General features: G+C 61.7%; 57 protein-coding genes, 5 tRNA genes and 2 pseudogenes. 26 read left to right on the forward strand and 38 right to left on the reverse strand.

Annotated features, from left to right (window positions below):
- From ISP15_RS13120 to ISP15_RS13180, 13 genes and pseudogenes are all read right to left on the reverse strand, one after another.
- A pseudogene (locus ISP15_RS13120) lies at positions 1 to 973 on the reverse strand (elongation factor Tu); the annotation flags it as partial.
- Positions 974 to 1,056: 83 nt separating this feature from the next.
- Positions 1,057 to 1,132, reverse strand: a tRNA-Thr gene (locus ISP15_RS13125).
- 24 nt (positions 1,133 to 1,156) lie between these two features.
- Positions 1,157 to 1,230 (reverse strand) — tRNA-Gly (locus ISP15_RS13130).
- Positions 1,231 to 1,326: 96 nt separating this feature from the next.
- Positions 1,327 to 1,412 (reverse strand) — tRNA-Tyr (locus ISP15_RS13135).
- A gap of 103 nt (positions 1,413 to 1,515) precedes the next feature.
- A complete protein-coding gene (locus tag ISP15_RS13140; protein WP_404547983.1) occupies positions 1,516 to 2,004 on the reverse strand; it encodes an acyl-CoA thioesterase in 489 nt (162 codons plus the stop codon).
- A 624-nt stretch (positions 2,005 to 2,628) separates the two neighbouring features.
- Positions 2,629 to 3,720 carry a redox-regulated ATPase YchF gene (gene ychF, locus ISP15_RS13145; RefSeq protein ID WP_404547984.1) on the reverse strand — a complete coding sequence of 364 codons (1,092 nt, stop codon included), beginning with the start codon at positions 3,718 to 3,720 and terminating at the stop codon, positions 2,629 to 2,631.
- Between the two features lie 60 nt (positions 3,721 to 3,780).
- On the reverse strand, positions 3,781 to 4,365 hold the full coding sequence (gene pth, locus ISP15_RS13150; RefSeq protein WP_404547986.1) for an aminoacyl-tRNA hydrolase: 585 nt from the start codon (positions 4,363 to 4,365) through the stop codon (positions 3,781 to 3,783).
- Positions 4,366 to 4,419: 54 nt separating this feature from the next.
- On the reverse strand, positions 4,420 to 5,079 hold the full coding sequence (locus ISP15_RS13155) for a 50S ribosomal protein L25/general stress protein Ctc (RefSeq protein WP_404547987.1): 660 nt from the start codon (positions 5,077 to 5,079) through the stop codon (positions 4,420 to 4,422).
- A gap of 270 nt (positions 5,080 to 5,349) precedes the next feature.
- A complete protein-coding gene (locus tag ISP15_RS13160) occupies positions 5,350 to 6,288 on the reverse strand; it encodes a ribose-phosphate diphosphokinase (RefSeq protein ID WP_404548344.1) in 939 nt (312 codons plus the stop codon).
- 74 nt (positions 6,289 to 6,362) lie between these two features.
- Positions 6,363 to 6,439: transfer RNA gene (locus ISP15_RS13165), tRNA-Gln, on the reverse strand.
- Between the two features lie 38 nt (positions 6,440 to 6,477).
- Positions 6,478 to 7,860 (reverse strand): 4-(cytidine 5'-diphospho)-2-C-methyl-D-erythritol kinase, encoded by a 1,383-nt coding sequence (gene ispE, locus ISP15_RS13170; RefSeq protein ID WP_404547988.1) that lies wholly within the window; start codon positions 7,858 to 7,860, stop codon positions 6,478 to 6,480.
- A gap of 42 nt (positions 7,861 to 7,902) precedes the next feature.
- Complete coding sequence (gene lolB / locus ISP15_RS13175; RefSeq protein ID WP_404547989.1) at positions 7,903 to 8,511, reverse strand: lipoprotein insertase outer membrane protein LolB; 609 nt, start codon at positions 8,509 to 8,511, stop codon at positions 7,903 to 7,905.
- Positions 8,508 to 10,160, reverse strand: coding sequence for a tetratricopeptide repeat protein (locus ISP15_RS13180; RefSeq protein WP_404547992.1), 1,653 nt, complete (start codon positions 10,158 to 10,160; stop codon positions 8,508 to 8,510). Before ISP15_RS13180 ends, lolB begins: the two co-directional genes overlap by 4 nt.
- A gap of 194 nt (positions 10,161 to 10,354) precedes the next feature.
- Here ISP15_RS13180 and hemA point away from each other — a divergent pair, with 194 nt between their 5' ends.
- From hemA to ISP15_RS13195, 3 genes are all read left to right on the forward strand, one after another.
- A complete protein-coding gene (gene hemA / locus ISP15_RS13185) occupies positions 10,355 to 11,629 on the forward strand; it encodes a glutamyl-tRNA reductase (protein ID WP_404547993.1) in 1,275 nt (424 codons plus the stop codon).
- An 87-nt stretch (positions 11,630 to 11,716) separates the two neighbouring features.
- Positions 11,717 to 12,808: a peptide chain release factor 1 gene (gene prfA, locus ISP15_RS13190; protein ID WP_404547995.1), complete on the forward strand. Its 1,092-nt coding sequence runs from the start codon at positions 11,717 to 11,719 to the stop codon at positions 12,806 to 12,808.
- Between the two features lie 201 nt (positions 12,809 to 13,009).
- Positions 13,010 to 15,112 (forward strand): O-linked N-acetylglucosamine transferase, SPINDLY family protein, encoded by a 2,103-nt coding sequence (locus ISP15_RS13195; protein WP_404547996.1) that lies wholly within the window; start codon positions 13,010 to 13,012, stop codon positions 15,110 to 15,112.
- 109 nt (positions 15,113 to 15,221) lie between these two features.
- Here the strand turns inward: ISP15_RS13195 and ISP15_RS13200 are convergent, their stop codons facing one another.
- Genes ISP15_RS13200 through ISP15_RS13210 form a run of 3 tightly spaced genes read right to left on the reverse strand, consistent with a single transcriptional unit; the run spans position 15,222 to position 17,246 of the window.
- Positions 15,222 to 15,488: an acylphosphatase gene (locus ISP15_RS13200; RefSeq protein ID WP_404547997.1), complete on the reverse strand. Its 267-nt coding sequence runs from the start codon at positions 15,486 to 15,488 to the stop codon at positions 15,222 to 15,224.
- A gap of 4 nt (positions 15,489 to 15,492) precedes the next feature.
- Complete coding sequence (locus tag ISP15_RS13205; protein WP_404547998.1) at positions 15,493 to 15,960, reverse strand: TlpA family protein disulfide reductase; 468 nt, start codon at positions 15,958 to 15,960, stop codon at positions 15,493 to 15,495.
- On the reverse strand, positions 15,957 to 17,246 hold the full coding sequence (locus ISP15_RS13210; RefSeq protein WP_404548345.1) for a YihY family inner membrane protein: 1,290 nt from the start codon (positions 17,244 to 17,246) through the stop codon (positions 15,957 to 15,959). Before ISP15_RS13210 ends, ISP15_RS13205 begins: the two co-directional genes overlap by 4 nt.
- Before the next feature lie 65 nt (positions 17,247 to 17,311).
- Here ISP15_RS13210 and wrbA point away from each other — a divergent pair, with 65 nt between their 5' ends.
- Entirely contained in the window at positions 17,312 to 17,911 is a 600-nt protein-coding gene (gene wrbA / locus ISP15_RS13215) for an NAD(P)H:quinone oxidoreductase (RefSeq protein ID WP_404547999.1), read from the forward strand.
- Positions 17,908 to 18,264 (forward strand): DUF2069 domain-containing protein, encoded by a 357-nt coding sequence (locus ISP15_RS13220; RefSeq protein WP_404548001.1) that lies wholly within the window; start codon positions 17,908 to 17,910, stop codon positions 18,262 to 18,264. The genes wrbA and ISP15_RS13220 overlap by 4 nt, the downstream gene beginning before the upstream one ends.
- Here the strand turns inward: ISP15_RS13220 and ISP15_RS13225 are convergent.
- Positions 18,261 to 19,046 (reverse strand): acyl-CoA thioesterase, encoded by a 786-nt coding sequence (locus ISP15_RS13225; protein WP_404548002.1) that lies wholly within the window; start codon positions 19,044 to 19,046, stop codon positions 18,261 to 18,263. The genes ISP15_RS13220 and ISP15_RS13225 overlap by 4 nt on opposite strands.
- Before the next feature lie 116 nt (positions 19,047 to 19,162).
- On the opposite strand from ISP15_RS13225, the gene ISP15_RS13230 reads away from it, so the two are divergent.
- On the forward strand, positions 19,163 to 20,806 hold the full coding sequence (locus ISP15_RS13230) for an acyl-CoA dehydrogenase family protein (protein WP_404548004.1): 1,644 nt from the start codon (positions 19,163 to 19,165) through the stop codon (positions 20,804 to 20,806).
- Between the two features lie 143 nt (positions 20,807 to 20,949).
- Positions 20,950 to 21,444 carry an asparaginase domain-containing protein gene (locus ISP15_RS13235; protein ID WP_404548005.1) on the forward strand — a complete coding sequence of 165 codons (495 nt, stop codon included), beginning with the start codon at positions 20,950 to 20,952 and terminating at the stop codon, positions 21,442 to 21,444.
- 152 nt (positions 21,445 to 21,596) lie between these two features.
- Here ISP15_RS13235 and sufT read toward each other — a convergent pair whose 3' ends face one another.
- The gene (gene sufT, locus ISP15_RS13240) at positions 21,597 to 22,154 is read right to left on the reverse strand and encodes a putative Fe-S cluster assembly protein SufT (protein WP_404548006.1); all 558 of its coding nucleotides are present in this window, start codon (positions 22,152 to 22,154) and stop codon (positions 21,597 to 21,599) included.
- Positions 22,155 to 22,364: 210 nt separating this feature from the next.
- Between sufT and ISP15_RS13245 the strand changes: the two genes are divergently transcribed.
- Complete coding sequence (locus ISP15_RS13245; RefSeq protein ID WP_404548007.1) at positions 22,365 to 22,808, forward strand: hypothetical protein; 444 nt, start codon at positions 22,365 to 22,367, stop codon at positions 22,806 to 22,808.
- Here ISP15_RS13245 and ISP15_RS13250 read toward each other — a convergent pair.
- Positions 22,805 to 24,280: an NAD(P)(+) transhydrogenase (Re/Si-specific) subunit beta gene (locus tag ISP15_RS13250; RefSeq protein ID WP_404548346.1), complete on the reverse strand. Its 1,476-nt coding sequence runs from the start codon at positions 24,278 to 24,280 to the stop codon at positions 22,805 to 22,807. The two genes, ISP15_RS13245 and ISP15_RS13250, sit on opposite strands and share 4 nt — an antisense overlap.
- The gene (locus tag ISP15_RS13255) at positions 24,280 to 24,588 is read right to left on the reverse strand and encodes an NAD(P) transhydrogenase subunit alpha (RefSeq protein WP_404548008.1); all 309 of its coding nucleotides are present in this window, start codon (positions 24,586 to 24,588) and stop codon (positions 24,280 to 24,282) included. Before ISP15_RS13255 ends, ISP15_RS13250 begins: the two co-directional genes overlap by 1 nt.
- 201 nt (positions 24,589 to 24,789) lie before the next feature.
- Here ISP15_RS13255 and ISP15_RS13260 point away from each other — a divergent pair, with 201 nt between their 5' ends.
- Genes ISP15_RS13260 through ISP15_RS13270 form a run of 3 tightly spaced genes read left to right on the forward strand, consistent with a single transcriptional unit; the run spans position 24,790 to position 26,288 of the window.
- Positions 24,790 to 25,377, forward strand: coding sequence for an RNA polymerase sigma factor (locus ISP15_RS13260; protein WP_404548010.1), 588 nt, complete (start codon positions 24,790 to 24,792; stop codon positions 25,375 to 25,377).
- Complete coding sequence (locus ISP15_RS13265; protein WP_404548012.1) at positions 25,374 to 25,769, forward strand: hypothetical protein; 396 nt, start codon at positions 25,374 to 25,376, stop codon at positions 25,767 to 25,769. The genes ISP15_RS13260 and ISP15_RS13265 overlap by 4 nt, the downstream gene beginning before the upstream one ends.
- A 3-nt stretch (positions 25,770 to 25,772) precedes the next feature.
- Complete coding sequence (locus ISP15_RS13270; protein WP_404548013.1) at positions 25,773 to 26,288, forward strand: DUF3106 domain-containing protein; 516 nt, start codon at positions 25,773 to 25,775, stop codon at positions 26,286 to 26,288.
- A gap of 17 nt (positions 26,289 to 26,305) precedes the next feature.
- On the opposite strand, the gene ISP15_RS13275 is transcribed toward ISP15_RS13270, so the two are convergent.
- A complete protein-coding gene (locus ISP15_RS13275; RefSeq protein ID WP_404548015.1) occupies positions 26,306 to 27,406 on the reverse strand; it encodes an NAD(P) transhydrogenase subunit alpha in 1,101 nt (366 codons plus the stop codon).
- A 126-nt stretch (positions 27,407 to 27,532) separates the two neighbouring features.
- On the opposite strand from ISP15_RS13275, the gene cdd reads away from it, so the two are divergent.
- The 4 genes from cdd to ISP15_RS13295 all read left to right on the forward strand — a co-directional run bounded on the left by cdd (position 27,533) and on the right by ISP15_RS13295 (position 30,117).
- Positions 27,533 to 27,943, forward strand: coding sequence for a cytidine deaminase (cdd, locus tag ISP15_RS13280; RefSeq protein ID WP_449757820.1), 411 nt, complete (start codon positions 27,533 to 27,535; stop codon positions 27,941 to 27,943).
- Between the two features lie 113 nt (positions 27,944 to 28,056).
- Complete coding sequence (locus ISP15_RS13285; RefSeq protein ID WP_404548016.1) at positions 28,057 to 28,626, forward strand: nitroreductase family protein; 570 nt, start codon at positions 28,057 to 28,059, stop codon at positions 28,624 to 28,626.
- A gap of 5 nt (positions 28,627 to 28,631) precedes the next feature.
- Complete coding sequence (locus ISP15_RS13290; RefSeq protein WP_404548017.1) at positions 28,632 to 29,531, forward strand: 5'-3' exonuclease; 900 nt, start codon at positions 28,632 to 28,634, stop codon at positions 29,529 to 29,531.
- Positions 29,532 to 29,550: 19 nt separating this feature from the next.
- Positions 29,551 to 30,117, forward strand: a complete 567-nt coding sequence (locus ISP15_RS13295) for an NUDIX hydrolase (RefSeq protein WP_404548018.1) — start codon at positions 29,551 to 29,553, stop codon at positions 30,115 to 30,117.
- Between the two features lie 15 nt (positions 30,118 to 30,132).
- On the opposite strand, the gene ISP15_RS13300 is transcribed toward ISP15_RS13295, so the two are convergent.
- The 7 genes from ISP15_RS13300 to rsmD form a co-directional block, all read right to left on the reverse strand.
- Positions 30,133 to 31,179, reverse strand: a complete 1,047-nt coding sequence (locus ISP15_RS13300) for a TMEM43 family protein (RefSeq protein ID WP_404548020.1) — start codon at positions 31,177 to 31,179, stop codon at positions 30,133 to 30,135.
- Positions 31,180 to 31,204: 25 nt separating this feature from the next.
- Positions 31,205 to 32,053: an MBL fold metallo-hydrolase gene (locus ISP15_RS13305; RefSeq protein WP_404548021.1), complete on the reverse strand. Its 849-nt coding sequence runs from the start codon at positions 32,051 to 32,053 to the stop codon at positions 31,205 to 31,207.
- Positions 32,054 to 32,170: 117 nt separating this feature from the next.
- A complete protein-coding gene (ggt, locus tag ISP15_RS13310; protein WP_404548023.1) occupies positions 32,171 to 33,886 on the reverse strand; it encodes a gamma-glutamyltransferase in 1,716 nt (571 codons plus the stop codon).
- Positions 33,883 to 34,137, reverse strand: coding sequence for a YfhL family 4Fe-4S dicluster ferredoxin (locus ISP15_RS13315; protein WP_404548024.1), 255 nt, complete (start codon positions 34,135 to 34,137; stop codon positions 33,883 to 33,885). Before ISP15_RS13315 ends, ggt begins: the two co-directional genes overlap by 4 nt.
- Positions 34,138 to 34,255: 118 nt before the next feature.
- Entirely contained in the window at positions 34,256 to 34,762 is a 507-nt protein-coding gene (locus ISP15_RS13320; protein ID WP_404548025.1) for a hypothetical protein, read from the reverse strand.
- Complete coding sequence (gene coaD / locus ISP15_RS13325; RefSeq protein ID WP_404548026.1) at positions 34,755 to 35,294, reverse strand: pantetheine-phosphate adenylyltransferase; 540 nt, start codon at positions 35,292 to 35,294, stop codon at positions 34,755 to 34,757. The genes ISP15_RS13320 and coaD overlap by 8 nt, the downstream gene beginning before the upstream one ends.
- Positions 35,295 to 35,337: 43 nt before the next feature.
- Positions 35,338 to 35,892 (reverse strand): 16S rRNA (guanine(966)-N(2))-methyltransferase RsmD, encoded by a 555-nt coding sequence (gene rsmD / locus ISP15_RS13330; protein ID WP_404548027.1) that lies wholly within the window; start codon positions 35,890 to 35,892, stop codon positions 35,338 to 35,340.
- Between the two features lie 73 nt (positions 35,893 to 35,965).
- Between rsmD and ftsY the strand changes: the two genes are divergently transcribed.
- The 6 genes from ftsY (at position 35,966) to ISP15_RS13360 (ending at position 40,718) form a co-directional block, all read left to right on the forward strand.
- Entirely contained in the window at positions 35,966 to 37,069 is a 1,104-nt protein-coding gene (gene ftsY / locus ISP15_RS13335) for a signal recognition particle-docking protein FtsY (protein WP_404548028.1), read from the forward strand.
- Positions 37,066 to 38,154, forward strand: coding sequence for an AsmA family protein (locus ISP15_RS13340; RefSeq protein ID WP_404548029.1), 1,089 nt, complete (start codon positions 37,066 to 37,068; stop codon positions 38,152 to 38,154). Before ftsY ends, ISP15_RS13340 begins: the two co-directional genes overlap by 4 nt.
- The gene (mutY, locus tag ISP15_RS13345; RefSeq protein ID WP_404548030.1) at positions 38,151 to 39,200 is read left to right on the forward strand and encodes an A/G-specific adenine glycosylase; all 1,050 of its coding nucleotides are present in this window, start codon (positions 38,151 to 38,153) and stop codon (positions 39,198 to 39,200) included. Before ISP15_RS13340 ends, mutY begins: the two co-directional genes overlap by 4 nt.
- A gap of 24 nt (positions 39,201 to 39,224) precedes the next feature.
- On the forward strand, positions 39,225 to 39,506 hold the full coding sequence (locus ISP15_RS13350; protein WP_404548031.1) for an oxidative damage protection protein: 282 nt from the start codon (positions 39,225 to 39,227) through the stop codon (positions 39,504 to 39,506).
- A gap of 111 nt (positions 39,507 to 39,617) precedes the next feature.
- Positions 39,618 to 39,824, forward strand: coding sequence for a helix-turn-helix domain-containing protein (locus ISP15_RS13355; RefSeq protein WP_404548033.1), 207 nt, complete (start codon positions 39,618 to 39,620; stop codon positions 39,822 to 39,824).
- Between the two features lie 69 nt (positions 39,825 to 39,893).
- Complete coding sequence (locus ISP15_RS13360; RefSeq protein ID WP_404548349.1) at positions 39,894 to 40,718, forward strand: integrase core domain-containing protein; 825 nt, start codon at positions 39,894 to 39,896, stop codon at positions 40,716 to 40,718.
- A gap of 256 nt (positions 40,719 to 40,974) precedes the next feature.
- Here the strand turns inward: ISP15_RS13360 and ISP15_RS13365 are convergent, their stop codons facing one another.
- From ISP15_RS13365 to ISP15_RS13395, 7 genes are all read right to left on the reverse strand, one after another.
- Positions 40,975 to 41,739, reverse strand: coding sequence for an AAA family ATPase (locus tag ISP15_RS13365; RefSeq protein WP_404548034.1), 765 nt, complete (start codon positions 41,737 to 41,739; stop codon positions 40,975 to 40,977).
- Between the two features lie 183 nt (positions 41,740 to 41,922).
- Positions 41,923 to 43,428, reverse strand: a complete 1,506-nt coding sequence (locus ISP15_RS13370; protein WP_404548036.1) for a carbohydrate porin — start codon at positions 43,426 to 43,428, stop codon at positions 41,923 to 41,925.
- 43 nt (positions 43,429 to 43,471) lie between these two features.
- Complete coding sequence (locus tag ISP15_RS13375) at positions 43,472 to 44,779, reverse strand: MFS transporter (protein WP_404548037.1); 1,308 nt, start codon at positions 44,777 to 44,779, stop codon at positions 43,472 to 43,474.
- Between the two features lie 164 nt (positions 44,780 to 44,943).
- On the reverse strand, positions 44,944 to 45,783 hold the full coding sequence (locus tag ISP15_RS13380; RefSeq protein WP_404548038.1) for a polysaccharide deacetylase family protein: 840 nt from the start codon (positions 45,781 to 45,783) through the stop codon (positions 44,944 to 44,946).
- Complete coding sequence (locus tag ISP15_RS13385; RefSeq protein ID WP_404548039.1) at positions 45,780 to 46,142, reverse strand: DUF1330 domain-containing protein; 363 nt, start codon at positions 46,140 to 46,142, stop codon at positions 45,780 to 45,782. Before ISP15_RS13385 ends, ISP15_RS13380 begins: the two co-directional genes overlap by 4 nt.
- A 5-nt stretch (positions 46,143 to 46,147) precedes the next feature.
- A complete protein-coding gene (locus ISP15_RS13390) occupies positions 46,148 to 46,975 on the reverse strand; it encodes a fumarylacetoacetate hydrolase family protein (protein ID WP_404548040.1) in 828 nt (275 codons plus the stop codon).
- A complete protein-coding gene (locus ISP15_RS13395) occupies positions 46,972 to 47,490 on the reverse strand; it encodes a nuclear transport factor 2 family protein (RefSeq protein WP_404548042.1) in 519 nt (172 codons plus the stop codon). The genes ISP15_RS13390 and ISP15_RS13395 overlap by 4 nt, the downstream gene beginning before the upstream one ends.
- Before the next feature lie 199 nt (positions 47,491 to 47,689).
- On the opposite strand from ISP15_RS13395, the gene ISP15_RS13400 reads away from it, so the two are divergent.
- The 3 genes from ISP15_RS13400 (at position 47,690) to ISP15_RS13410 (ending at position 50,468) form a co-directional block, all read left to right on the forward strand.
- Positions 47,690 to 48,517 (forward strand): IclR family transcriptional regulator, encoded by an 828-nt coding sequence (locus tag ISP15_RS13400; RefSeq protein WP_404548043.1) that lies wholly within the window; start codon positions 47,690 to 47,692, stop codon positions 48,515 to 48,517.
- A gap of 39 nt (positions 48,518 to 48,556) precedes the next feature.
- Positions 48,557 to 50,080, forward strand: a complete 1,524-nt coding sequence (locus ISP15_RS13405; protein WP_404548044.1) for an aldehyde dehydrogenase (NADP(+)) — start codon at positions 48,557 to 48,559, stop codon at positions 50,078 to 50,080.
- Between the two features lie 312 nt (positions 50,081 to 50,392).
- Positions 50,393 to 50,468 (forward strand) — tRNA-Phe (locus ISP15_RS13410).
- A gap of 58 nt (positions 50,469 to 50,526) precedes the next feature.
- On the opposite strand, the pseudogene ISP15_RS13415 reads toward ISP15_RS13410, so the two are convergent.
- Positions 50,527 to 50,797: pseudogene (locus ISP15_RS13415) on the reverse strand (IS3 family transposase); the annotation flags it as partial.
- Complete coding sequence (locus ISP15_RS13420; protein ID WP_404548045.1) at positions 50,793 to 51,521, reverse strand: TetR/AcrR family transcriptional regulator; 729 nt, start codon at positions 51,519 to 51,521, stop codon at positions 50,793 to 50,795. The gene ISP15_RS13420 and the pseudogene ISP15_RS13415, both read right to left, overlap by 5 nt.
- Positions 51,522 to 51,608: 87 nt before the next feature.
- Here ISP15_RS13420 and ISP15_RS13425 point away from each other — a divergent pair, with 87 nt between their 5' ends.
- Both ISP15_RS13425 and ISP15_RS13430 read left to right on the forward strand, forming a co-directional pair.
- Entirely contained in the window at positions 51,609 to 52,559 is a 951-nt protein-coding gene (locus ISP15_RS13425) for an SDR family NAD(P)-dependent oxidoreductase (RefSeq protein ID WP_404548047.1), read from the forward strand.
- A 507-nt stretch (positions 52,560 to 53,066) separates the two neighbouring features.
- Complete coding sequence (locus tag ISP15_RS13430) at positions 53,067 to 53,975, forward strand: hypothetical protein (RefSeq protein WP_404548048.1); 909 nt, start codon at positions 53,067 to 53,069, stop codon at positions 53,973 to 53,975.
- A gap of 218 nt (positions 53,976 to 54,193) precedes the next feature.
- Here the strand turns inward: ISP15_RS13430 and ISP15_RS13435 are convergent, their stop codons facing one another.
- Positions 54,194 to 54,919 carry a cytochrome c biogenesis CcdA family protein gene (locus tag ISP15_RS13435; RefSeq protein WP_404548049.1) on the reverse strand — a complete coding sequence of 242 codons (726 nt, stop codon included), beginning with the start codon at positions 54,917 to 54,919 and terminating at the stop codon, positions 54,194 to 54,196.
- Positions 54,920 to 54,927: the final 8 nt, after the last annotated feature.

A 54,927-nucleotide genomic window follows, 5' to 3' on the forward strand; every position in this document is an offset into this window, starting at 1 on the left:
AGCTGGCACGCACCCGTCACGTCGGTCGTGCGGAAGTAGAACTGCGGACGATAGCCCTTGAAGAACGGGGTATGACGACCGCCCTCTTCCTTCGACAGCACGTACACTTCGGCTTCGAACTGGGTGTGCGGGGTGATCGAGCCCGGCTTGGCCAGCACCTGGCCGCGCTCCACGTCTTCACGCTTCGTGCCGCGCAGCAGCAGGCCCACGTTGTCGCCCGCCTGGCCCTGGTCCAGCAGCTTGCGGAACATTTCCACGCCCGTCACGGTGGTCTTGACCGTGGGCTTCAGACCCACGATCTCGATTTCCTCGCCCACCTTGATGATGCCGCTCTCCACGCGACCGGTGACCACCGTGCCGCGACCGGAGATCGAGAACACGTCTTCCACCGGCATCAGGAAGGCCTTGTCCAGCGCACGCACCGGCTCNCGCCTTCCAGCGCCTTCAGCGCCGAACCCTTGATGATCGGCGTGTCGTCGCCCGGGAAGTCGTACTTGCTGAGCAGCTCGCGCACTTCCATTTCCACCAGCTCCAGCAGCTCGGCGTCGTCCACCATGTCGGCCTTGTTCAGGAACACCACGATGTACGGCACGCCTACCTGGCGGCTGAGCAGGATGTGTTCGCGCGTCTGCGGCATCGGGCCGTCCGCGGCCGAGCACACCAGGATCGCGCCGTCCATCTGCGCCGCACCCGTGATCATGTTCTTCACGTAGTCGGCGTGGCCCGGGCAGTCCACGTGGGCGTAGTGGCGGTTCGGCGATTCGTATTCCACGTGCGCCGTCGAGATCGTGATACCGCGCGCCTTTTCTTCCGGCGCCGCGTCGATCTGGTCGTATGCCTTGAATTCGCCACCAAAGCGCTCTGCGCCGATCTTCGTCAGCGCCGCCGTCAGCGTCGTCTTCCCGTGGTCCACGTGGCCGATCGTGCCCACGTTCACGTGCGGCTTCGTCCGTTCGAATTTACCCTTTGCCATGAGCGCTAAATCCCGATGGAGTCAATGAGTGAAAGAAAATTTGCGTATGAATGATCAGGTGATACCGCGACATTCGCGTGCGGTGGTGCTCATGACTGGAATCGAACCAGCGACCTCTTCCTTACCAAGGAAGTGCTCTACCGACTGAGCTACATGAGCACAAATGCACAGCGACGAGATCAATGGAGCGGGAGACGGGAATCGAACCCGCACCATCAGCTTGGAAGGCTGAGGTTCTACCATTGAACTACTCCCGCCCTGCGCGGAACCCGTCTGACGAACCGTAGCGACGCAGTTACCCGCCTCTACGACACGATCCCCAGCCAAGACCGCGGTTACCCGTGGCAATCGGCTGGTGGAGGGAGGTGGATTCGAACCACCGAAGGCGTAAGCCAGCAGATTTACAGTCTGCCCCCGTTGGCCGCTTGGGTATCCCTCCAACAAAGAACGGCTATTGTGTGGATCGAGGCCTGATGTGTCAACACCTTGACGACCTGAAACGGGCGCTTTTCCGAGATTTTTCGACTGCACGGGATACCTGTTCAGTCGTTTCCAGCACCGCGCGTGTCGACCAGTCGCTCCATGCTCTTGGAGAGCTCCAACAGGTGCAGCGCCTTTTCCTGCAAACGACGCTCGTTGTCGTCGCGGGGCGTCCAGGGCGGCACGGGCGTGGGCATGCCGTCAGGTTTGTCCAGCGCGACGAATACCATCACGCAGCTAGTGGCCAGACGCTCATCCCCGCTGCGCAGGTCCCGCGCCAGGACGTCCACAGCCATCTGCATGCTGGACGTACCGGTGTGGATCAGCTTGGCACGCACGCTGACCAGGTCGCCGATCAGGATCGGCTTGACAAACTGGATGCCGCTGACCGCCGCCGTCACGCAATAAGCGCCACTCCAGCCAACCGCGCAAGCGTAGCCGGCCTGGTCGATCCATTTCATTACCATGCCGCCATGCACCTTGCCGCCGAAATTGACATCGGTAGGTTGCGCAAGAAAACGGAACGTTACTTCGTGCTGCTGGCCGGACATGCGTGCTCCAACGGACTAATCCATAACCGAGATTCCGCATTATGCCCGCTTGCTTGCTGGCAGCACCAAGGGCATGGGAGTCGTTATCAGGTCCCTGGCTGAACGCATCCGGGAGACCGTCACACGAAAGCTCAGGGGCAGATAGGCAGGCCATGGCGCCACATGTGGCGTTGAGCATGAAATGGCGCGTACCGGCACGTCGCATCGCATCCCGCATCGCGCGCGTTGCCAAAGCTGCCGGGCCATGCCGTGCCCCTGATAAAGGGTGCCAACAAAAAAGAAGCGGACCGGATAACAATACGCGGCGCATGGCTGCCACTCCGACCAGTGCATCGCCCAGGCAACCCAGATAAAAGCGCCAGCCCTGCCTTATTTGTACGAAAAAACTTCTTGGCAGCAAGGCGCAAGCGGATTTGTCCAGCCTCGGGTGACTGACCATGCAGCACCCAGTGTCGCATCACGCGGCGAATCAGCACTTCCACTGCGCGCGCATCATCCGACGCGCGAGGCGCATCCGTAGTCTTTGATGAGACATAACCGCGCGATCACCTGCATGCATGGCAGCCATGCCGGCACGAAAAGCCCCGCTTGGGCGGGGCTCGCACACTTGGCTTTGGACGGCGATCAAACGTTGAACAGGAAGTGCAAGACGTCGCCTTCCTTCACGATGTAATCCTTGCCTTCCTTGCGCAAACGCCCTGCTGCCGCCGCGCCGGTCTCGCCTTTGTACTGGATGAAATCGTCGTAGCCGATCGTCTCAGCGCGAATGAATCCGCGCTCGAAATCGGTATGAATCACACCTGCGGCCTGCGGCGCGGTGGAACCGGCCTTGACCGTCCAGGCACGCACCTCTTTCACTCCGGCCGTGAAATAAGTCTGCAGCCCCAGCAGCTTGTAGCCCGCTCGAATGACACGGTTGAGCCCAGGCTCTTCGAGGCCAAGATCCTTCAGGAATTCGTCGCGGTCGGCGTCCTCGAGCTGGGACAGCTCCTCTTCGATCGCCGCACATACCGGCACCACTTCCGCGCCCTCGCCTGCCGCGCGCTGACGCACCACATCCAGGTGCGGATTGTTCTCGAAACCATCTTCCCGCACATTGGCGATATACATCAGCGGCTTGAGTGTCAGCAGGAAAAGATCGCGAACCAGCGCCTTTTCCTCGTCATCCAGCCCCAGGCTACGCGCTGATTTGCCTTCGTTGAGGCCCGCGGCAAGCTTTTGCAGCACCGGCTTCTTCGCCAGCGCTTCCTTGTCATTCGCCTTGGCGGCGCGCTCGGCGCGATTAAGCGCTTTTTCGACGGAATCGAGATCGGCCAACGCCAATTCGGTGTCGATGGTCTCGATATCGGCAATCGGATCGACCTTGCCGGCCACGTGCACGATGTCGGTGTGCTCGAAGCAGCGCACCACGTGTGCAATCGCATCTACCTCGCGGATGTGCGAAAGGAATTTATTTCCCAGCCCCTCGCCTTTCGAGGCACCGGCAACCAATCCGGCGATATCGACGAATTCCACTGCGGTGGGAATCAACTTCTGTGGCTTGACGATCTCCGCCAACTGCTGGAGGCGCGGATCCGGTACTGGCACCACGCCCACGTTCGGCTCGATGGTGCAGAACGGGAAATTCGCCGCAGCAATGCCCGCCTTGGTCAGCGCATTGAACAGGGTGGATTTGCCGACGTTAGGCAGGCCGACGATGCCGCATTTGATGCCCATGGTTTAGGTCCGTGAATCGTAAATAGAAATCGGGGATGGGAAAAAGCCGGGATGGGCGGCTCAACGATTCCCCGCTGTATGCAATTGTTGCATCGCCTTCTCGAACTGCCCATCCACGGCCAGTGGCAACACATCCATCGCCCGGGCAACGCCGTCGAGCATGGCGTCCTCATCCTTGGCGGAGGGGCGGCCCAGCACCCAGGAAGTAACCTGGTCACGATGGCCGGGATGGCCAATGCCGATACGCAGGCGATGGAATTTGCCGTGTCCCAGATGAGTGATGATGTCGCGCAGGCCATTCTGCCCGCCATGGCCGCCATCGAATTTCAGGCGCACCGTGCCGGCGGGAAGATCCAGATCATCATGCGCGACGAGGCATTCCTCCGGCGCGATCTTGTAATAGCGCAGCGCCGAGGCGACAGCGATGCCGCTCTTGTTCATGAAAGTGGCGGGCTTGAGCGACCACACCGATTCACCGCCGATGCGCAACTTGCAGGTTTCGCCGTGCAGCTTGCCGTCGAAGCCGAAACGCTCGCCTTGACCCGCAGCCAGGGCGTCAACAAACCAGAACCCGGCATTGTGCCGGGTTCTGAGGTGTTCGGCACCGGGATTGCCCAGCCCGACAATGAGTCGCAAACCTGCCATGCGCAGAGATAGCTTTACCCGCCCGCGCCAGGAATGACGAAGGCGGGCAGCCGCTTACTTCTTGGCATCCTTGGCATCGGCGGCGGGCTTCGCCTCGCCCTCGGCGCCTTCGGCGGGTGCCGCGTCGACTTCTTCCTGTACGAATGCGGCGGTAACCACGGCCACATCGTGATCGGCGCCCAGGTGCAAGGCCGGGATTTCAACATTGGCCGGCAGCTTGAGCTGTGCCAGGTGGACGATGTCGCCAGGCTTCAGGTCGGCCAGGTCGAGTTCGACGAACTCCGGCAGATCCTTCGGCAGGCAGGACACTTCCACTTCGTTGAGGTTGTGCGAGATCACCACGCCAGCCGTCTTGCCGGCCGGAGACTTCTCCTGGTTCACGAAGTGGATCGGCACATTGACGCGGATCGCTTCGTTTTCGTTGATGCGCAGGAAATCCATATGCAGCATCTGCTGCTTGAACGGATGCTTCTGCCAGTCGCGCACCAGCACCTTCTGCACCTTGCCGTCGATGCTCAGGTCGAGCACCGAGGAAAAGAACCACTCGTGCTTGGCGGCGAGCAGGATCGTGTTGTGCTCGATCTGGATGCTTTGCGGGGGTTGGCCCGCACCATAAACGACGGCCGGCACGAAAGACGCACGACGCAGGCGGCGGCTCGCACCTTTCCCCTCGTCCTTGCGGCTCTGGGCCGAAATCTCATGAGTCTTAGCCATTTCAGTATTGCCTTGGTTTGGAAAGCCGCCTCACGGCGGCCGAACTGACTCTCCCGCGACCAGGAGAGCCGGATTGCCCGCTCGAGCGGACGGAAAAGCGCGTAAGTATACAGAAAATCACGGACTATCGCCCCCTTCCCTGCAGGGAAAGGGGGGCAGCGAGTGGACAGCCTCGCTATTTGACGACTATCCAAAGCGCGGTCCCGGCCGCCCGGGGCAAGCCTTGTACAGCCCTCTCCCCCAAGATGAGGAGGAAAAGGCGGACAGCGCCTAATCGATATACAAAGAGCTGACCGACTCGCCAAAAGCGATGCGGCGGATTGTCTCGGCCAGCAGCTCGGCCACCGAAAGCTGGCGGATCTTGGGGCAGGCCCTGGCATCGTCGCGCAGCGGCAGCGTATTGGTCACCACCAGCTGATCCAGCTGGGAACCTTCGATATTGCGGATCGCCGCGCCGGACAACACCGGGTGCACGCAATAGGCCACCACCTTGCGGGCGCCGCGCTCCTTCAAAGCCGCCGCCGCGGCACAGAGCGTACCGGCGGTGTCGACGATATCGTCAACCATTACGCAGGTCTTGCCCTCGACGTCGCCGATGATGTTCATCACCGTCGCCACGTTGGCCTTGGGACGCCGCTTGTCGATGATGGCGAGGTCCGCGTCGTCGAGGCGCTTGGCGATTGCGCGCGCGCGCACCACGCCCCCCACGTCCGGACTGACCACGATCAAGTCGTCCATGCTGTGATTGCGCCAGATATCCGCCAGCAGGATCGGCGAAGCGTAGACGTTGTCCACCGGCACATCGAAGAAGCCCTGGATCTGGTCGGCATGCAAATCCACCGTCAGCACCCGATCCACACCCGAGGTGCCGATCAGGCGGGCCACCAGCTTGGCGGTGATCGGCACGCGCGCCGAGCGCGGACGGCGATCCTGGCGGGCATAGCCGAAATACGGGATCACCGCGGTGACGCTGGCCGCCGATGCGCGCTTGAGCGCATCCACCAGGGTCAGCAGCTCGAACAGGTTCTCCGCGCTTGGCGCACCGGTCGGCTGCAACACGAATACTTCCTGCCGGCGGACGTTCTCTTCGATTTCCACCTGCACTTCGCCGTCGCTGAACTTGCCGACGAGCGCCTTGCCCAGCGGTACGCCCAGTCGATGAGCGACGTCTTCGGCCAGGGCGCGGTGCGCATTGCCGGCGAACAGCATCGGGCTGGACGTATCCACGGTTGTGTCCTCAGAAACCAGGCCATGGAGGGATCGACGGATCCCTCTTTTTGAAATGGCTGGGGCGGTAGGATTCGAACCTACGCATGCGGGAATCAAAATCCCGTGCCTTAACCAGCTTGGCGACGCCCCAGTAGTACTCGTTTGTAATCTGCTTCCGAACCTGCCGACCTAGTCCATCGCGGCGTGGCGCGCCAGCGCCCGGTGCAAGGGCGACACGCCAACACCCTCGGCCACCCAGGCGGTGAACGATGCCGGGCAGCGCGTGGCAACCGCCACAGCCCGCTCAGGTGTTGCCGTTTCCAAGAAAACGCAACCACCCTTGCCGGACAACCGCGCGTGGCCATGGCGCCCGAGCCAGTCCAATGCCGCAGCGACCCGAGGGTAACGCGCGCGAACGACAGGCTCGAACACGTTCTCCACGGTTTCGCCGGAAGCAAAGGATGAAATTGTGGCCGGGGGCGCAATTCGTGTCAATTCAGTTGCTTGAAATATTTCGCTGGCGGACACGTTTTCGTGTGGATCCAGCACTACATACCAGCGCCGCGGCAACGTGATCGGCTTGCCGCGTTCGCCCGTGCCACTGATCCAGGCCGCGCGCGCCCGCACGAACAGGGACACCTCCGGCGCGAGCATGCGCCCCAAATCGGCAAGCTCATCCGTGCTCGCACCGCAACGCCATACATGGTTCAACGCCAATAGCACGGTTGCCGCAGCCGAACTGCCGCCACCCAGGCCGATCGCACGAGGAACACGCCGCTCGATCTCGATGTCCGCACCGCTTCGCACGCCGGCATGATCGCGCAGCAATGCTGCCGCGCGCACCATCAGGTCGCTGGATTCCGGCAGGTTCGGCACATCGGTCAAACGACGAATACCGCCATCGTCGCGCGCGCGCACCCGGATTTCATCGCCCCAGTCGAGCAGGCGGAATACCGACTGCACCGCATCGCTGCCGTCCTCGCGTTGCGCGAGGATGCGCAGAAAAAGCCTCAAGCTTGCCGGCGCCGGCCACACCGACCATTCGTGCGCCGACAGCGGCGGCAATCTGCGCGACATGAACACGCGCAGGCTGTCGGGAAAACCGTTTTCGCGATCGCGATCACGTGCGTAGGCGTAAGAAGGATCGTGCTTGTCCACGGCCACAAAGCCATGCTTCGCGTAGAACGGCGCATTCCAGGCTACGTCGGCCAAGGTTCCCAGATCGATCCGGCGATAGCCCGCGGCCCGCGCCCAATCGCAGGCGTGTTCAAGCAGCGCGGCACCGATGCCGCGCCGCTGGCAGGCTGGCAACACGTCGATCTCGGCGATACCGGCAACGCCGCCTCCTTGTTCCGTATCCAGCCAGACGAAGCCCAACGGTTCGCCCGCGTCATCGAGCGCCACCCAGACCAGGCCCCGATGGATCTCTTCGGCCAGCAGTTCGGGCGGCATCGACATGGCCGAATAGAACGGCCACGCGGCGTGTCCGCGAAACATTTCCACCGCGGCACGTTCTATCGCGCAGATGGCGTCGATGTGCGCGACGGTGGCGCGTTCAATTCGAAATGACATGGATTGTCGCAGTGGCATCATGCATAGCGCATACGCATGAGCTTATTGCATGCTCCATGAGGCAATCGACAGTTTGACCTTGTATGGCGGTTTGTCGGCAAAAACCTTGGCCGGCAGCGCGGGCTGGCGGGTGGTATCCCAGGCCGGGTAACTGACGGTCCATCCAGCCTGCTGCAGTTCCGAAGGCAACCGGTTTTCGCCAAAGCTCAAACGGGCGTCGCTGCCTTGTGCCCGCACGCCCAATACCCACGCGCGCAGTGCCTCGATCGGAACCTCCCAACCCAGCGCGCGGCGCATCAACGCTTCGGCATCCGGACCATGCCGCGGACCGCCATCGAGCCCATCCAGTTCAGCGCCTTGGGGGTCTCCCGCGAGCCGATAGCTCTGGCCAGTGATCGGTTTGCTCAGGATGAACTCGTAATGGCCGCCATGCTGGGTCCAGGTGACGTTGAGCGTGCCGCCATCCTCGCCGTTGGAAATGAAGATCCGGCCCTGCAGCGTCCAATGATCGGCACCCGCCAATTGCCGCTCGCGCGCCTCCTGCTGCGTGAGCGACGCCGCATCGCCCTGATGACGCACCAGCTGCCGCGGCGCGCACGCAGCCAGCGGCAGCGTCGCGAGCGACGCGAAAATGAGCGAGGATAATTTCATGGCTGCAGACGCTTGAGGGTTTGCTGCAAGTTGGAATTATGCGGGTCCGTGCGGCGCACTTCGTCGAAAACCTGCTGTGCCTGTTCGCGCTTTCCCTGCTTCCACAGCACTTCGCCCAGATGCACGCCGACATCGGCGTCTTTGCCGGACTGCCATGCCGCGCGCAACACGTTTTCCGCCTGGTCGAGATGCCCAAGCCGGTATTGCAACCAACCCCAGGAATCGGCGATCGAGGGATCGTTGGGCTTGGCGGCGCGGGCGGCGGCGATCAAGCGCTCCGCCTCCGGCAGATCGCGTCCGGCATCAGCCAGCGTAAAGCCGAGCGCGTTGCTGGCGTCGATATCATCCGGCTTGATCTTCAACAGATGATGGAAATCCGCGACCGCCAGGTCGATCTTGCCGATTTCCGCATACGCCAGGCCACGCCCGTACAGCAGGTCCGGATCGTCTGGCGCCACCTGCAAGGCATGACTGAAGGCGTTGGCCGCCTCGGCATAACGCTTGTCGCGCAGATACAGGTCGGCGTCCACCTCATAGGCCCGCCGCAGTTGCGCCGGCTGATCCAGATAGTCGGTCTGCATTTCCGCCAACTGCTGGTGCGCTTCCGCGCTGCGGCCCAGATCCTGCAGCAGGATGGCCGTGCGCAAGTCGGCGTCGAACGCATGATCGTCGTCGTCCGATACCTGGTCATACCACTTCAGCGCCTCCTCTTTGCGGCCAAGCACTTCTGCCAACTGGCCGAGCAGGTAGGCGCTGGCATTGCGCACGTCCGCCGGCGCCTGCGACAGCTGCTGATAGACCTGCTCCAGGGACGTGTTGTCCTTGGCATTGGCGGCCAAGGCCGCACGCATGGCGTAGGTCTGTGCGTTCTGCGGACCTTTCTCCAGTAATCGCGATGCCTGCGCGTATTGGCCGGTCTGCCCGAGCAGGGAAGCGTAAGTCAGGCGCAGGCCGATATTGCCGGGGTCCTTCCCCTGCGCCTGGCGCAGCAGGCTGAGGCCGCCGGTGCGATCGCCGTTATTGAGCTTCAGCTGCGCGGCCCAGGCATACGTTTCGGCGGTCCCGAAACGCTTCATGGCGCCGTCGGCGATCTGCTGCGCATAGGCATGCCGGCCCAGCTGTTCGCCGAGCTGGCTCATCGCCAGCCACGCTTTGGGATCCGGCGGCAGGCGATCCGGAGTGGCCAACGATTGCAGCAGGTTCGAGGCCAGCGCCGGATCCCGGCTGCCGATCAGCACGCGACCGAACATGCGCCAGGCATCTTTGTCGCCACTGGCAAGCAACAGCGACAGCTGGTGTCGGGCCTCGTCGGTCTGTCCCTGTTCCACTGCCAGTTCGGCGCGCGCCTGCGCCAGCTGGGCGCCATTGGCGCCCAATACCTGCCAGCGATCAATGGCGCGGCGTGCCGCCTCCGGATCGTGGATCGCAATGCCCAGCGCGACGGCCTTGCCGGCCAATTCGGGATCGCCCGACAGCATCATCGCCTTGTCATACGCCTGCGAGGCGGCCTTGAGATCGGCACGGGACAACGCCAATTCCCCTGCCAGCAACTGGGCCAGCAGGTCGTGGTCCAGATCGGGCGTGGCGACGGTCATCCGTGCCAGCGGTTGCGGTGACGGTGCCTGGACAACCTTCGCCCGATCGGGCATCGCAGCGCACCCGGCCACGCCAAGCACGACCAACCCACTCGCTACAAACTGCCGCACTTGCTTGAACTTGACCGTTCCGCTCAGCACACTATTCCTCCAACCATCTGTCGGTTCCGGTCATAACCGGCGCAAAGGATGCTTCAATCCTTTAGTCTACGCCGGCGAACGCCCGCCGCCTCCAATCGCATCACGTCATGAAGCTGATCGCCCTCGGGCTTAACCATCTCACCGCGCCGGTCAGCCTGCGCGAGCAGGTGGCGTTCGACGAGGATGCGGCCGGAACAGCCTTGCGCGAGCTGGCGCACCAGCCCGGCATCGACGAAGCAATGATCCTTTCCACCTGCAACCGCACCGAGCTTTACGTCAGCGTAACGGACGGCGCGGAAGGCGTGCCGCAGGAATGGCTCAATCGTCATCACCATCTGACTCCGGGCAAACTGGACGAGTTCCTTTATCGGCATGATGACGAAGCGGCCGTGAGGCATATGTTTCGGGTCGCCACCGGACTGGATTCGATGGTACTCGGCGAACCGCAGATCCTCGGCCAGGTCAAGGACGCCTATCAGCAGGCACGCGACGCCAACGCACTGAAAACGCCGATGGAACGCCTGCTGCAACACACCTTTGCGGTCGCCAAGCGGGTCCGCACCGACACGCGGATCGGCGCGCATACCGTATCGGTCGCCTTCACCGCGGTACGGCTGGCCGAGCGCGTCTTCACCGATCTGCGCCAGGCCTGTGTGTTGCTGATCGGCGCGGGCGACACCATCGAACTGGCCGTGCGCCACCTGGCCGATAAGCAGGTGCGCCGGTTGATCGTTGCCAACCGCACCCTGGAGAGCGCGCAAGAACTCGCAAGCAGGCACGGCGGTTATGCCATCGGCCTGAACGATCTTCCGCAGCACTTGGCCGAGGCCGACATCGTCATTGCATCGACCGCCGCGCGGCAACCGGTGCTGACCCGCGCGATGGTGGAAAAGGCGATGACGACACGTCGACGCAAGCCGATGTTCATGGTCGACATCGCCGTGCCGCGCGATATCGAGCCTTCGGTGAGCGAGCTCGACGACGTATACCTCTATGGCATCGACGACCTGCGCCAGGTGATCGACGGCAACCTTCGCTCGCGCGAAAGCGCCGCGCGCGAAGCGGATGCGATCATCGATCTGCAGGTCGAGCGCTACATGGCGTGGCGTCGGGCGCTTACGGTAAAAAACCCCGCCATGGACCTGCGCCTGCACGCCGAAACCTATCGCGACCAGGTACTGGAAAAAGCGCGCACCATGCTCGCCCGCGGCAAGTCGCCGGACGAAGCCCTTTCGTTCCTTGCCAATACGCTGACCAACAAACTCCTGCATCATCCCAGCGCCCGCCTGCGGGAAGCCACCCTCAGCGGCGATCATGACCTGTTGCATGCCGCCGGCCGTCTCTACGGCCTGGACGAAAAAGCGGAAGCCAGCGACGAGTAGCGAGGGCGGCTGGCTGCCGCGTTCCGCCTATCCGAACCGCGCAAACCGTTGCGCTACTCGCCACCCGCCATTCACTCGTCCGGGCTCATGACACCTTCCATCCGCCGCAAACTCGAAACCATCGTCGAACGCCATGAAGAGATTGGCCTGCTGCTAGGACAAGCCGAGGTGCTGGCCGACAACGCCCGTTTCCGTGAACTCTCACGCGAATACGCCCAGCTCGAACCCGTCGCCAGCGCCATGCACGAGCAAGCCAAGGTGGAACACGAACTGGCCGACGCACGCGCGATGCTCGATGATCCCGAACTGCGCGATATGGCGGCCGATGACATCGCACGCCTGGCATCGCGCACCGCCGAACTGGAAGAAGAACTGCAATACCTGCTGCTACCCAAGGACCCGCGCGACGAGGCCAACCTGTTCCTGGAAGTGCGCGCCGGCTCCGGCGGCGACGAGGCCGCCATTTTTGCCGGCGACCTGTTCCGCATGTACACCCGCTACGCCGAACGCCAGCGCTGGCAGGTCGAAGTGCTCAGCGAGAATCCGGGCGAACACGGCGGCTACAAGGAAATCGTCGCGCGCATCGAGGGCAAGGGCGCGTTTTCGCGGCTGAAATTCGAATCCGGCGTGCATTGCGTGAAGCGCGTGCCGGTGACCGAATCGCAGGGCCGCGTTCACACCTCTACCGCGACCGTGGCCGTGCTGCCGGAAATGGACGAGATCGCAACGATCGAGCTGTCGCCGTCCGACCTGAAGATCGATACCTTCCGCGCTTCCGGCGCCGGCGGCCAACATGTCAACAAGACCGATTCGGCCATCCGCATCACTCACCTGCCCAGCGGGATCGTGGTGGAGTGCCAGGACGAACGCAGCCAACACAAGAACCGCGCCCGCGCCATGAGCCTGCTCAAGGCGCGCCTGCTCGACGAGGCACAATCCAAGCAGACCGCCGAACAGGCCCAGTCGCGACGCCTGCAGGTGGGCACCGGCGATCGCAGCCAGCGCATCCGCACCTACCGCTACAAGGACAACCTGGTCACCGATCACCGGATCGGCCTGGACCTCCATCGCCTGCCCGAGATCATGCAGGGCGAGCTGGATGATCTGTTCGGCACGCTGGCTCGCGAGCACCAGGCGGACGAGCTGAAATCGCTTGCCGGTCACGGAAACAGCGCGTAAGCGCCTGCACGTCTGAGGTACGCTTGAACCGCTTCAGGGGATTCCATTCCGGCTCGTCGTCAGGCGAACGCCGATCTGGCGCAGATATGCCGCGCAAGCACATGCATTCCCGTTTTCGAGTGCGCTGCCCGGCCTATATCGCTTGGATTTCGGTATTCGCCGCATGACGCTTTTGCATTTGCTCGCCCTATCCATTCGCCGATGACCAACGCTCTACCCACCGATATCACCTCGATCCTGCACCAGCTCAGCGAGCTTTTGCAGCGCGACGCCAATGAAGAAGCCGCCCAGTTCGCGATGCTGGCACGGCGGCAATTCCCGGTGGCGGCCGAACTGATCCGGCTGCACGGCATCGCCCTGCTGCGACTCGGGCGTCGGCGCGAAGCGCAGGTAGCCCTGAACCGCGCCGCGGAACTCGCCCCGGACAACATCGAGCTGCAATGCAATCTGGCCAGCCTGGCCATGGCCGAGGGCAAGGCCGATGCGGCGATCGGACGCCTGCATCAGGCGCTCGCCAAGGCACCCGGCCATCCGGCGTTACTGCAGGCGCTGGGGACGGCCTATATGTCCTTGCGGCAGCATGCGCAGGCCCGCGATGCTTTTGCGCTGGCTGTGCAGAACATGCCGCAGCATCCGATGATCCGGCTCAACCTTGCGGCGGTTGAAATGGAATTGGGACACCTGCAACAGGCCGAGGCGCAGGTTCGCCAGGTGCTGCAGCAAGCGCCCTCGACCGACGTGGCCCACGCGATGCTCGGCCACATGATGCACATCCAGCGCCGTCCGCAAGATGCCGCCTCGGCATGGCTGCAGGCAGGCAAGTTCGCGCCGGACAATGCACAGTACATGCTCCAGGCCGCCCTGATGCTGGAAGAGGCCGGCGACCTGGCCGGCTCTGACAACGCCCTGACCGAGGCGCTGGCTCGCAGCCCGGAGTCCGTCCCCTTGATGGCGCAGTTGCTGTTTGTGCGCCGTCGCCTGTGTCGCTGGCAAGGCATCGATGCCCTGAGCGAATCGGTCATGCTGGCCGCCGCGGACGGAAAGCCCGGCATCCATCCTTTCGCCTTTCTTGCCGAGGACGCCGACGCCGCACTCCAGCTGCGTTGCGCGCAGACCTATGCGGAAGGCATCGAACAGCAGGCGGCCGCGTTGCGGCATCAGCGCAATCTGCGGCACACCACGCCCTTGCCGGACAGCCCGATCCGCGTAGGCATGCTCGCCGATGGATTCCACGAAACCGCGGTCGGCCAGCACATCGTCGCGCTGATCGAAGCGCTTGCCGACAGCGATCTGGACGTCCACTTGTTTGCCACCACGCCGGACGACGGACGCGCGATCCGGCGCCGCCTTGCCGCGGCAGCCACCTTGCACGATGTCTCCGCCCTGCAGCGCCAGGAGCAGGCCGCCTTGATCCATGGCACCGCCATCGAGGTGCTGTTCGATCTCAATGGTTACCGCGGCCGGGGCAATGCCGAAGTGATGGCGCTACGCCCGGCGCCGATACAAGTCGGCTGGCTGGGATATACCGGCAGCTCCGGCGCACCGTGGATGGACTACCTGCTCACCGATGCCATCGCGCTTCCGGAAGCATTGCGCGCGCATATCAGCGAAAAAATCGTGCGCCTGCCGCGATGCCAGCAACCGAACGATCCCAGCCGCGTGCTGGCCACACCGCCATCGCGTGCCGCCTGCGGACTGCCGGAAAGCGGCACCGTATTCGCTTGCTTCAGCGAAACCCATGCGGTCAATCCGGCCGTATTCGCACGCTGCATGCTTGTGCTGCAGCAGGTGCCCGGCAGCGTGCTGTGGCTGCTCACCGGACCGGCCGACACCGATGAGCGTCTGCGCCAGGCCGCGAAGGCACTCGATATTGCGCCGGAGCGCCTGATATTCATGCCCCGCCTGCCCTACGCCGAATACCTGGCGTGCTACGCGCATGTCGACCTGTATCTGGATACGTTGCCCAGCAACGCGCGCGCCTGTGCCTCCGATGCACTGTGGGCGGGCTGTCCCGTGCTCACCCGCACCGGCGAAACCTTCGCTGGACGTACTGTGACCAGCCTGCTGCATCACCTTGGCCTGCCCGAGCTGATTACCGCCGACGGCGTTTCGTATATTGGCATGGCAACCGCCCTGGGCAACGATCCGCAAGCGCTGGCCACCCTGCGCCGCCATCTCGCGCAACAGCGCGAGCAGCATCCGCTTTTCGACATGCAAGGTTTCGCCGCCGATTTCCGGCGCGCAGTGCGCGCGATCAGCGCACGCTATCGCATTGGCCGGCCACCCGCCGACTTTGATGTTTAGCTTGCCCGCATCCGGAGGGCCGCACACGGGCACAGGTCACCCGCGTACCGTAACGCCTGCCGGCAACCTCGCTCGCATGCCAACCATGCATCCGCGATACGGGCTGCGACTATGAAATGAGAAAACCCTCTTCAATGTCACCGTCATAATCGCTGCGCATGACGGTATCGACCCGTGCGGACGGCGGCCCGAGCCGCAGCCATTGCTCCAATTGCTTCAATGCCTCAACGCTCCCGCTAGCGACTACTTCCACACGTCCGTCGGAAAGATTTCGCGCGCGACCGTGCAAACCGAATTTCAAGGCTTGCTGCCGCGTGCCGGCACGGAAGAACACCCCCTGCACCTTGCCACTCACCAGGAAACGCGCACAGCTCATGACGTCACTTTTCGATGGCGGCGCTCAGGGAGGCCGAAGTTACCGGCCCCATGAAATGCTTGGCGACCTTGCCGTCCGGCGCGATCAGCCAGGTAGTCGGCAAACCGAGCGGTTCGTCGAAATCTTTCAGCGGCTTTTCCATTGTGACCTGCGCCACCGGATAACCTACCGGATGCTTCGCCAGGAAGGCGCGAATGTCGGCGAGATCGGTGTCGTCATAAGCGATGCCGATGGCGCGCACATTCGGATGCGTAGCCACGAAATGAGCGATGTCCGGCAATTCCTTGATGCACGGTGCGCACCAGGTCGCCCAGAAATTCACGATCACCCAGTGCCCGCGCTGCGAAGCCAAATCATAGGGCTTGCCATCCAGCGTGGTCACCTTCAACGACGGTTGTGCCGGCATGGCAGCGTGGACCGGCGCCGCCAGCATGCATGCGGCCACCCACAGTGATGATGCGAACCACTTCATAGTTCCGATTCCTGCCTTAGTGAAGCGTGACCTGATGATGCAGGCGTAGCGCGAACAGGATAAACCCGGTCCAGCCGCGTGCCCAAGTTGGTATCCAGCGAATGCGCCAATCTGGCCAGCAAGGCCAGCAATTCCTCCGGCAAATGCATGCCGGACGCAGCCATCTGCTCGACCGGGTTCAACGGCAGCCGGTGACCACTGTGCCGGTAGACTTGCAGCAGATCGGTATTGTCCAGGCTGCGCGAGAGCATCCATCCACCCGACTCCTTGCGATGGATGAGCCCGGCGCGCGCCAGATCGTCGAAATAGATGGCAATCCAGGCGCTGGACAGGCGTGGCTCGGCTGCACGAATGGCCGCCGGATCGGCGCTGTGGCCGGCACGCTGCGCATCGGCAAAATGGCGCAACACCACCAGCAAGCCGATGAATTCCGAACCTTCCGGCAGGGCATCGGAAGGCGCCTGGTATTCGAAGGCGGAGACGGATGCCGCCACCGACGCGCACAGGATCACGATCACCCACGACAGGTAAATCCATAGCAGCAACAATGGAATGATCGCCAGCGCGCCATAGATCTGCTGGTAGTTCTGCGCATGCCGCACATAATGCGTAAAGCCCGCGCGCGCGATCTCGAACAATACCGCACCGAGCAAGGCGCCGATGGCCGTATGCTGCCGGTTGACGCGGCGATTGGGGACCGCGGTATACAGCAGCCACAGCGTGAAAAAAGTCACCACGAACGGCATCGCCTTCAGCAACTCCTGGCCGATGCCAAGCTGCTGGCCGGCATTGCGCAGCATGGGCACCGCCGTCACGTAGGAAGTAACCGCGATGCCGCCGACCACCAGGATCGGCCCCAGCGTCAGCGCCGCCCAATACAGCAGCAGGCGCGGACCCCACGGCCGATGATTGCGCACGTGCCAGATCCGATTGAGGCGATCCTCGATGCTGTTCATCATCGATACCGCACTGAACAGCATCACCAGGATGCTGATACCGGTGAGCTTGCGCGCATTATTGGAAAAATCGATGAGCGCGTTCTGCACGGTCTCGCCCGCGGCCGGCACGAAGTTGCTGAAGACGAAGTTGATCAGCGTATCGCGCGCCTCCTCGAACATCGGGAACGCGGCAAACATCGCCAGCACCGCCACGGTCAGCGGCACCAGCGAGACCAGCGTGGTGTAGGACAGCGCGCCGGCTGTCTCGAAACATTTGTCGTCGAGGAAACGCTGCCACAGGAAGCGGCTGAAGGTGAGCGTGCGGTCACGATCGAAACGCAGGTTCATGAGGCTGATGAACATCCCTGGTGTCGCCCGTACACTACCCCATTGACACTGAACCTCCCAAGCGAATGAGCGACATCCTGGTCCTGTACTACAGCCGCTACGGCCACACGGCCCAACTGGCCCGCCTGATCGCCCGCGGCGTGGAAGAAATTCCCGGCATGCGCGCGCGGCTGCGCCAGGTACCGCCGGTGGCGCCGGTGACCGAACTGGCCCAGCCGCCGGACCCCGAAGAAGGCGCGCCCTACGTGGTCCGGCACGACCTGCATGAATGCGCGGGACTTGCGCTGGGCAGCCCGACCCGCTTCGGCAATATGGCCGCGCCCCTGAAATTTTTCCTGGACAGCACCGGTGCCGAATGGGCCAGCGGCGCGCTGGTCGGCAAACCCGCGGCGGTATTCACGACCACCAGCACCATGCATGGGGGCCAGGAATCCACGCTGCTGAGCATGGCGCTGCCGTTGCTCCATCACGGCATGCTGCTGCTGGGCATCCCCTATACCGAACCGGCGCTCAGCAACACGCTGAGCGGTGGCACGCCCTACGGCGCCAGCCATGTCGCGGGAACCAAGGGCGAAAACAGCATCAGCGAGCACGAACGCGAACTGGCCCGCGCGCTGGGTCGGCGGCTGGCTGATACCGCGCGCAAATTGGCGGCGAACGCATGAATGCATCGCCTAGCACCACCCATCGCGTCGGCGTCGCCGCCTGGATTGCGTTGATTGCCTTGCAGTGCGCCTGGTATGCGTGGCTGTTTCCGCCCCGGCACGTGCCGATGTGGGCGGCGCTGGCCATCAGCGTGCTGCCGTTGCTGCTACCGTTCCTGGCCATCGGCAATGTGCGGCGCGCATTGCTGTGGGTAGGCATCCTCAGCCTGTTTTATTTCTGCCATGGCATTGCCGAAAGCTGGAGCTCGGCGCAGGAACGCTGGCCAGCGCTGATCGAAGTGCTGCTTACGCTGCTGTTGATCGGCGCGCTCGGCGCCGGCGTCAAGCGCAAGCCAAAGACCGGCGCCGCTTAACCGAACACCACCATGCTCTGGCGGCTCAGCGCAATCGGCTCGCCATGCGGCCCCCACAGCATCACCTGCTGGCTGGTGTAGCCATCCTGCGCCGCCTGCAACTGCGCATCGATGCGCCAGTTTGCCAAGGACAGGCCACGGCTGTCGCCGAACAGTTCCAGCATCCAGGTCAATGAACTGCCGGGAGCCGGCTGATCAAGCATGGATAGCGCCACGGGCGGAATGAAATCGGCAAAGGCGACCACCTGCGCTTCACTGGCCGTGCCATCGTCCTTGAGCGCCACTTCGACGACCTGGGACGTATTCTTGCTGCCGGTGAAGGGGATATCGCCCTGCAGCCAGCGCGCCTCGAAATGCTGGGTGAACTGAGGCAGCAGGCCTGGCGCATAGCGCAGCACATGCGGCTTGGCCGCAGCCTGCACGGCGGGCTGCGACGGCAATATCCGCAAACTCGATTCGCGTGCTGTGCCAAACACGCCCACGACCAGGCACACCGTAGCCTCGCCATCGAGCAGGCGCGCTTCCAATTGCGTCACGCTTTTGCCCTGGCGCAGCACCTTGGCGACCATACGCACCGTGCCGGCCGGGACCGGCGCGACAAACGCAACCTGCAGACTGCGCAGCGGCATATCAGCCGGCACCAGTCCACGCATCGCTTGCAAGGCCAACGCCGCCTGCAACCCGCCGAACGCGCTGCGGCCCTGCAGCCAGTCTTCGTTGATCAAGCCGATCCATGCCTCGCCGTCACGGCGAACACTGGCCAGCGCTTCGGAAAACCGCATGTTCCTGCCTCCCGCCTCGAAGCGGACATGCTAACGGATGCGCTCGACGCGGCGCAGCACGGATGCGTGACGATGGGTGCCTATACTCATGGCAACGGCTTGATCGAGGCGAACCCATGGGATTCCTGCAAGACGCTCCGCAATTGGCGCATCCGCATCGCAACGACCGGTTGTTGACTGCCCTGCTCGATCGCGTATTCCCCTCCAAGCATCGTGCCGCGCTGGACACTGATCTGGACGCATTGGGCGACTACGCGCAGATGGCATGGGAACGTAGCCACCGCACCACGCGCCGTAAACCGGTACTGACGCAATGGGATGCATGGGGCCGTCGGGTCGATCGCGTTGAACTGACCACGGCGTGGCTGGAAGGTCCGCAACTCACCACCCGCCACGCCATCCTCGCCGCCGGACATGAAAACCACGAGCATGCGCGACTGGATGAATTCGCGCGCGCCTACCTCTACCACGTTGCCAGCGAGTTCTACACCTGCCCGCTGGCGATGACCGATGGCGCCGCCACCGCGCTGAAAGCCTCGGGCAACCAGGCATTGATCGACCGCGCGCTGCCGCATTTCCTTAGCCGCGATGCAAACACGTTCTGGCTTTCCGGCCAATGGATGACCGAGAACGCCGGCGGCTCGGACGTTGGACATACCCAAACCATGGCGCGACAGGATGCCGACGGACAATGGCGTCTGTACGGCCGCAAATGGTTCAGCTCCGCCGTGGTCGGCGAAGCAGCCCTGGCCCTGGCCCGGCCTGAAGGCAGCGGCGAAGGCGCAACGTCGCTGGCGTTGTTTTATGTCGAAACCATGGACGGAGCGCAACGCAAGCCGCAACTGATCATCGATCGCTTGAAAGACAAGCTTGGCACGCACGAACTGCCCACTGCGGAAATCCACCTCGACGGCCTGCCCGCGTGGCCGTTGGGCGAACTCGCGCATGGCGTGCGGCAAGTCGCGCCGATGCTCAATGTCACTCGCACCTGGAACGCTATCGGCGCCGTCGCCAGCATGGCGCGCGCGATCAGCCTGGCGCGCGATTACGCTTCCCGGCGCCGGGTGTTTGGCCGTCCGCTGCTCGAGCAGCCGCTGCACGCGCAAACCCTGGCGGACATGCAGGCCGAATTCGAAGGCGCCTTTGCGCTCGCGTTCGAAGTGGCACACTTGCTCGGGCGTGTCGAACAGAATGCCGCCACGTTACAGGAGGCCGCCTCGCTGCGCCTGCTCACGCCGCTCGCCAAGCTATGGACCGGCAAGATGGCGGTGAGCCTGTGTTCGGAAGCATTGGAATGCTTCGGCGGCGCCGGTTACATCGAAGATACCGGCCTGCCCCAGCTGCTGCGCGATGCGCAGGTATATGCCATCTGGGAAGGCACTACCAATGTGCTTGCCCTGGATAGCTTGCGGGCCCTGGCCGGCAACAATAGCTTCGCCGCACTGCGCAGAGTAATCACCAGTTGGCTCGGCGATGCGCACAACGCGCACGCTTCGTTCGCGATCCATGCCGCACTGGACGCCGCCGCCACCCACATGGATGCGCAAACGATCGAGCGCAGCATGCTGGAGGCCGGCGCACGCGGCATTGCCATCACGCTTGCGCGCTGCGCGGCCGCGGCGCTGATGGCGCGCGCGGCGGCATGGTCGTCTTCGCGCGGCGATGAGCGACCGGCCGCGGCGCTGCGGCGGTTCCTCGGCCATGGACTGCTGCGTCTTTCCGACCTCAGCGGGGAAGACACACGGCTGTTACTGGAGTAGGCAGCCAAAAGGACGCCGCCAGCAGCGCTGGCCCACCGCCAAGCCGGGCGCCGCCATACATCAGCGCCTTCTTATCGGCGCCGTCATCGCGGCCCACTCTCCAGCCGGGTAAAATACCCATTCATCCCCGAGGCAACACGACCATGCAGCACCTGACCATCGTCACCACCGGCGGCACCATCGACAAGATCTACTTCGACGACAAGTCGGACTACAAGATCGGCGCGCCGCAGATCGGCGAAATCCTCGGCCAGCTCGGCGTGGCGTTCCAGTTCGACGTGATCCCGATCCTGCGCAAGGACAGCCTGCATATCAATGCGGAAGACCGGGCGCTGATCCGTTCCACCATCGACGCGCAGCCACACCGCCACGTGCTGGTGACGCACGGCACCGACACCATGGTCGAAACCGCCCGCGAACTCGCCGCGATCAAGAACAAAGTGATCGTGTTGACCGGCGCACTCAATCCCGCCCGCTTCCAAGGCTCCGATGCGGTGTTCAATATCGGTTGCGCGGTCGCCGCCGTCCAGACCTTGCCGGACGGTGTCTACATCGCCATGAACGGCCGCGTGTGGAATCCGGCCCAGGTGCGCAAGAACCGCGACGCGAATCGCTTCGAGGAAGTAGCGGGCGGTTGATTTATTCGGCCCCCTCCTTCTCTGAGCAAGAGGGAAGGAATCAGGTCACGGCCAGCTGCGATATTGTCGCGTCGGAGCCGGGTTCTGGAGCAGTGTATGGCGAGGGAGAAGCTCCCCCTCTCTCACCTCTTTCTCGAAGCCGGGGCGCTTGTTTAAAGCATCCCCGTCTCAAGCTTTGCCGCGTCCGACATCATTGAATGATTCCACGGCGGGTCGAATACCAGATCTACGTCCGCCTCGGTAACGGTAGGAATCAATTCCAGCTTGGTGCGCGCATCATCGATGAGTACGTCGCCCATGCCGCAGCCCGGCGCGGTCAGGGTCATCTTTACGTAAACCTTGCGCTGCTCGGGAGCCGTCGATTCCAGGCTCACGTCATAGACCAGGCCAAGCTCGACCACGTTGATCGGAATCTCCGGATCGAACACCGTGCGCAACTGCTGCCAGACCAGGTTTTCGACCTCGGCATCGCCCGCGTCGGCGGCCAGCTCCAGCGGCGGCGGCGGTTCCTTGCCGAGTGCGTCGGCATCGTTGCCGGCGATGCGGAACAGGTTGCCCTCCACATACACCGTGAAGCTGCCGCCCAAGGCCTGCGTGATGTATCCCGCCTGGCCGGCTGGCAGGGTCACGCTTTCGCCCTGCGGCACCATGACTGCACTGCAGTCCCGCGCCAGGGTGAAAGGTTCGCTGCTAAGACTGAAACCGCTCATGCCATCTCATCGATCATTGTGGAAAGCCGACCTGCGGCTAATCCGGCCTCCTATTATGCCGGCCAGTGGCAGGGCCTGTCTCACACAATCAGGCTGCCAGCACACGATCTCAAGGGATGGCCGGCAGAGAAATCGGGGCTGGTACGTTAAACTTGCCGTTTTGCCCGCCAGGAATTGCGTGACCGTGCTCCGATCCAGCTATCGCCCATCATGACCGTGCGCCAGATCCTCGGCGAAGGCTTTGCGTTGTTCTGCGCCGTAATGCTTGGCTTGGCGGCTGGCGCCGTCTGGTTGCTGCCGGTAGTGTTCCTGCGCCGCCCCCTGCCCTGGCTTGCGCTGCCCGCAGGATGGCTGCTTGCCCTGGCGATCCGGCAATGGGTGCACGGGCACCGCTGGAACGCCGCATTGCTGGCTGGGTTGGCGACACTGGTGGCGAATGCTTACGTCCGTGTCCTGACCGCAGCAACCGATATTTCGTCGATGACCGGTTATAGCCTGATCGATGCCATGCGCACCGCCGGATGGTCGATGCTGCTGGACTTGGCTCGCATCGGTTCCAGTGCGCTCGACGTGGCATGGGCCGTCGCCGGCGTCGTGGTTGCCGTGCTGGTGACCCTGCGCGCACCGCGCCGGCGTTCGCGGACAGCCCGCTAGCCGTCCAGCGTTTTCAATTCCGAAACCAGCTGCGCCGCCGCAGCCTGACCGTCGCCGTACAACATGCGCGCGTTGTCCGCATAGAACAGCGCATTCTCGATACCCGCGAAACCGGTGCCCTTGCCGCGCTTGACCACGATCACGTGCCTGGCATCGGCCACATCGAGAATCGGCATGCCATAGATCGGCGAAGCAGGGTCGGTCTTGGCGACCGGGTTGACCACGTCATTGGCGCCGATCACCAGCGCGACGTCGGTCACTGGAAATTCGGGATTGATGTCTTCCATATCGACAATGAGGTCATACGGCACGCCGGCCTCGGCCAGCAGCACGTTCATATGGCCAGGCATGCGCCCCGCTACCGGGTGGATCGCGAACTTGACCTTCACTCCGCGCGCGATCAGCAACTGCGCAAACTCCCACACCTTGTGCTGCGCCTGCGCCACCGCCATGCCGTAGCCGGGCACCACGACCACGCGCTCGGCATACGCCATCATCACCGCCGCATCGGCCGCCTCGATCGGCTTCTGGCTGCCGGCAATGGCTTGCGTGGCCGTCCCCGCGCCGGCCCCGAAACTGCCGAACAGCACATTGCCGATCGAGCGGTTCATCGCCTTGGCCATCAGCTGGGTCAGCAAGGTGCCGGCCGCGCCGACCACCATGCCGGCAATGATCATCGCTTCGTTGTGCAGCACATAGCCTTCGAACGCCACCGCCAGGCCGGTAAAGGCGTTGTAGAGCGAAATCACCACCGGCATGTCCGCGCCGCCGATCGGCAGGGTCATCAGTACGCCGAACAACAAGGCAAGCGCGAAAAAAACACCGATCAACGCCAGGGTCACATGCCCGGCGACCAGCATCGCGCCTATCGCCACGGCGCCTGCCAGCACCAACATATTCACCGCACGTTGCCCGGGAAAGACGAAACGCCGATCCAGCCAGCCCTGCAATTTGGCGAAAGCGATCAACGAACCGGAAAAACTTACCGAGCCGATCAAGGCGCCAAGCACGCCCAGCGCCAGTGCCACCGGGCTGAGCGGAACGATGGCGATCATTCCGTGCAAGGGCGACCAGCTTTCCGGCGTCAACGGATAGGTAGCCGGTGCGGCCACGCCACGCAGCACGGCGAAATCCTGCACATGACCGATCAGTTCGCAGGCTCCGATAGCGGCCGCGGCACCTCCGCCCATGCCGTTGTAAAGCGCCACCATCTGCGGCATGGCCGTCATGGCGACGCGGCGCCCGGTCCACCACGCCGCAGCCACGCCGATCAGCACCGCGGCGATGATCAGCTCCCGATGCGCCATATCGGGCAACAGCAAGGTGGCGACCACCGCCAGCACCATGCCCACGCCAGCCCAGACAATGCCGACCCGCGCGGTCCGCGGCGAGCTCATGCGCTTCAGGCCCAGGATGAACAGCAGGGCGGCCAGGAAATAGCAGGCATCGATCAGGGTCAACGGCCAGACCATCATTTGGGCGCTCCATCGCCCCGACCGGACCGGCTGGACTTGAACATTTCCAGCATCCGCTCGGTCACTACGTAGCCGCCGGCCGCATTGCCGGCACCCAGCAGCACGCCGATGAAGCCGATCGCCATTTCGAAGGAAGTGCGCGCGTGACCTAGCGCAATCATGGCCCCAACCAGCACAATGCCGTGTATGAAGTTGGAACCGGACATCAACGGTGTATGCAGGATCACCGGCACTCGCGCGATGATTTCGTAACCCGTAAACGCGGCCAGCATGAAGATGTAGAGCGCCAGGAACCCGTCGAGCATGTGTTTCCCCCGCCAATCTGTCGTATTCGACCCATCATACGGTGTGCGGGGCGCCTCGATCCATTTGGCCTCGGCGGTCGCTCGCCGTAGCGACAGTCCAGCTGGTATCGGGTCAACCCACGCCGGCTTTGCGCGTTTTTGACGAGAGTCGACCAGATGGAGCCCCGGGATGCCCGTCCAGACGATTCGGAGCACAGCGCCATGAACAGCGTCTCTGCGGTGTTTGAGTCGGAACTTATCGTGCAGGACGGCCGTGCCGTACCCACCACGCTGGATGCGTTCCTGGCCAGCATGGAGCGCCGGGCGTTCCGCATGGCCGAAATGCACCTGGGCAACCGGGAAGATGCGCTGGATGCCGTGCAGGACGCCATGCTCCGCCTGGTCAAGCATTACCGTGGCAAGCCTGCGCAAGAGTGGACGCCGCTGTTCTGGGGCATCCTGCGCCGGCGCATCGTGGACCTGCAGCGACGGCGCAAAGTGCGCTCGATCGTGGTCGGCTGGCTCGGCGGCGGCCGCGACGAAGATGGCGACGAACTCCCGGTATGGGAACCCGCCGACAACGGTCCCGATCCACTGGAGAAATTGCACGGCGAGCAGTCCTACGCAGACATGGCCGCGGCCGTGAAAAAGCTTCCGCAGCGTCAACGCGAAGCCTTCATGTTGCGGGTGCTGGAAGGGCTGGACGTAGCCGAAACGGCCCAGGTGATGGGATGTTCGGAAGGCAGCGTGAAAACTCATCTCTCGCGGGCGATGCAACACCTGCGCGAGGCACTGGAGGAGTGGCGATGAACTCGTCCGACAAATCATTCGAAAAGCGCGCGCGCGCGCGCTACCAGGAAGCGGCCCACAACCTCGATCCGGTCATCGCCGGACGCCTGCGCGCCGCGCGCCGTACCGCCTTGCAGGCTGCCGCGCCGCAAGCCGTGCGGCACGCTCACCGTCGGGCACGCTTGCTGTTGCCGGTGGGAGCGCTTGCCGCCATCGCCCTGGCTGCGCTAATGATCTGGCAGCCGGCCCCGCGCCCGCAGAACGCGGCCAACAACCCACAGGCCTCGGCCACAGTGGAGCAAGATAACGAATACCTGCCGCCCGGTGCCGAGAAGGCCGATCCAGGCCTGTACCAGAACCTCGATTTCTACAGCTGGCTCGCTGCCAGTGACAGCAGCCAGACCAAACATTGATTCATGTCCCGACGATTCCCCCCGCCCTCGCTGTTTATCCTGCTGCTCGGTCTGATGATCGCGGGTCCGTCGTATGCGCAAGACACTTCCCCGTCCCACCCGTGGAGCACGCTCAGCCCGGCCCAGCAGCAGTTGCTCCAACCGTTGCAATCGCAATGGGATACGCTGCCGCCCAAGCGGCAAGAGCATATGCTCGAGCGCACGCAGGAATGGATGAAGCTGCCGCCGCAGCGCCAGCAGGAAATCCGCGAACACATTGCGCGCTGGCAACAGATGACCCCCGAGCAACGCCAGCAGGCCCGCGAGAACCAACACTTGTACGACACCCTGCCGCCCTCCAAGCAGCAGGAGCTGCACGATGCGTTCAAACGCTTCCAGCAGTTGCCTCCCGAGCAACGTGATGCGTTGCGCCGCCAGTGGCAGGAACAAACGCCTGAGCAGAAGCAACAGTGGCTGCAACACCTTGGACCAGGGTCCGCGCTGCCCGGGCGGCATGCCTTCGGCATGCCAGGCCGCTAGCGCAGGTGGCGTTCGGGCTATACGCCCGCCAGTAGTTCACCGTTCCGCGCCACGCAGCTTTTGGCAACCAGTTCGTCGTTGAAATCCGGCTGCAATGCGCCGTCGCGAACCAGCAACTCGGCAAAATTGTAGATATTGCGGGCATACATCTCCGATGCATGCAGTGGCGCGCCCGCGGCCAGGTTGAGCGGGCCCAGAATCACCACGCCAGCATGCTCCACCCGCTCGCCAGGGCGCGTCAGTTCACAATTGCCGCCGCTCTCGGCAGCGAGATCGACCACCAGCGCGCCGGGCTTCATGCCCTGCACCATCGCCGCGGTGAGAATCTTTGGCGCAGCGCGGCCGGGCACGGCCGCTGTGGTGACTACTACGTCCAATACTTTCAAATGCTCAGCCAGGGCTTGCTGCTGGGCGGCGCGCTCTTCCACCGTAAGTTCGCGCGCGTAGCCGCCGCTGCCGGCCGCGCTGACGCCCACGTCCAGAAATTTCGCGCCAAGTGACTCGACCTGTTCGCGCGTTTCTGGGCGGACGTCATAGCCTTCGATCTGCGCACCGAGTCGTCGCGCCGTCGCGATCGCCTGCAGACCTGCCACGCCAGCCCCAATGACCAGCACGCGCGAAGGCCGGATGGTGCCCGCCGCCGTGGTCAGCATAGGAAAGAATTTCGGTGCATTTTCAGCAGCGATCAGCATGGCCCGATAGCCGGCCACAGCCGCCTGCGAACTGAGCACGTCCATGGCTTGCGCGCGCGTGGTGCGCGGAAGCAGTTCCAGCGAAAACGCGGTCAATTTCCGTTGCGCAAGCACTTCCATCCGCGCGCCGGCCCCATGCGGACGCAGTTGCCCGATCACCGTGCCGCCTTCGCGCAAGCGTCCAAAAACGTCATCATCAGGCGGCAGCACGCAGGCCAGCAGATCCGTTTCGGCCAGCACCTGGTCCGCTGTGGCAAACGCGACGTCCGCGTAGCTGCCATCAGGGAAACCCGCCGCCGTGCCCGCATCGTGTTCCAGCAATACGCGCAAACCCTTGCTTCGGAATTTCTTCGCCACTTCCGGTGTGATGGCCACACGCCGCTCGCCAACGGCGGTTTCACGCAATGCGGACACGGTGATCGACATCGGCCATCCCCTGCGGAGTAGTCGCCGCATCTTAGAGCCTGTCCGCCATCTCTGCGTAGCCCGGCATTACGAGCCATGCGTTCGGGTTAGACTGGCCGGCCCGAGCCGGGACAGCGAGGAGCACCGATGTCCGAGCAGATGGTCAGCAGCAGCCTGTTGGAGCTTGCCCGCAATGCGCGAGAATCAGCCTACGCGCCCTACTCCCGATTCCATGTCGGCGCGGCAGTACAGAGCAAGGATGGCCGCCAGTTTCCAGGTTGCAATGTAGAGAACGCGGCCTACGGCTTGTGCAATTGCGCGGAACGCACGGCCTTGTTCAGTGCCATCGCCGCCGGCTGCAGGCCCGGCGATTTCAGCGCCATCGCCGTGATCGCCGATACGCCCGAACCGGTAACGCCATGTGGCTCCTGCCGCCAGGCGCTGGCCGAGCTGTGTGGCCCGGACACGCCCGTGCTGCTCGCCAATGTAGCCGGTGCCACACGGCAGACGACCGTGGCAGCCCTGCTGCCGGACGGCTTTCAATTGGCCCCGCGCTGATCGGAAGGCTTATCGACGGCCGTCCGCGTGAACACGAACGGCTGCAACCACCATCATGACCGGCCCAAGCAGCCGGAAGTTGTACGATAAACGTTTTTGCAGGACGGCTATCCATGTCCGACGCCCTTTCACTGCTGCAGCAACGCCATTCCGCACCTTCGCGCCAGCTGGGCGAACCCGCTCCCGATCCGGCAACCCTGCGTACCTTGCTTGAAGCGGCCATCCGCGTGCCCGATCACGGCAAGCTCGTTCCCTTCAGGCTGATCACGCTGCGCGGCGCGGCAAAGCTGAAGTTCGGCGCGCAGCTGGCCGAACGCGCCATCCGCCGCCATCCGGAACTGCCCGAATCCAAGCGCGAGAAAGAACGCCGGCGCTACACCTTCGCGCCGCTGGTGGTGGCGGTGATCGCCCGGCTGGACCACGACAGCGGCGTTCCGGAGATCGAGCAGAAGCTTTGCGCCGGTAACGTGGCCTATAACATCCTGCTTGGCGCCTACGCGCTGGGCTTCGGCGCGCAGTGGCTTACCGGTTGGGCCGCCTACGATCCGGAAGTAGCTACCTTGCTGGGCCTGGCGGCAAACGAATGCGTGATCGGCTTCGTGCACCTCGGCACGCCGCAAACCGACATTCCCGATCGCGATCGCCCTGCACTGGGCGACGTGCTCAGCGAATGGCAGGGCTAATCACGGTGTCTACCCTGCCGACCGCACACCTGATCGATGGCAGCCTGTACGTGTTCCGTGCCTGGCATTCGATGCCGGATGAATTCCACGATATCGACGGCCACCCGGTCAATGCAGTGCACGGCTTCACCCGTTTCCTGTGCGAGCTATTGGAACGCGAGCGTCCCTCGCACCTGGCGGTAGCGTTCGACGCCTCGCTTACCACGTCGTTCCGCAATGCCATCTACCCGGCGTACAAAGCCAATCGCGAATTGCCGCCACCCGATCTGGAACGGCAATTCGTGCTGTGCCGGGCGATCACCGAAGCACTCGGCATCCGCGTGCTGATCGATCATAGCTACGAAGCGGACGACCTGATCGGCAGCACCCTGTGGGGCTTGCGTGCGCATGGCTTTCGCAGCGTGATCGTTTCAGCCGACAAGGATTTCGGCCAGTTGCTCGGCGAACAGGATGAGCAATGGGATTTTGCGCGCAACCTGCGCTGGGGACCGGCGGGCGTATTCGAGCGATTGGGCGTGCATCCGGCACAAGTGGCGGATTTCCTCGCCCTATGCGGCGATGCGGTCGACAATATTCCCGGCGTGCCCGGCATCGGCGCAAAAACCGCCGCCGCGTTGCTGGTCCATTTCGGCAGCCTGGATGAATTGCTGGATCGGGTTGACGAAGTGCCGTTCCTGCGCATCCGCGGCGCCGCCAGTTGCGCGGCCCGCTTGCGCGAACATGCCGAATCGGCACGGCTCTACCGCCGCCTGACGCGCATCGCACTGGATGCACCGATCGAGAGCGGCCATGAGCTGCTCCAGCGGCGACGCGGCATGGACACGCTCGAATCCCTCTGCGAACAGCTGCGTTTCGGTCCGTTGACACGCAGCCGCTTGCGCGCGCTGCATAGTGCCGCCACCTGAGTTCCTTCGAGACCATCCCATGAATCATCCGGACCGCATGCCCGACGATGCCCACGCCGCCCCCGAAATGCTTTACCAGGGCCGCTGGCTCAGCCTGAAACGCCGTGGCCGCTGGGAGTACGCCGAGCGCAACAATCCTGGCGGCGCGGTGATCATTCTCGCGGTCACCCCTGAAGACAAGGTGCTGTTCGTGCAGCAGTATCGCGTAGCGATCCAGCAGTTCACCATCGAGATGCCGGCAGGGCTGGTCGGCGACCTGGCCGGCCAGCAGGAAGAAAGCGCGCTGCTCGCCGCACAGCGCGAACTGGAAGAGGAAACCGGCTATCGCTGCGCCAGCGTAACGTTCGTGCACGAAGGCCCGTCATCGTCCGGCATGAGCAGCGAGATCATCGCTTTCGTGCGCGCGCACGAGTTGGTCAAGGCAGGCGATGGCGGTGGCGACGAGAGCGAAAACATCGTCGTGCACGAGGTGCCGCGCCACGAGGCGGGTGCGTGGCTGCTGGCACGTGCGGCGGAAGGTTATTCGATCGACCCGAAACTGTTTGCGGGACTGTGGTTCATCGAACACGCCAAGGATTTCGGCTGACCGCAACGCTGCGCGTCAGTGGACGCTCAGCGCGCGCACGCGCCATGCTGTCAGCGCCGCGCCGGCCAGCGCCAGCACGAACCAGCCTGCCGCAAGCGACCCGTCGTTCCCCAGCCATAGCACCGCATCGATGGCGCCAACCAGCAATAGGGCAATGGCCGGCGCCAGGATGAAATCGACGCGCCGGTGATGCCAGGTCGACAGCAAGGCCGCACCGAGCGTCGCCAGCAACAACGCGAACAGGCGCCGCAACCACGGATGCTCGGGCGGAAGCGGCAGATCGGAGTAAATATCGGCCAGCGGTACATCGCCCAGCTGCACCGCGAAACCGATGCCGTCCGCCGCGTCGTTGGCCGGGACGAGCCTATTGCCGTCGACCTTCGCCACGACCGTGACCGTCTGCGCCGGCACGGCCTCCCAGCTCACGCGCAAATCGCCAAGCTGCGGATGGGACGGCACCGCGCTGGTGACGAGACTGTCCTGGTAGAGGCTGAAACTGGCGGCAAGATTGCTCGGCAGGCTGCGCAGATCCGGCGAGATCGGCTGGCTGCCGGGCAGCGCATGCACCAATGCCGGAGCCAGTACGAAGTCGCTCAGGCGCACGAGGCCGGCATCGAATTGCGCGCCCTGCAGCGGAAACTTGCTGGGATTGGCGTGGCCTTCGGGATGCTGGAAATGGCTCGAATCGACCGGATGGTCTTCCCAGTCGAGTTCGTATGACGCCGGACCGCCGTAGCGGAGTTCGTGCCATTGGAACATCTGCACGTGGCGGATCAGCACCGGCTGGCTGGTCTGCTGGCTGAACTGTTCGTCGAGCGGCGCTTCCACGACCTGCAAGGGCCCGACCACGCGCACCATATAGCCCTGCTCGCCAGCATCGGGGCGACCGTTGCCGCCCAGGTCCAGCACGTCGCCACCGTGCCGCCAGATCTGCATGCGATAGTCGATCTGCCCTTTTTCAGCGACGGCGGCCACGCCTACGCCGATAAGCAGCACCAGCGCGCCGAGGGCGGGCCATAGCAACTCGCGGATGGAGAGAGGTGGCTTCCGCTCGCCGCTCATCGAACCTCCGGGGTGGACTTGGAAACTAGACTGTGCCGCGCAATTCGGGCTGCTCGTCGGCCGTACCATAGCGCCCACGCTCATCGCGTGTCACGCGCGCCATCGCGCAAGCGTGGTCGTGGGTGAAGAACAAGCGCACATTGCGCGCGAGTTTGTCGTCCAGGAAAGCACGCTTTTCTTCGATCAACGTCTCAGGAAAACGGTCGTAACCCATGGTGATGGGCAGGTGCACCCAGTGCCGGCCGGGAATCAGGTCGGCGCAAAAAACCACGCCCGCGCATTCCGCCAGCATCAGGCCGGGCGTATGGCCGTCCGAAAAATGGAAGCGCACTGCCTGTCCGAGCGTCTGCGAGTATTCCCCGGCGACCAGTTCCAGCCGCCCGCTTTCCATCAACAGCGATTGCAGCTCCGGAATGAACGACGCACGATCGCGCGGATGCGGCTGCCTGGCGCGCTGCCAGTGATTCGCACCCACCAGGAACTGCGCATGCGGAAACAGCAATTGCGCTGCGCGCCCTTCTTCCCAGGCAGCGAGCAGGCCGCCGGCATGATCGAAATGCAGGTGCGAGAGCACCACGACGTCGATGTCTTCATGCGATACACCGGCAGCGGCGAGCGAATCCAGCAATACATGGCGGTCTTCCACTACGCCATAGCGTTCGCGCAGCGCCGGCTCGAAGAACGCGCCGATGCCGGTTTCGAACAATACGTTACGACCTTCGAGATCCTTCACCAGCAGACAGCGGCAGGCCAGCGGAATGCGGTTGAGTTCGTCCGGTGCAATCCAGCGCGACCACAACGCCTTTGGCGCATTACCGAACATCGCGCCGCCGTCGAGTTGCTGCGAGTTACCGTTGATCGACCACAGTTGCATGGGTACGCCTATAGCAAAGAAGAGCGCCAACGGGAGTGAAGGCCGGAAGCATATCGCAATCCATTCGGCCTTCCCCTCCGCTGCGCTCCCATCCGACCTGCGCCGCCGAGCGCGTGGCTACTGCACCTTGCCCAGACCATCCGGCCGACGTGGATCGCTCGCCGCGTCCAGCTTGTTGCTGCGGCGATCCCAGATCACCACGTTCATGAAGCCCCACGGCTCGCGTTCCTTCAGCGTATAGCCCATGCGGGTGAGCGCCTGGCTGGTCTTGGGGTCGAACGCGCCTGGTTCCACCGAAACCACATCGGGCTGATACTGATGGTGAAAACGTTTCTTCGCCGCTACTTGATGCGCATCGCCGCCATCGATGAAGGCAAGGATGCCTTCCAGCACCTGCGTGATGATGGTGGAACCGCCCGGCGAACCGATGACGGCAGTGCGATCGGGCCCGATGACGATACTCGGCGACATCGAGGACAACATGCGCTTGCCCGGTTCGGGGGCGTTCGCCTTGCTGCCCAGCAGTCCGTAGACATTCGGCTTGTTGGGCACCAGTGCGAAGTCGTCCATTTCGTCATTGAGCAGAACGCCCGTGCCTTGCGCGACGAAGGTGGAACCCAGGATGTAGTTCACGGTGGAAGTGATCGCCACCATGTTGCCATCGGCATCGATGATCGAGAAATGCGTGGTATGCATGCCTGGATCCTGGCCGTTGGACGGCGCCAGCATCGACGACGGCGTGGCCTTGTCCGGCAGGATCGTCTGGCGCAAGCCGTCCGCGTAATAAGGGGACAGCAGCATATCCAGCGGCATCTTTACGAAATCCGGATCGCCCAGGTAATCGTTGTGATCGCGGAAAGCGCGGCGCATGGCTTCGATTACCAAATGCACGCGATGCGCCTGGTCCAAATGGTCGAGGTCGAAACCGGAAAGAATATTGAGGATTTCCGCGATCGCCACGCCGCCCGACGACGGCGGCGGCGCGGTGATGATCTTGTAGCCGCGATAATCGACAGTGATCGGCAGGCGTTCTTTCACGCGGTAGGAAGCCAGGTCTTGCAAGCTCCAGTTACCGCCTGCGGCACGCACGGCATCGACCAACTTCTGTGCGGTCTCGCCGCTGTAGAAACCGGAATCGCCGTACTGCGCGAGCAACGCCAGCGTGCGCGCCTGTTCGGGATCGCGCCAGAGTTCGCCCGCCGCCGGCGGCTTGCCTCCCGGCAGGAAGATGGCGGCAGAGGCTGGCCAGCGTTCCAGGTTCTTTTGCTCATCCTGGATGGCGCCAAGCAGGCGCACATCCGGCTTGAAGCCATCCCGCGCAGTGCGAATGGCCGGCGCCAGCGATACGGCCAGCGGCAACTTGCCATAGTGCCTGGCGATCCACACCAGGCCGGCCGGCTCGCCAGGGATGCCCGCCGACAACGGACCCTTCAGCGCGGTATCGCGATTGGGGGTGCCATCGGGATTGAGATAATCCTTGGGATTGACGGCGGCTGGCGCAGCCTCGCGCGCGTCGATGAACACATTGCGGTTGTCCGCAGCAAGATGCATGGTCGCCATGAAACCGCCGCCGATACCCGAGCTTTCCGGTTCCACCACCGACAAGGTGGACGCCACCGCGACGGCCGCATCGAATGCATTGCCGCCCTTGGCCAGCACCTCGAACCCGGCTTCAGTCGCCAGGGCATTGGCGCTGGCAATGCCGGCGTGGCCTGGACGCTGCGCAAGCGGTGCCGCGGACGTGGATGATGCCGGACGAACGGCGGCGAATGCCCCGCTCGTCCCCAATACAAAACCGATCAGCAACACGTGCCAGCGCAACGCAAGCTTCATCCCTTGGACTCCATCAGATGGGTGTATTTACCTTCGAGCTGCTCGCGCGTCTCGGCATGTGCGGGATCGACGATGATGCATTCCACCGGACACACGACCACACACTGCGGCTCGTCGTGATGACCGACGCATTCGGTGCACAGGGCGGGGTCGATGATGTAGTACTCCTCGCCAAGCGAAATCGCCTGGTTGGGGCAAACAGGTTCGCAGACGTCGCAATTGACGCAGGTATCGAGGATCTTCAGGGACATGCCGGGCTAGTCTACACGGCCGGCGCTCATCGCGCGGAGCAACAACGGGCATGGCGGGGACCGGGAACGAGCGGGCAAACGCTGGCGCGCTCACCCTCGCCCCGGCCCTTGGCCGTGCTTACATCTGGACGAAGCGGATCGTTGCGTTGGTCGGCTTCAATACATCGTCCACGCGCTGCTGATCGGCCTTGTCGCCGATGAACAACACGATCACGCCCTTGAACGAGCCCGGCTTGGCATCCTTGAAGGCGGTGGTGACCAGGTCGGCGGTCTTGCCGGAATCCGGGCCGCCGAAGACCAGCATATTGCCGGGCAGGACGCCACGGGCGACCGTATCCTGCACATTGCTCAGCTGGCGGTCGCGGGCGTCCTTGACATCGTCGCTGTCGCCGGCCGGCACCATGTAGGCATATGGCTGCGGCGCGGACATGCCCTGCATGTTCTGCTGCACGATCTGGCCGAGGTAGGCACCCCAGGCCTTGCTATCGTTCGGATCGGTCGGCTTGGTGACCTGAGCCTGCTTGGCCTGTTGCTGGCCATCGCCCTGCTGGTCCTTGTTGCACGCGGACAGGGCGAGGCAGCCGGTCAACGCCAGGGCGGTGGCGACGAGAGTGAATTTACGCATAGTTGTCCCCTTCGATTTCGGGTTGCTTTTTGTGCCAGCGCTGCCGCATGGCCTGTTGGACCGCAGGATGCACGAAACCGGAGATATCGCCGCCGAGGCGCCCGATCTCGCGTACCAGCGAGGAAGAAATGAAGCTGTACTGCTCGGCCGGCGTCAAGAATAGCGTTTCGGCCCGGGGAATGAGATGGCGATTCATGCTCGCCAGCTGGAATTCGTATTCGAAATCCGACACCGCACGCAGGCCGCGGATGATTACGCCGGCGCCGATCTCGCTGACGAACTGCGCCAGCAGACAATCGAAGCCGCGCACCTCCACGTTCTTCAGGTCCGCCAGCGCGAGCCGTGCCAGCGAAATGCGCTCCTGCATGGTAAAACCGGGACCCTTGCCCTTGTTGGGACTTTCAGCCACGGCGACCACGATACGCTCGAACAAGGGTGCCGCGCGCGCGACGAGATCCGCGTGGCCATTGGTGATCGGATCGAAAGTGCCCGGATAGACGGCAAGGCGGGTATTGACCGGCTGCTGGTTCACGAAAACGGATTCGCGGTAGAAAGCCGTAGCTTAATGGAAGCATTTACATACGGCGATAGAGTGCAAAGCGCAGCTCGCCGGCATGGCCTTCGCGATGCAGTGTCCAATTGGGCGGTAACGCAGGCGCGACCTCGCGCGGCGATTCCACATAGATCCAGGCGGAAGCGGCCAACCAGCCATCCTGCTCCAGCCGCTGCGCCAGCGTGGCCCACAACTGCGCGGCGAACGGCGGATCGAGGAAGGCCAGATCGTAGGGCTGAGCCTTGCCTTGCAAGAAACGCACGGCGTCGGTTCCCGCCACCTCGCCGCCGGCTTTCAACCGGGCAAGGTTGTCACGTAGCACAGCCGCCGCCCTGGCATCCGGCTCCACGAACTGCACCGTTGCCGCACCGCGCGACAACGCCTCGATGCCCAAGGCGCCAGTGCCCGCGCACAGGTCCAGCGCGCGCGCGCCGGCGATGGTCGGGGCCAGCCAGTTGAACAGCGTCTCGCGTACCCGCTCGGGAGTAGGCCGCAAACCCGGAAGGTCGGGCACGTTCAGCCGTGAATTGCGCAAATGGCCGCCGATAATGCGGATTCGCCCGGGCGCGGTCTTCATGCGCCCGCGCCCTCAGCGGGCAGTACGGGAGTGGGTGTTAGCATGTAGGCATTGTCTTCGAATCATGTCCCCCATGCTCAAGTTCTGGAAGAAAAAGCCCACCGATGACGGTGTCGGGGATGCGCAGGAAACGGCAGATCAGGCCCCCGCGGCCGCCCCGGCACCTGCGCCGCTCGATATTACTGATGCTCCCGTGGCTGATGCTCCCTTGGCCGATATCCCTGTCGTCGCAGCCGAAACAGCGATCACGCCGCCGGCCAGGCGCGGCTGGCGCGAACGGCTTTCCGGCAGCACCTTTGCCCGTGGCCTCAGCTCGCTGTTCTCCCGCCATCCCAAGCTGGACGACAGCCTGCTGGACGAACTGGAAACCACGCTGATCACCGCCGACGTGGGCATCGAAGCCAGTACCTCCCTGGTGGAAAACCTGCGCAAGCGCATGCACAAGCGGGAATTCGCCGACGCCGGCGTACTGTTGCAGGCGCTGCGCCAGGAACTGGTCGCCCTGCTCAAGCCGGTGCAAAAGCCGCTGGAAATCAGCGGCCACAAACCGTTCGTGGTGCTGACGGTCGGCATCAACGGCGTTGGCAAGACCACCACCATCGGCAAACTCGCGCGCCGGTGGCGCGACGAAAACCACCAGGTGCTGCTGGCCGCCGGCGATACCTTCCGTGCTGCCGCCGTCGAGCAGCTCAAGACCTGGGGCGAGCGCAACCAGGTGCCGGTGATTTCGCAAGGCCAGGACGCCGACTCCGCCAGCGTGATCTTCGATGCCCTGCAAGCCGCGCGTTCGCGCCAGGCCGATATATTGATTGCCGATACCGCCGGCCGCCTGCACACGCAAGGCGGCTTGATGGATGAACTGGGCAAGATCGCGCGCGTACTCAAGAAGCTGGATGCCAATGCGCCGCACGAAGTGCTGATGGTGATCGACGGCACCACCGGCCAGAACGCGATCAGCCAGGTACGCCAGTTCCGCCAGGTCGTGGGCGTGACCGGGCTGGTGGTTACCAAGCTCGACGGTACGGCCAAAGGCGGCGTGGTGTTCGCGCTGGCGCGCGAGTTCGGCTTGCCAATCCGCTTCGTCGGCCTGGGCGAGACCGCTACCGACCTGCGCGTGTTCGAAGCCCAAGCCTACGTCGACGGCCTGCTTCCCGCCGATTTCTCGCACCCGGAATGATCCTGGCCCGCCCGCTGCGACTGCTGTTGATCGTCTGCGCGAGCGTGCTCTGCGGCATCGTGCTTACCGTGGTGATCGCCCTGTATTTACTGCTGCAGCCGGATCGCTTTACCGTCATGCTGCAGGAACAGGCCAATGACGCGGGCCTGCAGTTGACGCTGTCCAGCCCGGCAAGCCCTACCTTGTTTCCACGCCCGGCCCTGCAATTGATGGGCATTACGCTGACCGCGCGCGATACCGGCACGGGCACTTCGCCCAACCTGCCGATCCTGCTGGCCGCCAACGGCAAACTGGTGTTGCCTTGGCGCACGCTGTTCGGCGGACCGATGATGATTTCGCGCATGCAGATCAATTCCCCCCGCGTGGACCTGGACGCCCTGCAAGCGTGGTTGATGAGCCTGCCGCCACAGTCGGCCAATGTGCCGGAACAGATCCCGCGTATCGCTACCGGCGTGCGCATCCGCAATGGCAGTGTGGTGGAAAACAACAGCGAATGGCTGAGCGATGTTTCGCTCGATACCGGCCGGCTGGCGCCCGCGAAGGTTTTCTGGGTGAACCTTTCGGCCAAGGAAACCGACGGCACGCCGCTGCAATTGCAGATATCCAGCATGCCGAGCATCGCCAATGGCGCGCTGCGCCTGGACCGCATCAACGTGCATGCCTCCGATAGCAGCGCTACTGCCTTGCATCTCACCGGGCAGGCACGCTGGATGGGAGCCGCCAACGCTTCGCTGCAACTGCGCGGCAAGTTCTACCTGGCCGAGCAAGGCAACTATGATGCTGCCGTGTTGCTTAGGCCGGCCGGCGAAAGCACGCCTTTGCTGCTGCACCTGATCTTGCTCGGCAAGGACAACCACGTCGACCTGCAATTGCCACCCTTGGCGCTGGCGAAGTGGTGGAACCAGTTGGCCAATCCGCAAGGCCCACATTTGTCCGCGCCACCCGGCAGTGGGCAAGTGGATATGGCGACACTCGATATCGGCAAGGTCCACGTCGAAGGGCTGAGTGTGCAAACCGGTGACGCCGTGCCGGCCAGTGCCGGAAGCGCCACCGCTCCCGCCAAACCTATCGTGCCGCCGCAGTGACTGCGTTCGCCTGCGCCTTGCTCGAATGGTTCGACCGCCATGGTCGCCACGACCTGCCCTGGCAGCATCCGCGCGACGCCTACCGGGTGTGGCTGTCGGAAATCATGCTGCAGCAGACGCAGGTTGCTACCGTCGTCCCCTACTTCCAGCGCTTCGTCACGCGCCTGCCCACGCTAAGCGAGCTTGCCGCCGCCGACGAAGACACCGTACTGGCGCTATGGTCGGGACTTGGCTACTACCGGCGCGCGCGGTTCCTGCATCGCGCCGCGCAGCTTTGCGTGGAACAGCATGCCGGCGAACTGCCACGCGACTTCGACGCGCTCGCCGCATTGCCGGGCATTGGCCGCTCCACCGCGGGCGCGATTCTCGCCCAGGCCCATGGGCTGCGCTTTCCCATCCTCGACGGCAACGTAAAGCGCGTGCTGACACGCTATCACGGCATCGTTGGTCATCCAGGCGAACGGGAGGTAGAAAAACGGCTGTGGCAACACGCCGATGCACACACGCCCGCCGAGCGCATCGCCGACTACACGCAAGCGATCATGGACCTCGGCGCAACGGTATGCGTGCGCACACGCCCGCTATGCGGCGTCTGCCCCCTGCGCGAAGGATGCGTCGCCCATCGCGACCACCTCACGACGCAGTTGCCCACGCCCAAGCCGAGCAAAGCCATCCCCACGCGCAGCACCATGATGCTGATCCTGCGCGACGAAAACGGCCGAGTGATGTTGCAAAGACGTGGCGCACAAGGCGTATGGTCGGGACTGTGGAGCCTGCCCGAAGCCGAAGACAGCGACAGCGCATGGCGCGAAGCACAACGTCGCGCACGGATCGACGACGCACAAGCGCTTACTCCATTCATGCACGTCTTCAGCCATTACCGCCTGCACATCCAGCCATTATTGTTTGACGGCGCCGCACCCGCGCTTGCCATCGCCGATAATGGCGACCTGCGCTGGTGCGCCATTGCGGACCTGCCAGCGCTCGGCCTGCCCGCGCCGGTGCGCACGCTGCTGATGGCGCTGCCGGAACCAGCCGAACCGTAACCCATCACGCCAAGAGACCTACCAATGAGCCGCACGATCCACTGCGCCAAGCTCGGCATCGACGCCGAAGGCCTGGACTTCGCCCCCTGGCCCGGCCCGCTGGGCCAGCGCATCTACGCCGAAATTTCCAAACCGGCATGGCAACAGTGGCTGGCCCACCAGACCATGCTGATCAACGAATACCGCCTCAACCCGCTAGAACCGAAATCCCGCCAGCTCCTGAGCGGCGAGATGGAAAAATTCCTGTTCGGCGGCGACGCAAAGCCACCGGAAGGCTTCGTAGCGCCCGACGCCGAGTCTGACTGAGGCCAGAAACATTCTGCACTCCCAACCGGAGGGTGCAGCATGCGGATACGGCGGATTGGGTACCGGGTAAAAGGCTTTTACGCGGTGGCAGATCGTGCTCTTTGGTGGAGCATGATCAGTGCCGACGCGCAGCAGCGATACCGGATCGTGTGCTTCTGGGAGAAGCACGGACTCCTCGCCACGCAGGAAGCCTTCGGCGTATCCCGCCGTACGCTGTATGCATGGCGACAGCGACTGCACGCCGGCGGCGTGTGCGCCCTCAAGTACACGGCCGCACCGCTTGCGCCAACGGCACTGGCCCGCCGCACTGCTGGCTGAATTGCGTCGGTTGCGAACCGAACACCCCAACCTGGGCAAGGAAAAACTCCACCCGTTCCTGGCAACGTGGTGCCGCCGACAAGGGCAACGCTGCCCCTGCGTACGTACCATCGGCCGACTGATCGCCGACGCACCGGACACGATGCGCCATGCGCCACGCCGGGTCTCGCGCTTCCCACAAGGCCGTGTCCTGCGTCAACCACGCACCCGCAAGCCCAAAGGCTATCGACCCGAGAGTCCCGGCGACTGCGTGGCACTGACACCATTGAACGCCGCAAGGACGGCCTGGCAAGGTATCTCATCACCTGCATCGACCTGGCTAGCCGCTTCAGCTTCGCCCTCGCGTTCCGCACCCGTACCAGTGCCCATGCCGCCTTGACCCTGCGATGTGCGCAGATCGTGCTCCCCATCCCCATACGCCGCATCCTCTCCGACAACGGCGGCGAGTTCACCAGGCACTTCCACGACGCCACCGTCGCTTGCGACCTGACGCATTGGCACACCAGCCCGCGCACGCCGAAAATGAATGCCCATTGCGAACGATTCAACCGCACCATCCAGGAGGAGTTCGTCGACTACCACGAGGATCTCTTGTTCGCCGACATCCACGCCTTCAACGAACGACTCTTCGCCTGGCTCCATTGGTACAACGCCGAACGCCCTCATCACGGCATCGCCTTGCTCACTCCCCTCGATATACTCGCCCAACAGCTTGGCCATCAGTGCAGGATGTACTGGCCCAATACATTCTTCAATCGCGTTCACGCGCAAGCGTTCCACACCCAAGCGTTCTTCGATGAGTTCCAAGTCACCTTCTGTGGCATAGAGCTTGAACTGCTCTTGATGACGTGTGGCCGCGACCAGACCCAGATGCACATCCATGCGTTCTGCTGACGCCAGAAAGAACGACTGGGTGACGGTGGCGCCCTGCGCACGGTCAACGGTGCGCGCATATGCGTAATCAAGGTCACCATAAGTTGCGGTGTCCAATTTGACCAGGCTGTTGGCCTCATCTAAACGGACGCGCAGCATCAATGAGCCTTTGACCGTGGCCCGGATGCCCTCGACGATGCCCAGGGTTCCGTTGGTCACGCCCAGATCTTCGTTTAGCCGTCCAAATCGAAGGCGATCACCCACCGCCAAAGACATTTCAATCCGGCGCCGCCCTTGCTTCAACCGCACTGGATGATTTTCGGATGAAAAGGCCCCCAGCGATCAATCGTTCGCGGACCACTCGGTTGAGCTGAGCCGCATCCGCGTTGGTGCTGCCCATGACCAATTTATCGGCGGGTTCCAACGGCGAGTCGAAGTAGTCCTGCACCAATTGCGCCATGGCTTCGACCTTCGTGTCCGTTCGCTCAATCCGACCTCTTGCTTCCAAGCGGGCCAGGATGCCTGCCCCAAGCGATTGTTCGGCATCCCGCGACACAGCTCCTCGTTCCTTCCCCGCATGCGCATATATAAAGACTTCGGACGTGCGAACGTCCTGCACATCTTTTTGCCGGCGGATTTCAGTGAGTTCGACCTCTCCCAAGGCATCCCGAAACAGACGGAAAGCCTGACCCGCCGCCACCGGTGACAACTGTTGCGCGTCGCCCATCAGCACGACCTTGGCCCCTTTTCCGCATGTCGAAGGATCCGAGACACGGTGAGGGTGTCCGCCATGTGTTTTGAGTTGGTCAGCGGACCATCCCAGGATCAGTGCGGCCTCGGGCCCCGTGATCTCCGTGTGGTAATCGTAACGAGCATGCAAGTTTTCTCGATGCCATGGTTCGGCGAGATCGGGGCGAATGGCGCGAGATGATTTGGTAGACACGGGGTGATTGTGGCACGACCTTGCATGGACGTTGCTACTCACCGCCGCCCCATCAATGTTTTGGGTCACTTCCCTGGAAAAGGGATGCTCGCGGCTCATTCAATCTCTTTTAGTAACAGATTTTAAAACAGATCATGAGCCGCGGGTTCCGGCCCTTTGAAACGCTGATAACCCATAGATCTTGGAGCGGGCGCGGCTTGTGTGCGCTCAAACCTAAGCCGTTACGTCGCCACCGTCCCTGTGGCGACCTTATGATTAAGTCACTCAGATTCCAAACCAGCGTTAACCGCTAGGTTGTGGAAAGCCGACCATCGTGTCAAAGCGAAATGTCATGCGGAAGCCAACGACCGTAGCATGCGTGTCACGCGGATTGGGCACCGCCAATTGCAATTGATCTGGGTGCAACACGTATTGAACATAAGGGTAAAACACAAAACCCGGTGAAAGCGCGATGCCGTAATTGAGCTCCACACCTGTCTGATCCTTCATGGTGTAAGAAATGCCATGTGCGGCAGCAAGTAGCTCACGCGCGGCTTTCAAGCGCGAATCGAATTCCTGAAACGACACCAAGAAGTTCAACGAATCGGCAGCGCGGGATGCGAATGGGCCGGTAATCAGGAAACCGCCTTCAATCTGCTCACGATCATCGCTATAACCGGTAGCGTCCCAGTCCCCTGACGCGAATAGCGCCATCCCACGCGCACTGTGTGGATCGTCGCTAAAACGCCACACTGTTTGCGTGATCCCCGCAAACATGCCTACGGCTTTGTCATGCATGTCAGGCTTGCCGGGATGCGTCAGAATTGGCTCGCCTTCGTCGTTGTAAAACTTATCTGCATACGACGCGGTGTCGTAGTAACCACCGATATGGAAATTGGTCGGATACAATGAAGATGCGAGCGTAGTGAGATAACCCACCTGAGCGGGAATGAACGCGCCAGCCGCGGCATCCAAACCCCAATCGCGACCCGGCCAGCCGTTGTGAATCGACAACACTTGTTCGCTGGGCTCATTTTCAATCACACCCACTTTGGCATACCAATAAGGCGCAGGGTGAACGGTGATCACGCCACCCCACGTGCCGACCTGATAACCCGGATGGCTCGCGTTGAAGTTATACGCATGAGGGGTGCCACATGAGTTGCTCCAAAACGTGCAAAGCCAAGGCATCACGTGGAATCCGGGCGATAAACCAGGCAGATTCGACAACTGATTCATGCGACCAGCGGTGATGTGCACCACGCCATGGAACATGCTTTGATCGTAATAGAAGTCAACGAGACGCACTTCATCCCCAAACCCCCAGGGCACAAGCGCCTGGGAACCGGTGGATCGCCCGGCGTTCGCAGTCGTGCCGGCTTGCGTAGACAACGTGAAATCGAACATGCCACCTTTCAGGCCAAACGCTTTTTCAGTGTCGACGTCGAAACCGAAGTAACCCAATCCCAGCCAATTTGAACGCTGCGAATTACCTCCACCGGTGACATTCATGTATGCCTGTTGGTAGAAGCCGTGCAGGTAGATCCCATGGTCGGCCATGGCCTGTCCATCAGATCTCCCTACTGATTGCCAATTAAATAAATAGTTGGGACTTTCCTGGGAATCGGTCGTAGCACCTGTTTTGGGTGAAACCACCTGAGAAGGCGGCGCGCTCTGGGATGCGTTATCAAGCAAAAGTAGGGGCGCATCTTCAGCCGCTACAGAACCGGCAACCACGAACAGTGCGATCGATACGGTGATGAACAGCTTTCGACGCAGCAATACAGGAGACGAACGTTTGCACGTCATGGATTCTCCCTCCGAGAATGTGGTGAATGGTGTGAGCGATTGCTCAGGCGGAACGCGAAGACGACGATGTGTGGGTCGTGATGGACGGCGCCGTTCGCGTAGTTGACGCTTGTCCGGAAACGAGCGCTATACCGCGCGTTTCGGGGAGAAGTAAGGTGGCGATGATGGCCAGGGTGTAACCCGCAAGCGTAAAGATGCCAATGGCTTGACTTAGGGGAAGGTGCTCGGCAAGCATCCCCACCAGCACCACACATAAGGCACCAACGCCTTTGCCAAAGTTATAGGCAAAAGCCTGCCCTGCACCACGAATGGCTGTCGGAAACAGTTCGGTGAAATACGGTCCCAATGTGCTGTAAGTGGCACCCAAGCAGAAGCCCACAGGAAAACTCACGATCGCCAGCGCCGCGTTGTTGAGCGGCAGAAACAGATAAGCCAGCATCACCATCCACGACACGACGGACGCCAACAGAAAATTTCTACGGCGCCCAATCAAATCGGTTAAATAAGCGCTTCCAACAAACCCAAAGAATGACCCGATCGTTACCGTCGTCATGTAGATACCCACATCCACCCCGGATAGATGGCGTGCGGTCTTCATATACGTGGGCAGCCACGGAATTACCGCGCTTCCTGCCCCAATGACACCCAATGCCAGAAGAGAAGCCAACACAGTGGTTCGCACAATATCGGCTTGAAAAATCGCGAGCATGCCTGGCGCCCCTACTCCACGCTGTGCTTCGGCTGCCCGCGTTTTCTTGAACACCTCAGGTTCCTGCAAGTGCCGACGCAGGAAGATCACGAGCACTGCAGGTGTCACGGCAAACCAAAATAGTGCCCGCCACGCCATCGCTTGCGGCATCAGCCAAAAAGCGGCAGTGGAGATCAACGTTGCAAGCGTCCAACCCACGCCATAACCACTTTGGATGCAGCCCACTGCTTTGCCCCGATGCTCTGGGCGGATGATCTCGCCCATCAAGACAGCGCCAGCGGCCCACTCACCGCCAAACCCCAGTCCTTGTAGAAAGCGAAGCACGAGAAGTTGGTCATAATTTTGTGCAAAGCCAGCCAACGCCGAAAAGGCGGCAAACCAAAGCACGGTGAATTGCAGAACACGCAAGCGTCCGATGCGATCAGCCAAGATGCCGCATAACCAACCACCGATCGCGGTTGCAATGAGTGCAGCGGTGCCCAACGATCCCGCCTGTGTCTTGCTGATGTGCCAAGTGGCCATCAACGCAGGCACCATAAAGCTGAAGAGCTGAGCGTCCATGGCATCCAGACTCCAGCCAGAAAAGCACGCCCAGAAGGTGCGCTTTTCCTGTTTGGATAAATCGACATACCAACCGAACATTGCACTTCTCCCCTTGCTCAAGAACCTCTAATGGGTTCTTTGATGCGTGGACTTTCAGTTTTTTGACACAAAACGTCCCTGTGCCGGCACAGTTTCTCCGGATTGCCAAGATTGACATTTATAGGAATAACTCGGCTACGCGCGCCGCATCATGTGAGTTGGGATCATGCTGACTCCATACTTTGTCCTTGCTGGATGATGTGCTTCGCCATCGTCTCATGGCTCACAATCCAGACGTCTGAAAGGCGGTTGTAATAAGCGAGTATGTCGTTCAGTGCAGCCACCATCATGGGCCGCCCCCCGAACTGACAATGCAACGCTATCGCCAAAAATGAACCTGGCTCATGTTCGCGAAGAAAATCGATCGTATGGGTATACACGTCCACCCAATCACGAGGGCTCCCTCGCAACACACGGTTGTCAGTGAAGTCGCTATTGGGAATGGCTATTAACTGACCCGATGGCGTGGTAATGGCATGGGGCAGATCGGCGTAATTAACATCGCTGTGCCAAGTTAAACCTGCCTCAGCCAAAAATTCAGGAGTGCGTGGCGTGAATGCCAGCACGGGACTTAACCATCCAGTGACAGGGCGCGCCGACACGGAATTGAGTAGGTCGAGCGACCGATGGATTGTCGCGCGCTCCTCCTCGGCATCCAAATAAGTCAGTAATCCATCTTGCGTATACGCATGTCCAGCGATGTCATGACCGGCTGCCACCACGCCACGCACTGAAGCAGGGTAATCTTCCACACATCGAGCACTGGTAAAAAACGTTGCCTGCGATTTATGACGATCAAGGGTTCGCAGGATACGCCAAACACCTTCGCGTGCACCGTAGCTCGCCCACGAAATACCCGCATGATTCACCGTGCCAGGTTTTAACGGTGTCGTTTGAACGGAATAGCTCGGCGCATTGCCTTCGGACCACGTCTCCAACAATACGGTGATGCACACCGCCACTCGTTTACCTGAAGGAAGAGGAATACCCACATGTTTCATCATTCGTCGTCCACCTGAGCAAGTTGCGGAACCAAATGGGCTGCCGCGTCCTCGGCGACCAAGATAAAGCGATTTTCTGCACCACTGCGTCGGATTAATGCCGCGTCCTGATACTCATTGGACGCATACCAGTTTCGCGCCTGTTCAACACTCGGAAACTCAATAACACCGATCGCAAGCGGTGGAGAGGGCCCCTCCAACGACACAATCGCCGTAGACAGTGCCAAGTAACGACCGCCGAACTTAGCGATGGACGCAGCAGCAAGCGGCCCGTAAGTTGCAAAGACGCTTGTGTCCCATTCCTTCAATCGCTCAGCGATGACGAAGGCTTTCATTCTCTTGCGTTCGGCGTCGTCGGTCATTGCACTTATTCCTTCAAGCCTTCACCTAAAGCCACACCGCGCACTACAACACTATCGACAGGGGGCGATCCACACTCATTGGAAATTCCCGACGCGCCCTCGACAATATGGTTTTCCAATTCGCCCAAGCCATCAACGGCGACGGTGACCACATCACCGGGCTGCACCGGACGAGAGTTCGCAGGCGTGCCCGTCAGAATCACATCGCCGGGGAAGAACGTATGGGTGCGGGATAGATCCGCGAGCAAATACGCCATGCTCCAAATCAAATCATCAAGTGATGCTTCTTGCATCACTTTTCCGTTAACGCGAGTGCGCAGGACCTTTCCTTCAGGATGCCATCCACGCACCAAACCAGGGCCAAGCGGACCCAATGTATCGGCGCCTTTAACGCGCACCATGGAGCCGCGATCGGTTTCACGAAAATCATGCAGACCGAAATCGTTGGCAATCGTGTAGCCCTCGATATAGTGCTCTGCATCGGCCATACGAACATTGCGGCACGTGCGTCCCACAACGATCCCCACTTCGCCCTCATAGTTAAGGTACTTGCACCCTTGTGGGCGCACCACCTGCCCCTTGTGGCTGTTCAGGGCTGACGTAGGCTTTTGGAAGTAAGAAGGCGTATCGGGCGATATGGTTTTCAACTCCACCACACGATTCATGAAATTGAGATGCGCACAAATGATTTTGGTAGGCACGCACGGTGGTAAGTGAATCGCTTCGTCCGCGCGCACCGTTCGGCCATCTGGCGCACGCAGCACATCGCCATCGCGCAATACTTCGACCGTCGTGCCTTGCAGCACGATTCGACGGGTTTCAACAATACTCACAAACGATCTCCTGTCTTGGCGCTATCGCTGGACGGACGCGCTCCCGCCGGCGGCGCGGAGGGATACTCACGCCCGACGTAGTCAAATCCACCCAGCTCGAAGCGATCACCATCCGCGGGTTGCGGCGTGGCGTAATACGCGCGGATTTCTTTGATCAACCCGCTCTTACCATCTAACTCATACCATTCGATGCCACGAAGCAGCTTGTCTTGCTTGGTCTTGAAGTGCGTCCACTCCATCACCGCCTGCAATGAGGCGGGTTCGATCAACAAACGATCGACAGTCCAATACGAACCAAGTGTATGCACCGCCTGTCGCCAACGCTCGGCAATTTTTTGTGCGCCGCGAAACGGTCCTTCATACATGCCGGGCGGGAAGTAATGCACGGCGTCAGACGTAAAGCATCCCAACATGCCCTGGACGTCAGCATCGTTACAGGCCTGAAAGTAGCGACGAATCAGCGCGTCGATGCGACCAGCATCGTGGATGGCGTCGTTGTGATTTGCTTGCACCATCGAATCAATCCCTCAAGTAAACGTGCCCTTATGCTGGACGACGTTACGTCTAACAATGTCGATAGTCAATATCCTGTATTGCATTCCAATAGGCTGGAATCTACAATCGACTCGCGCCCGCAACCATCACGATAGGAGCGCGATCAAAAAGTGTGCTTTGCAGACGCTTGTTGTTTCGCCGCACTCGCCAGGAGAAATCATGACCACGACCAAACTTGCGACCAGAAAAAGCCCGATAAAGGTCGAACTTCCTGCGAACAGCGGCGCACGCGCACTTGTGCCAGCGCTCGATCGTGCGATGCAGATTCTTGCGCTGCTGGAAGCAGCCCCTCGCCGCCCTTTCACCGTCGTGGAAATCACACAACAACTCGGGATTCCCAAGTCCAGCGTTTTCAATATTTGCGGGGCGATGGTGGAAGGCCAACTGCTTCGACGTTCACGCGAAGGCTTTCAGTTGGGACGCAAGCTCGTCCAACTTGGTTCAGCCTACGTGTCGAGCGTCAACATCGTTGGCGAATTCTATGACGCCTGCAGAAGCGTGCCGCCGGAACTAGGCGCTGTCATCCAGTTGGCGGTCATTGACGATAAGTTCGATACCGTCTATTTGGCGCTGCAAGACTGCAATAGCGGTTTGCGGCTAGGCCTCGGCGGAGGCATTGGTCGCCGCGTCCCCGCCAACTGCACGGCATGCGGAAAAGCGCTATTGGCCACGTTGCCAGAAACGCAGCTCGAACAATGGCTCGCATCGGTCGGGCAACTTCCCAAACTCACCCCTCGCTCGGTCATTTCAAAAGCCAAGTTGCAACAGGAAATCGCGGAGGTTCGCAATCAAGGTATTGCGCATGATGAGGAAGGAACCATCATCGGCTTATGTTGTGTTGCCGCGGCCTTACCTACTCCACACGTTGACGGCGGCTTCGTCGCTGTGAGCATCAGTGCTCAACGAGAACTTCTGACTACCAAACGTAAGCTAGAAATTCGTCAGACACTCACTCACATCTGCGAAGCGTTGCGCCATCGCATTTAAACATATCGACGTGCAATCCTAATGATAAGGAACGTGATAATGAACGCGCCGACGGCAACCTTCCGCAGCATCAATCCATCAACGGGACAGACACTCAACACTGACTACCCTTCCCAAGGCCTAGAAGATGTTGAAAAGGCCTGTCATCTGGCTGCGCATGCATTCCCGATCTATCGCGAGAGCAGCCCTGACCTGCGCGCCGCATTCTTGGAGTTAATTGCTGAAAATATCATCGGGCTTGGTGACCAGTTAATTCAGATGGCGTCCGCAGAAACAGGACTCCCCGTTGCCAGAATTACGGGCGAACGCGCTCGCACTGTTAATCAGTTGCGGATATTTGCCGATGTCGTGCGCGAAGGCTCCTGGGCAGACATTCGGATCGACCACGCCATGCCCCGACGCGAGCCCCTGCCACGTTCTGATCTGCGACTCAGGAAGGTGGGCTTGGGACCCGTTGCAGTCTTTGGCGCTTCAAACTTTCCATTGGCATTTTCGACCGCGGGTGGCGATACCGCATCGGCATTAGCTGCCGGTTGTCCGGTTGTCTTAAAAGCCCATCCGGCCCATGCGGGAACAAGTCTTTTGGTGGCGTCTGCCATTCGCAGCGCCATCGAGGCTTGCCGCTTACACGAAGGCGTCTTTCAACATCTGACGGGCCAGGGGAATGAGTTGGGAACCCTGCTCGTCAATGATTCGCGCATCAAGGCAGTCGGCTTTACAGGCTCTCGCGCAGGAGGGTTAGCCCTTGTTGCAGTGGCCGCGGCACGGCGAGAACCCATTCCCGTTTATGCGGAAATGAGCAGTGTTAATCCCGTTTTTTTGATGGCTGGCGCGTTGCGCGATCGAGCGGCAATGTTGGGCGAAGCTTTCATTAGCTCCTTATCAATGGGGGCGGGACAGTTTTGCACCAATCCAGGTATCGTTTTCGCGGTAGATGGCCCAGATCTCACTCGCTTCGAGCAAGCCGCTATCGAAGCACTTTCTAAGACACGTGCAGCAACGATGCTCACTGCGGGAATACATCGCTCATATGAGACAGGCGTTGAACGCATCGCTTCAAGTGAAGGTGTAGAACAGCTCGCCCGCGGTTGTGCCAGTGAAGGCGTCAACCAAGGTCAGGGAGCGATCTTTGCGACCAATGCAGAGGTATTTCGCAAGAACAGCGAGCTTCGTGAAGAAGTGTTTGGTGCGAGCTCCGTCATTGTGCGTTGCCCTAACGTGGAGACAATGGTGGCTTTGGCACGCGACATGGAAGGCCAATTGACGAGCACGCTTCATCTGGCTGATGAGGACTATGACGATGCAAAGCAACTGTTGCCTGTGCTGGAAGATCGGTGTGGTCGTCTCTTGGTCAACGGTTGGCCCACAGGCGTCGAAGTCTGCCATGCGATGGTGCATGGTGGCCCCTTCCCCGCAACCTCTGACACACGCACGACGTCCGTTGGATCGATGGCCATCGATCGTTTTCTAAGGCCAATTTGTTATCAGGATTTTCCAGACTCGCTCCTTCCGACATCTTTGAAGGAAGAGAACCCGCTGAAATTTCCGAGGCGTGAGGCGTAGGCGTTAATTTGGTGCTGCTATTTTGACGGCCACTAGCCTCCTTACTCACTGCGACTTTCTCGTGCTTAGCAACATGCACGGCTGGGGCTCGGCGCCCTTGTGGCCCCCGATCCCACGGTTTTTGGCGGCCAGAGAGGAGTCGTTCAGTCAAATCTTCCTCGCAGCGATGGCGCCCCTTTACGGCGACCAAGATGATCTATCTTGGTTTCAGGGGCTTGGGCGCAACCCTAAGCGTGGCGCGGCCTAGACGGGAAAAAAGCCTTGACGGAAGGAAGCGGCTCCGCTTTAATTGTCGGCTCCACGCGATACCCTGGCCGGGTAGCTCAGTTGGTAGAGCAGGGGATTGAAAATCCCCGTGTCGGCGGTTCGATTCCGTCCCCGGCCACCATTGAAAACTTAAGCCCCGCAACGGCACCTGGCCGTTGCGGGGCTTTTTCGTTGTACATGCGGCTATACCAGTCGATCAACGCCGCAAAATAGACGAAGCCCTGTGCCATCGGGATATAACTGATGTCCACGACCCAGACCTGATGGGACGCGGTGACCCTCACCGCGTAACAAGTACGGATAGATCCGGCAGGCAGGATGCCGACGGCTGGTGTCGGGCTTGCGATAAAGCGCCTCGATGCCCATCCGGCACATCAGTATGGTCACATGCTTGCGACCCACCACGAGGCGGTCACGACCCAGCAGATCACGCAGCATACGACTGCTACTTTTTCCCTGGTTCTTTTTTTACGGATCGCCTTGAAGCCAAAGGCCTCACACCCAGCCTGTTGCCAAACCCTAGTCCGGCTTCGCCGAAATCACGCAGGCTTTTCCAAAAGGCGTGAAATTCGCGCTCGACGTCGTGTCGAGTATTACCTGAATCACGGACGCTCTCATCTCCAGGCTTTTGCGCTGCGATTCGAAAGCCCGCAACGACAACGGCCGCTAACAATTCAGCGCGTGCGCGTAGCGTCTTCGCCCCACTGGTACGCTCACCCAGGGTGACTGCGATAGCACGTTCAAGATGTAAATATTTGAGCTGATGACGCGATTGCAGCGCAGGTGTACGACGAACCAGCGCATCGATAGCAATGTTCTCAGGACTCGCCGCATCTGCGATGGCAATTGCTATCGCGCGCTCGATGAGCACCGGCCACGGTTCATCCGCTGGCCGTTTTCTTATCTCATCGACGACTGCCGTGAGGAAATTCTCTTGATTCGCAAAGAGAACGTCTTCTTTCGCTGGAAAGTAGTGAAACAAGCTTCGACGTGACACATCCGCTGCTTCGGCAATGGCCTCCACCGTTGTCGCGTCGTACCCGTCCCGCAGGAACAGCTTGATCGCGGCCTTGGCGATTCTTTCGCGAGTCTCGCGTCGCTTGCGTCCTCTGCGACCTTCGCTTGCGTCGGGGAAGCTCAATTCGCTCAATTTACACTCCTTGCAATAATGCACTTAGTGCATTATTGTGCCGGCCGACAGCCAGCGCAAGCCACCGCAGGCAAATCGCGCCACTCCCAACTGTTCAAAATGAGGAAGCACATGGGCTGGACAATTGCAGACCTGCCAAACCAGCACGGACGCGCGGCTCTGGTAACGGGCGGTGCGAGCGGAATCGGATTCCAGGTGGCGAAAGAATTGGGGGCCAAAGGGGCAAGCGTGACCCTGCTCGGCCGCGACCCGGTAAAGGGCGCGTTGGCGGTTGCGCGTTTGCGCGCGAACGGGGGCAACTATTCCTTCGAACAAGTGGACCTTGCGTCACTTGCATCCATTACCGAATTGGTAGCTCGCTGGGGCGTTCGCCCCATTCATTTGCTCATGAATGTAGCTGGCGTGATGGCTGTGCCCGGGCGCAGGCTTACAGAAGACGGCTTCGAGATGCACATGGGCACCAACTTCTTGGGCCATTTCGCTTTGACGATGGGGTTGTTACAAGCTTTGCGGGCAGGCCACGCCCGTGTCGTTACGGTTAGCGCACTGGTCGGACGACTCAAATCCGCCAGCATCGACCTCGATGATATTCAAGCCAGGCATCAGCGCTATTCACCCATGAAGGCGTATGCTCGCAGCAAACTCGCCGACATCATGTTTGCCATTGAGTTGCAGCGGCGTGCGACGGCAACCAACTCAGGCATTACCAGCGTCGCAGTTGATCCCGGCACAGCGAATACAGATTTGCAGCGACACGTTTCGGGCTTCGTTGCTGCACTTGGCCGAGCACTGATCAACATTATTGGCTACCCCATTGATCGCGTCGCCGAAAACATCCTTTTCGCGGCAGTGATGGATCATCCAACGGACAAAACACTCATTGCACCTTCGCGGTTTATTCAGCGATTCGCATCTCCACGCGACGTCGGAATTCCGACGCTTGCCAATGACTCAACATCACGGGAACGTTTGTGGCAAGAAGCTGAGAAATTAACCGGCGTATGCTTTTCGAATAATGATCTTGCCACTGAATCACGGACTCAGTCAGGCGACATGTTGTAGCTCGAGCTGCACCGGACCGAGATAGCCAGAGTGGTACGAAGGCGCTGGCGATCGTAGTAAACCTCGACGCAGTCGAAAGTATGCCTTGGCCTGTTCGCGCATCGTAGAGCGCTCATTCTGAATAGCTTCGACCTTCCAGTAACGCATCTACCTCCCTTCCCGTCCAGGCGACTGATGCCACCGCCCGCCCTTTCCCTGAGCCAGCGGCGAATACTTTCCGTTTTGGCATGGCGCCCACCCCCTGATTGAGGACAAACCGCGGGGCTTTTTGCGGCAAACCCGCGCGATCCTTCTTGCTCTACTAACGGTAGCTTAGCGATTTAAAATCATTTAATCGGCGGCTCAATCGGCCTTCTGCCACCATCAGTTTCAAGGACTTGCAGCCATACAAGCCTCCTCATTAGCGCCTGCCATGACAGGGCATAGACGACTTCGTGTTAGCAGCTCTACAGCTATGCTTACGTGATTCAACCACTGTTACGTTCATGAAAGCAGGGGATCGAAGACATGAAAAAACCGCCAGTCGAGAAGGGGCACGCCCCTACCTGGGCGCCGGGAGAAGTCCATAGCCATGCGGCTGCTTCCACGCAAGCGGCAGCGTCAGGTTCATCACTTTCCTACTTCGTCCATGTGTTCTTTTTTGCGAGCTGGGTGGCGATATGTTCGGCAGCACCGGAGCTCATCTGGCAAGGCTTTCTGACCGCCCTGCATCATTTTGATTGGATCACCGTCGGCTCGGCGTTGCTGGTCGGCGCGATCGTCGCTTTTTTTGTCGAGCCACTGACCGAAAGGCTGCGGGCCGGAAGCATCAACCTTACGCATAAACACAAGACCACCACCCACGCTACGTTTACGGCGTTTGGCTTCGCCGTGCTTGCCGTTTTGGTCCACGATGCCATTACGACTTATGTGGCAACCACTTACGCCGGCCACCAGGCGAAGGACAATCTGGTCTACGCTATTACGGAAGTTTCCCAATGGGCCTGGATTCCGTTCTTCATCACCATCGCGTGGATGTTTGCGCGTGAAGCGCGATGGGCGGCGATACCTGTCCTATTGCTGGCGCTCGTTGCCATCGTGGCTGTCGGCTTCGCTTTCGACTGGTACGCCATCGATATTTTCACTACTACCATTCCATGCGCGGCTATCTTGTTCGGCGGGTTTTACGTGATGCGTTGGCATGCAGATCCGAAAGCACTCATGCGCTGCACCACGATCACAGCAGCCATAGCCATCGCCTGGCTCGCTTCAATGGGCCTGTTGCAGGCTATCTTTTCACTATTTGCCGTTAAGTCGCTGCGCGTCTACACCTGGGGCGAGTACGCCATCGATTGTCGGTTCTACCTGGGATGGGTGATTGGTCTGGTTATTGCGCCCAGCCCTACAGCGCATCACCTTTCTAAGACACATTCCTGAGAATCCGGTATCGCCTCGAGAGTTAAGCAAACGCATAACTGACCGCACCGCCGCTTGCAGCCGCGGATCAGTGCCAAGTCGAAAAACTTCTGCTCGGGGACGTGGGGAATGCACATGATCGCTCATCCCGGCAAATCCAAATCAAGTTGCCAGTGCCATGCGCCGTGGAAGCCGCCGCCTGCCGGGGCGAATGCGCCGGGCTGCCCGCTGCCATCGAATTAAAGCGACGTAGTGAGCTGGGTCAGCCAGTCCGGCAATACGCCGATGACTGCGGCTTCCACGCTCCGATCCGCGCCGGTAAGGATGAATACGCCGACCAGCACGATAAGTACGCCGAGCACTTTCCTGCCGCGCGTGCCGGCAGACATCAGCTTGCCGCGCCAGCGCGCGAAAACGCTCTGCGCAAGCAGCGCTATGGTCAACAGCACCGTGGCGATGCCCAGGGCAAAGGCCATCATCACGAAAGCGACCTGCCCGAGATCCTTGCCTTGTGCGGCCAGCAAGGTCGCTGCGCCCAGGGTCGGTCCGACGCAGGGGCTCCACACCAGTCCCAGCAATACGCCAATGCCAGCCTGCCCCGCCAGGCCGAAACGCTCCAGCCGGGCCTGGCGCTCGCCGGCCCAGTTCGCCAATGGCGCCACCAGGTGTTCAAAGAATGCCTGCAGTTTCGGCACCGCCAGCACGATGCCGACCAGCAATAGCAACACTGCGCTAAAGGCGCGCAACGTATCGCCATTCAATCCGATCGATGCGCCGATCGTGGCTATCGCAAAACCGGCCAGGGTGAACGAGGCCACCAGGCCCACTGCCAGTGCCAGCGGTCCCCAGCGATGACGCTGGGCAGCGCTGCCCAGCACGATGGGAACCAGCGGAATCACGCACGGCGACAAAATCGTCAGCACACCCGCAGCGTATGCGAACAGCGGATTGAGGTTGCTACTCATGGCTGGCA

This window comes from Dyella jejuensis (assembly GCF_044904675.1).
GTDB classification, from domain to species: domain Bacteria; phylum Pseudomonadota; class Gammaproteobacteria; order Xanthomonadales; family Rhodanobacteraceae; genus Dyella_B; species Dyella_B jejuensis.

Excerpts from the sequence above, each read along its gene's own strand:
- ISP15_RS13140 (WP_404547983.1), bottom strand. The coding sequence starts at position 2,004 with ATGTCCGGCCAGCAGCACGAAGTAACGTTCCGTTTTCTTGCGCAACCT.
- ychF (WP_404547984.1), bottom strand. The coding sequence starts at position 3,720 with ATGGGCATCAAATGCGGCATCGTCGGCCTGCCTAACGTCGGCAAATCC.
- pth (WP_404547986.1), bottom strand. The coding sequence starts at position 4,365 with ATGGCAGGTTTGCGACTCATTGTCGGGCTGGGCAATCCCGGTGCCGAA.
- ISP15_RS13155 (WP_404547987.1), bottom strand. The coding sequence starts at position 5,079 with ATGGCTAAGACTCATGAGATTTCGGCCCAGAGCCGCAAGGACGAGGGG.
- ISP15_RS13160 (WP_404548344.1), bottom strand. The coding sequence starts at position 6,288 with ATGCTGTTCGCCGGCAATGCGCACCGCGCCCTGGCCGAAGACGTCGCT.
- ispE (WP_404547988.1), bottom strand. The coding sequence starts at position 7,860 with ATGTCATTTCGAATTGAACGCGCCACCGTCGCGCACATCGACGCCATC.
- lolB (WP_404547989.1), bottom strand. The coding sequence starts at position 8,511 with ATGAAATTATCCTCGCTCATTTTCGCGTCGCTCGCGACGCTGCCGCTG.
- ISP15_RS13180 (WP_404547992.1), bottom strand. The coding sequence starts at position 10,160 with ATGCCCGATCGGGCGAAGGTTGTCCAGGCACCGTCACCGCAACCGCTG.
- hemA (WP_404547993.1), top strand. The coding sequence starts at position 10,355 with ATGAAGCTGATCGCCCTCGGGCTTAACCATCTCACCGCGCCGGTCAGC.
- prfA (WP_404547995.1), top strand. The coding sequence starts at position 11,717 with ATGACACCTTCCATCCGCCGCAAACTCGAAACCATCGTCGAACGCCAT.
- ISP15_RS13195 (WP_404547996.1), top strand. The coding sequence starts at position 13,010 with ATGACCAACGCTCTACCCACCGATATCACCTCGATCCTGCACCAGCTC.
- ISP15_RS13200 (WP_404547997.1), bottom strand. The coding sequence starts at position 15,488 with ATGAGCTGTGCGCGTTTCCTGGTGAGTGGCAAGGTGCAGGGGGTGTTC.
- ISP15_RS13205 (WP_404547998.1), bottom strand. The coding sequence starts at position 15,960 with ATGAAGTGGTTCGCATCATCACTGTGGGTGGCCGCATGCATGCTGGCG.
- ISP15_RS13210 (WP_404548345.1), bottom strand. The coding sequence starts at position 17,246 with ATGAACCTGCGTTTCGATCGTGACCGCACGCTCACCTTCAGCCGCTTC.
- wrbA (WP_404547999.1), top strand. The coding sequence starts at position 17,312 with ATGAGCGACATCCTGGTCCTGTACTACAGCCGCTACGGCCACACGGCC.
- ISP15_RS13220 (WP_404548001.1), top strand. The coding sequence starts at position 17,908 with ATGAATGCATCGCCTAGCACCACCCATCGCGTCGGCGTCGCCGCCTGG.
- ISP15_RS13225 (WP_404548002.1), bottom strand. The coding sequence starts at position 19,046 with ATGCGGTTTTCCGAAGCGCTGGCCAGTGTTCGCCGTGACGGCGAGGCA.
- ISP15_RS13230 (WP_404548004.1), top strand. The coding sequence starts at position 19,163 with ATGGGATTCCTGCAAGACGCTCCGCAATTGGCGCATCCGCATCGCAAC.
- ISP15_RS13235 (WP_404548005.1), top strand. The coding sequence starts at position 20,950 with ATGCAGCACCTGACCATCGTCACCACCGGCGGCACCATCGACAAGATC.
- sufT (WP_404548006.1), bottom strand. The coding sequence starts at position 22,154 with ATGAGCGGTTTCAGTCTTAGCAGCGAACCTTTCACCCTGGCGCGGGAC.
- ISP15_RS13245 (WP_404548007.1), top strand. The coding sequence starts at position 22,365 with ATGACCGTGCGCCAGATCCTCGGCGAAGGCTTTGCGTTGTTCTGCGCC.
- ISP15_RS13250 (WP_404548346.1), bottom strand. The coding sequence starts at position 24,280 with ATGGTCTGGCCGTTGACCCTGATCGATGCCTGCTATTTCCTGGCCGCC.
- ISP15_RS13255 (WP_404548008.1), bottom strand. The coding sequence starts at position 24,588 with ATGCTCGACGGGTTCCTGGCGCTCTACATCTTCATGCTGGCCGCGTTT.
- ISP15_RS13260 (WP_404548010.1), top strand. The coding sequence starts at position 24,790 with ATGAACAGCGTCTCTGCGGTGTTTGAGTCGGAACTTATCGTGCAGGAC.
- ISP15_RS13265 (WP_404548012.1), top strand. The coding sequence starts at position 25,374 with ATGAACTCGTCCGACAAATCATTCGAAAAGCGCGCGCGCGCGCGCTAC.
- ISP15_RS13270 (WP_404548013.1), top strand. The coding sequence starts at position 25,773 with ATGTCCCGACGATTCCCCCCGCCCTCGCTGTTTATCCTGCTGCTCGGT.
- ISP15_RS13275 (WP_404548015.1), bottom strand. The coding sequence starts at position 27,406 with ATGTCGATCACCGTGTCCGCATTGCGTGAAACCGCCGTTGGCGAGCGG.
- cdd (WP_449757820.1), top strand. The coding sequence starts at position 27,533 with ATGTCCGAGCAGATGGTCAGCAGCAGCCTGTTGGAGCTTGCCCGCAAT.
- ISP15_RS13285 (WP_404548016.1), top strand. The coding sequence starts at position 28,057 with ATGTCCGACGCCCTTTCACTGCTGCAGCAACGCCATTCCGCACCTTCG.
- ISP15_RS13295 (WP_404548018.1), top strand. The coding sequence starts at position 29,551 with ATGAATCATCCGGACCGCATGCCCGACGATGCCCACGCCGCCCCCGAA.
- ISP15_RS13300 (WP_404548020.1), bottom strand. The coding sequence starts at position 31,179 with ATGAGCGGCGAGCGGAAGCCACCTCTCTCCATCCGCGAGTTGCTATGG.
- ISP15_RS13305 (WP_404548021.1), bottom strand. The coding sequence starts at position 32,053 with ATGCAACTGTGGTCGATCAACGGTAACTCGCAGCAACTCGACGGCGGC.
- ggt (WP_404548023.1), bottom strand. The coding sequence starts at position 33,886 with ATGAAGCTTGCGTTGCGCTGGCACGTGTTGCTGATCGGTTTTGTATTG.
- ISP15_RS13315 (WP_404548024.1), bottom strand. The coding sequence starts at position 34,137 with ATGTCCCTGAAGATCCTCGATACCTGCGTCAATTGCGACGTCTGCGAA.
- ISP15_RS13320 (WP_404548025.1), bottom strand. The coding sequence starts at position 34,762 with ATGCGTAAATTCACTCTCGTCGCCACCGCCCTGGCGTTGACCGGCTGC.
- rsmD (WP_404548027.1), bottom strand. The coding sequence starts at position 35,892 with ATGAAGACCGCGCCCGGGCGAATCCGCATTATCGGCGGCCATTTGCGC.
- ftsY (WP_404548028.1), top strand. The coding sequence starts at position 35,966 with ATGCTCAAGTTCTGGAAGAAAAAGCCCACCGATGACGGTGTCGGGGAT.
- ISP15_RS13340 (WP_404548029.1), top strand. The coding sequence starts at position 37,066 with ATGATCCTGGCCCGCCCGCTGCGACTGCTGTTGATCGTCTGCGCGAGC.
- ISP15_RS13350 (WP_404548031.1), top strand. The coding sequence starts at position 39,225 with ATGAGCCGCACGATCCACTGCGCCAAGCTCGGCATCGACGCCGAAGGC.
- ISP15_RS13355 (WP_404548033.1), top strand. The coding sequence starts at position 39,618 with ATGATCAGTGCCGACGCGCAGCAGCGATACCGGATCGTGTGCTTCTGG.
- ISP15_RS13365 (WP_404548034.1), bottom strand. The coding sequence starts at position 41,739 with ATGAGCCGCGAGCATCCCTTTTCCAGGGAAGTGACCCAAAACATTGAT.
- ISP15_RS13370 (WP_404548036.1), bottom strand. The coding sequence starts at position 43,428 with ATGACGTGCAAACGTTCGTCTCCTGTATTGCTGCGTCGAAAGCTGTTC.
- ISP15_RS13375 (WP_404548037.1), bottom strand. The coding sequence starts at position 44,779 with ATGTTCGGTTGGTATGTCGATTTATCCAAACAGGAAAAGCGCACCTTC.
- ISP15_RS13380 (WP_404548038.1), bottom strand. The coding sequence starts at position 45,783 with ATGATGAAACATGTGGGTATTCCTCTTCCTTCAGGTAAACGAGTGGCG.
- ISP15_RS13385 (WP_404548039.1), bottom strand. The coding sequence starts at position 46,142 with ATGACCGACGACGCCGAACGCAAGAGAATGAAAGCCTTCGTCATCGCT.
- ISP15_RS13395 (WP_404548042.1), bottom strand. The coding sequence starts at position 47,490 with ATGGTGCAAGCAAATCACAACGACGCCATCCACGATGCTGGTCGCATC.
- ISP15_RS13400 (WP_404548043.1), top strand. The coding sequence starts at position 47,690 with ATGACCACGACCAAACTTGCGACCAGAAAAAGCCCGATAAAGGTCGAA.
- ISP15_RS13405 (WP_404548044.1), top strand. The coding sequence starts at position 48,557 with ATGAACGCGCCGACGGCAACCTTCCGCAGCATCAATCCATCAACGGGA.
- ISP15_RS13425 (WP_404548047.1), top strand. The coding sequence starts at position 51,609 with ATGGGCTGGACAATTGCAGACCTGCCAAACCAGCACGGACGCGCGGCT.
- ISP15_RS13430 (WP_404548048.1), top strand. The coding sequence starts at position 53,067 with ATGAAAAAACCGCCAGTCGAGAAGGGGCACGCCCCTACCTGGGCGCCG.
- ISP15_RS13435 (WP_404548049.1), bottom strand. The coding sequence starts at position 54,919 with ATGAGTAGCAACCTCAATCCGCTGTTCGCATACGCTGCGGGTGTGCTG.